General features: G+C 69.0%; 47 protein-coding genes (2 of these 47 running past the window's edge). 25 read left to right on the forward strand and 22 right to left on the reverse strand.

The annotated features are described in order from the left end of the window. From ACWFRF_RS26065 to ACWFRF_RS26075, 3 genes are all read right to left on the reverse strand, one after another. Positions 1–245, reverse strand: the 5' end (the start) of a protein-coding gene (locus tag ACWFRF_RS26065) for a protein kinase domain-containing protein (protein WP_452452804.1). The gene continues 1,723 nt to the left of window position 1, outside the view; the window shows 245 of its 1,968 coding nt (coding positions 1–245); its start codon is at positions 243–245; its stop codon lies beyond the left edge, outside the window. Beyond that, positions 221–2,047, reverse strand: a complete 1,827-nt coding sequence (locus ACWFRF_RS26070) for a serine/threonine protein kinase (protein ID WP_452452712.1) — start codon at positions 2,045–2,047, stop codon at positions 221–223. The genes ACWFRF_RS26065 and ACWFRF_RS26070 overlap by 25 nt, the downstream gene beginning before the upstream one ends. Positions 2,048–2,184: 137 nt before the next feature. Beyond that, entirely contained in the window at positions 2,185–3,351 is a 1,167-nt protein-coding gene (locus tag ACWFRF_RS26075) for a serine/threonine-protein kinase (RefSeq protein WP_378993470.1), read from the reverse strand. 120 nt (positions 3,352–3,471) lie between these two features. On the opposite strand from ACWFRF_RS26075, the gene ACWFRF_RS26080 reads away from it, so the two are divergent. From ACWFRF_RS26080 to ACWFRF_RS26110, 7 genes are all read left to right on the forward strand, one after another. Then, a complete protein-coding gene (locus ACWFRF_RS26080; RefSeq protein ID WP_378993471.1) occupies positions 3,472–4,242 on the forward strand; it encodes a deoxyribonuclease IV in 771 nt (256 codons plus the stop codon). A 102-nt stretch (positions 4,243–4,344) separates the two neighbouring features. Continuing rightward, positions 4,345–5,274: a TauD/TfdA dioxygenase family protein gene (locus ACWFRF_RS26085; RefSeq protein ID WP_452452714.1), complete on the forward strand. Its 930-nt coding sequence runs from the start codon at positions 4,345–4,347 to the stop codon at positions 5,272–5,274. A 68-nt stretch (positions 5,275–5,342) separates the two neighbouring features. Then, positions 5,343–6,554, forward strand: coding sequence for a CaiB/BaiF CoA transferase family protein (locus ACWFRF_RS26090; RefSeq protein ID WP_387447528.1), 1,212 nt, complete (start codon positions 5,343–5,345; stop codon positions 6,552–6,554). Beyond that, positions 6,551–6,721 carry a hypothetical protein gene (locus ACWFRF_RS26095; protein ID WP_378609018.1) on the forward strand — a complete coding sequence of 57 codons (171 nt, stop codon included), beginning with the start codon at positions 6,551–6,553 and terminating at the stop codon, positions 6,719–6,721. Before ACWFRF_RS26090 ends, ACWFRF_RS26095 begins: the two co-directional genes overlap by 4 nt. After that, positions 6,718–7,632 carry a beta/alpha barrel domain-containing protein gene (locus ACWFRF_RS26100; RefSeq protein WP_379311939.1) on the forward strand — a complete coding sequence of 305 codons (915 nt, stop codon included), beginning with the start codon at positions 6,718–6,720 and terminating at the stop codon, positions 7,630–7,632. Before ACWFRF_RS26095 ends, ACWFRF_RS26100 begins: the two co-directional genes overlap by 4 nt. Before the next feature lie 74 nt (positions 7,633–7,706). Then, positions 7,707–8,483, forward strand: a complete 777-nt coding sequence (locus ACWFRF_RS26105) for an ABC transporter ATP-binding protein (RefSeq protein ID WP_378993477.1) — start codon at positions 7,707–7,709, stop codon at positions 8,481–8,483. Beyond that, positions 8,480–11,011 carry an ABC transporter permease gene (locus ACWFRF_RS26110; protein ID WP_452452717.1) on the forward strand — a complete coding sequence of 844 codons (2,532 nt, stop codon included), beginning with the start codon at positions 8,480–8,482 and terminating at the stop codon, positions 11,009–11,011. Before ACWFRF_RS26105 ends, ACWFRF_RS26110 begins: the two co-directional genes overlap by 4 nt. A 129-nt stretch (positions 11,012–11,140) precedes the next feature. Here ACWFRF_RS26110 and ACWFRF_RS26115 read toward each other — a convergent pair whose 3' ends face one another. The 5 genes from ACWFRF_RS26115 to ACWFRF_RS26135 all read right to left on the reverse strand — a co-directional run bounded on the left by ACWFRF_RS26115 (position 11,141) and on the right by ACWFRF_RS26135 (position 21,581). After that, entirely contained in the window at positions 11,141–13,507 is a 2,367-nt protein-coding gene (locus ACWFRF_RS26115; RefSeq protein ID WP_378993480.1) for an ADP-ribosylglycohydrolase family protein, read from the reverse strand. A 93-nt stretch (positions 13,508–13,600) separates the two neighbouring features. After that, positions 13,601–14,764, reverse strand: coding sequence for a VWA domain-containing protein (locus ACWFRF_RS26120; protein ID WP_378993482.1), 1,164 nt, complete (start codon positions 14,762–14,764; stop codon positions 13,601–13,603). Between the two features lie 64 nt (positions 14,765–14,828). Continuing rightward, positions 14,829–17,393: a DUF5682 family protein gene (locus tag ACWFRF_RS26125; protein ID WP_452452720.1), complete on the reverse strand. Its 2,565-nt coding sequence runs from the start codon at positions 17,391–17,393 to the stop codon at positions 14,829–14,831. A 49-nt stretch (positions 17,394–17,442) separates the two neighbouring features. Beyond that, positions 17,443–18,543, reverse strand: coding sequence for an ATP-binding protein (locus tag ACWFRF_RS26130; protein ID WP_378632496.1), 1,101 nt, complete (start codon positions 18,541–18,543; stop codon positions 17,443–17,445). Further along, on the reverse strand, positions 18,540–21,581 hold the full coding sequence (locus ACWFRF_RS26135; protein WP_452452722.1) for a DUF5691 domain-containing protein: 3,042 nt from the start codon (positions 21,579–21,581) through the stop codon (positions 18,540–18,542). Before ACWFRF_RS26135 ends, ACWFRF_RS26130 begins: the two co-directional genes overlap by 4 nt. Before the next feature lie 402 nt (positions 21,582–21,983). Between ACWFRF_RS26135 and ACWFRF_RS26140 the strand changes: the two genes are divergently transcribed. The 4 genes from ACWFRF_RS26140 to ACWFRF_RS26155 all read left to right on the forward strand — a co-directional run bounded on the left by ACWFRF_RS26140 (position 21,984) and on the right by ACWFRF_RS26155 (position 25,748). Then, entirely contained in the window at positions 21,984–24,497 is a 2,514-nt protein-coding gene (locus tag ACWFRF_RS26140; RefSeq protein WP_452452724.1) for an AAA family ATPase, read from the forward strand. Between the two features lie 85 nt (positions 24,498–24,582). Next, entirely contained in the window at positions 24,583–25,008 is a 426-nt protein-coding gene (locus ACWFRF_RS26145) for a hypothetical protein (RefSeq protein ID WP_170112314.1), read from the forward strand. A 56-nt stretch (positions 25,009–25,064) separates the two neighbouring features. Next, entirely contained in the window at positions 25,065–25,454 is a 390-nt protein-coding gene (locus ACWFRF_RS26150) for a YchJ family protein (protein WP_452452726.1), read from the forward strand. A gap of 18 nt (positions 25,455–25,472) precedes the next feature. Continuing rightward, positions 25,473–25,748 (forward strand): SelT/SelW/SelH family protein, encoded by a 276-nt coding sequence (locus tag ACWFRF_RS26155; RefSeq protein ID WP_132369677.1) that lies wholly within the window; start codon positions 25,473–25,475, stop codon positions 25,746–25,748. 20 nt (positions 25,749–25,768) lie between these two features. On the opposite strand, the gene ACWFRF_RS26160 is transcribed toward ACWFRF_RS26155, so the two are convergent. Then, positions 25,769–25,990, reverse strand: coding sequence for an FmdB family zinc ribbon protein (locus ACWFRF_RS26160; RefSeq protein WP_378916873.1), 222 nt, complete (start codon positions 25,988–25,990; stop codon positions 25,769–25,771). A gap of 105 nt (positions 25,991–26,095) precedes the next feature. Here ACWFRF_RS26160 and ACWFRF_RS26165 point away from each other — a divergent pair, with 105 nt between their 5' ends. The 7 genes from ACWFRF_RS26165 to ACWFRF_RS26195 all read left to right on the forward strand — a co-directional run bounded on the left by ACWFRF_RS26165 (position 26,096) and on the right by ACWFRF_RS26195 (position 36,984). Then, positions 26,096–27,223 carry an ROK family protein gene (locus ACWFRF_RS26165; protein WP_452452728.1) on the forward strand — a complete coding sequence of 376 codons (1,128 nt, stop codon included), beginning with the start codon at positions 26,096–26,098 and terminating at the stop codon, positions 27,221–27,223. A 172-nt stretch (positions 27,224–27,395) separates the two neighbouring features. Further along, positions 27,396–28,439, forward strand: a complete 1,044-nt coding sequence (locus ACWFRF_RS26170; RefSeq protein WP_378993493.1) for an ABC transporter substrate-binding protein — start codon at positions 27,396–27,398, stop codon at positions 28,437–28,439. Continuing rightward, positions 28,436–29,287 (forward strand): ABC transporter permease, encoded by an 852-nt coding sequence (locus ACWFRF_RS26175; RefSeq protein ID WP_379311950.1) that lies wholly within the window; start codon positions 28,436–28,438, stop codon positions 29,285–29,287. The genes ACWFRF_RS26170 and ACWFRF_RS26175 overlap by 4 nt, the downstream gene beginning before the upstream one ends. Further along, entirely contained in the window at positions 29,263–30,003 is a 741-nt protein-coding gene (locus ACWFRF_RS26180; RefSeq protein ID WP_387447536.1) for an ABC transporter ATP-binding protein, read from the forward strand. The genes ACWFRF_RS26175 and ACWFRF_RS26180 overlap by 25 nt, the downstream gene beginning before the upstream one ends. A gap of 12 nt (positions 30,004–30,015) precedes the next feature. Then, positions 30,016–31,359, forward strand: coding sequence for an LLM class flavin-dependent oxidoreductase (locus tag ACWFRF_RS26185; RefSeq protein ID WP_378993498.1), 1,344 nt, complete (start codon positions 30,016–30,018; stop codon positions 31,357–31,359). Further along, complete coding sequence (locus ACWFRF_RS26190; RefSeq protein WP_452452732.1) at positions 31,356–35,108, forward strand: ABC transporter ATP-binding protein; 3,753 nt, start codon at positions 31,356–31,358, stop codon at positions 35,106–35,108. Before ACWFRF_RS26185 ends, ACWFRF_RS26190 begins: the two co-directional genes overlap by 4 nt. A 298-nt stretch (positions 35,109–35,406) precedes the next feature. After that, the gene (locus tag ACWFRF_RS26195; RefSeq protein WP_378993501.1) at positions 35,407–36,984 is read left to right on the forward strand and encodes a carboxylesterase/lipase family protein; all 1,578 of its coding nucleotides are present in this window, start codon (positions 35,407–35,409) and stop codon (positions 36,982–36,984) included. Here the strand turns inward: ACWFRF_RS26195 and ACWFRF_RS26200 are convergent. Then, a complete protein-coding gene (locus ACWFRF_RS26200; RefSeq protein WP_387447539.1) occupies positions 36,977–37,351 on the reverse strand; it encodes a winged helix-turn-helix transcriptional regulator in 375 nt (124 codons plus the stop codon). The two genes, ACWFRF_RS26195 and ACWFRF_RS26200, sit on opposite strands and share 8 nt — an antisense overlap. Positions 37,352–37,418: 67 nt before the next feature. On the opposite strand from ACWFRF_RS26200, the gene ACWFRF_RS26205 reads away from it, so the two are divergent. Continuing rightward, positions 37,419–38,069 (forward strand): nitroreductase family protein, encoded by a 651-nt coding sequence (locus ACWFRF_RS26205; protein WP_378993503.1) that lies wholly within the window; start codon positions 37,419–37,421, stop codon positions 38,067–38,069. Positions 38,070–38,127: 58 nt separating this feature from the next. On the opposite strand, the gene ACWFRF_RS26210 is transcribed toward ACWFRF_RS26205, so the two are convergent. Genes ACWFRF_RS26210 through rfbD form a run of 3 tightly spaced genes read right to left on the reverse strand, consistent with a single transcriptional unit; the run spans position 38,128 to position 41,011 of the window. Next, positions 38,128–39,207 (reverse strand): mannose-1-phosphate guanylyltransferase, encoded by a 1,080-nt coding sequence (locus tag ACWFRF_RS26210; protein ID WP_378993504.1) that lies wholly within the window; start codon positions 39,205–39,207, stop codon positions 38,128–38,130. 35 nt (positions 39,208–39,242) lie between these two features. Continuing rightward, positions 39,243–40,148, reverse strand: a complete 906-nt coding sequence (locus ACWFRF_RS26215; RefSeq protein ID WP_379317961.1) for a glycosyltransferase family 2 protein — start codon at positions 40,146–40,148, stop codon at positions 39,243–39,245. A gap of 11 nt (positions 40,149–40,159) precedes the next feature. Then, positions 40,160–41,011, reverse strand: coding sequence for a dTDP-4-dehydrorhamnose reductase (gene rfbD / locus ACWFRF_RS26220; RefSeq protein WP_452452735.1), 852 nt, complete (start codon positions 41,009–41,011; stop codon positions 40,160–40,162). A 226-nt stretch (positions 41,012–41,237) separates the two neighbouring features. Here rfbD and ACWFRF_RS26225 point away from each other — a divergent pair, with 226 nt between their 5' ends. The 3 genes from ACWFRF_RS26225 (at position 41,238) to ACWFRF_RS26235 (ending at position 44,808) form a co-directional block, all read left to right on the forward strand. Beyond that, a complete protein-coding gene (locus ACWFRF_RS26225) occupies positions 41,238–42,659 on the forward strand; it encodes an LCP family protein (RefSeq protein ID WP_378993568.1) in 1,422 nt (473 codons plus the stop codon). Between the two features lie 3 nt (positions 42,660–42,662). Continuing rightward, positions 42,663–43,376 carry a TIGR03089 family protein gene (locus ACWFRF_RS26230; protein ID WP_379317333.1) on the forward strand — a complete coding sequence of 238 codons (714 nt, stop codon included), beginning with the start codon at positions 42,663–42,665 and terminating at the stop codon, positions 43,374–43,376. 103 nt (positions 43,377–43,479) lie between these two features. Continuing rightward, positions 43,480–44,808 carry a cytochrome P450 gene (locus ACWFRF_RS26235; protein ID WP_378993569.1) on the forward strand — a complete coding sequence of 443 codons (1,329 nt, stop codon included), beginning with the start codon at positions 43,480–43,482 and terminating at the stop codon, positions 44,806–44,808. A 69-nt stretch (positions 44,809–44,877) separates the two neighbouring features. Here ACWFRF_RS26235 and ACWFRF_RS26240 read toward each other — a convergent pair whose 3' ends face one another. Then, positions 44,878–45,576, reverse strand: a complete 699-nt coding sequence (locus ACWFRF_RS26240) for a response regulator (RefSeq protein WP_378993508.1) — start codon at positions 45,574–45,576, stop codon at positions 44,878–44,880. Next, positions 45,573–47,126, reverse strand: coding sequence for an ATP-binding protein (locus ACWFRF_RS26245; protein WP_452452737.1), 1,554 nt, complete (start codon positions 47,124–47,126; stop codon positions 45,573–45,575). Before ACWFRF_RS26245 ends, ACWFRF_RS26240 begins: the two co-directional genes overlap by 4 nt. A 98-nt stretch (positions 47,127–47,224) precedes the next feature. Between ACWFRF_RS26245 and ACWFRF_RS26250 the strand changes: the two genes are divergently transcribed. Further along, entirely contained in the window at positions 47,225–48,601 is a 1,377-nt protein-coding gene (locus tag ACWFRF_RS26250; protein WP_452452738.1) for a cation:dicarboxylate symporter family transporter, read from the forward strand. A 72-nt stretch (positions 48,602–48,673) separates the two neighbouring features. On the opposite strand, the gene ACWFRF_RS26255 is transcribed toward ACWFRF_RS26250, so the two are convergent. Together ACWFRF_RS26255 and ACWFRF_RS26260 are read right to left on the reverse strand one after the other, a co-directional pair. Then, positions 48,674–48,892: a DUF4287 domain-containing protein gene (locus ACWFRF_RS26255; protein ID WP_378993511.1), complete on the reverse strand. Its 219-nt coding sequence runs from the start codon at positions 48,890–48,892 to the stop codon at positions 48,674–48,676. Between the two features lie 73 nt (positions 48,893–48,965). Further along, a complete protein-coding gene (locus ACWFRF_RS26260) occupies positions 48,966–49,382 on the reverse strand; it encodes a DUF4267 domain-containing protein (protein WP_378632546.1) in 417 nt (138 codons plus the stop codon). Between the two features lie 109 nt (positions 49,383–49,491). On the opposite strand from ACWFRF_RS26260, the gene ACWFRF_RS26265 reads away from it, so the two are divergent. After that, positions 49,492–50,079, forward strand: coding sequence for a TetR/AcrR family transcriptional regulator (locus ACWFRF_RS26265; RefSeq protein ID WP_452452741.1), 588 nt, complete (start codon positions 49,492–49,494; stop codon positions 50,077–50,079). A 123-nt stretch (positions 50,080–50,202) separates the two neighbouring features. Then, positions 50,203–51,672, forward strand: a complete 1,470-nt coding sequence (locus ACWFRF_RS26270) for a phytoene desaturase family protein (protein ID WP_452452743.1) — start codon at positions 50,203–50,205, stop codon at positions 51,670–51,672. Here the strand turns inward: ACWFRF_RS26270 and ACWFRF_RS26275 are convergent. The 5 genes from ACWFRF_RS26275 to ACWFRF_RS26295 form a co-directional block, all read right to left on the reverse strand. Beyond that, positions 51,663–52,616, reverse strand: a complete 954-nt coding sequence (locus ACWFRF_RS26275) for a cation diffusion facilitator family transporter (protein WP_378993514.1) — start codon at positions 52,614–52,616, stop codon at positions 51,663–51,665. The genes ACWFRF_RS26270 and ACWFRF_RS26275 overlap by 10 nt on opposite strands. 169 nt (positions 52,617–52,785) lie before the next feature. Then, positions 52,786–53,700 (reverse strand): cation diffusion facilitator family transporter, encoded by a 915-nt coding sequence (locus tag ACWFRF_RS26280; protein WP_452452745.1) that lies wholly within the window; start codon positions 53,698–53,700, stop codon positions 52,786–52,788. 105 nt (positions 53,701–53,805) lie between these two features. Further along, on the reverse strand, positions 53,806–55,023 hold the full coding sequence (gene manA / locus ACWFRF_RS26285; RefSeq protein ID WP_452452746.1) for a mannose-6-phosphate isomerase, class I: 1,218 nt from the start codon (positions 55,021–55,023) through the stop codon (positions 53,806–53,808). After that, positions 55,023–56,243, reverse strand: a complete 1,221-nt coding sequence (locus ACWFRF_RS26290) for a tobH protein (RefSeq protein WP_378993517.1) — start codon at positions 56,241–56,243, stop codon at positions 55,023–55,025. The genes manA and ACWFRF_RS26290 overlap by 1 nt, the downstream gene beginning before the upstream one ends. 136 nt (positions 56,244–56,379) lie before the next feature. Beyond that, positions 56,380–57,671, reverse strand: the 3' portion of a protein-coding gene (locus ACWFRF_RS26295) for a phosphomannomutase/phosphoglucomutase (RefSeq protein WP_378993518.1). 88 nt of this gene lie beyond the right edge of the window; the window shows 1,292 of its 1,380 coding nt (coding positions 89–1,380); its start codon lies off the right edge, out of view — the gene reads right to left on this strand; the stop codon is at positions 56,380–56,382.

Consider the following 57,671-nt stretch of genomic DNA (forward strand, 5'->3'; position numbering starts at 1 on the left):
ACGATATTCGGGTGCTCGAGCTGCGCCACGAGATCGGCCTCGCGTTCGAACCTGGCCTTGATCTCGGTGTCGAAGAACAACTCCCGGTTCAGCAGCTTCATCGCGGTGCGCCGTGGCAGCCGCGGATGGCGTGCCAGATACACCGAGCCCATGCCGCCGCGGCCCAGCAGTCGTTCGATGGTGTATCCGGCGAAAACGCCGCCCTCGTCATACATCGCGGTCAGTTCAGCGGGGCCGAGCGCCACCAACGCAGCACCTCGTCGGCCGTGCCGTAGCCGTCGGTGTACATCAGGAACTGGGCGCGGCCGGGATCGCCGGTGAACTGCGTGATGATCTTGTTCCCGTTGTCGGTGTACTTGTAGTTGGTGTACTGCTTGCCGCCGTTGCTGTCGGTGGACTTGGTGTTGGTCGGCAGGCCGTCGAGCACCGACTTGGCGTCGGCGGCCGAGTTGAAGGCATAGATCCGGTAGAACGGATCGTCGCTGTCACCGCCGCCGAAGCAGCTCCACAGGTGCACCCAGGCGCCGAAGTCGGGTTCGCCTTCCGCGGGCGACGGCGGATCGCTGTTGTCGGTCTCCCAGCAGGTGGCGCCGTTGTATCCGGTGGAGTCGTCGACCGTGGCGGGCACGATCCGGCCGAACTCCGCGCTGATGGCGTCGGCGCTCGGGGTGATGTAGGTGCCCGCCGACGTGGTGGTCGTGCGGTCGCCGCCGCCCGCGTCATCGCCGCTGGCTGCGATACCGATGCCGATCAGCAGCACGATCACCAGGATCACCGCGACGACGATGCCGATGATCAGCCCGGTGTTGGACTTCGACGGCGGCCGCTGCCCGTGCGGATACTGGGCGAAACCACTCGCCTGTGGCCGCGGCGCCGACTGGTACTGCGGCCGCGACTGCTGGGTGTAGGGCTGCGAAGCGCCGGTGGGCGACTGGTTCATCGGACGCTGGGTGCCCATCGGGCCACCCGTCATCGGGCCCTGGGCGGTGCCCATCGGGCCGCCGGTCATCGGGCCTTGCGCGGTGCCCATCGGGCCGCCGGTCATCGGGCCTTGCGCGGTGCCCATCGGGCCGCCGGTCATCGGGCCCTGCGTGGCAACGGGATACGGCAGACCGGTCTGCGGAATCGCGCCACCTGTCGTGGGCCGCCCGGCGATCGGCAGCGACCCACCGGTGCCCGGTCGTGGACCGACGATCGGCAACGCGGGCGCGCTCGGACTGTTCAACGCCTCGATCGCGGCTTCGGCGAAGTCCGAACAGGAGTCGAACCGGTCATCGGGCCGCTTGGCCATCGCCTTGGCGAGCACGCCGTCGAGTGCGTAGGACAGGCCGGGCCGGACGCTGCTCAGCGTGGGCGGCGGCTGCTGGAGATGACCCTGGATCACCGCGGCCGGGTTGGTCGCCGCGAACGGTCCCGAACCGGTGAACAGCCAGAACAGTGCGCAGGCCAGCGAATACTGGTCGGACCGGTGGTCCAGCGAGGCGCCGGTGAGCTGTTCGGGGGAGGCATAGGCCAGCGTCGCGGTGAAGGTACCGGTCTGGGTGAGATGGCCGGTGTCGTCGCGCAATCGGGCGATGCCGAAGTCGGTGAGGTAGACGCGTTCGCCCCGGCCCGCGCCCGAGCGGGCGAGCAGGATATTGGCCGGCTTCACGTCGCGGTGCAGCACGCCCATGCCGTGCGCGTAGTCCAGCGCGTCGGCGGTTTCCTTCACGATCTGCAGCGCGCGGGCGGGCGGCAGCGTCTGCGGATCCACCGATGCCGCGTCGACGCCGTCGATGAACTGCATGGAGATCCACAGCTGTTCGTCGTCGTGCCCGCGGTCGTAGACGGTGACGATGTTCGGATGATCGAGGCGCGAAACGAGATCGGCCTCCCGCTCGAACCGTGCCCGCACCTCGGCGTCGAAGAACATCTCGCGATTGAGCAGCTTCAGCGCCGTCATCCGCGGTAGGCGGGGGTGCTTGGCCAGATAGACCGAACCCATGCCACCGCGGCCGAGCTGCCGTTCGATGACGTAGCCGGCAAAAACATCTCCGTTGGCCAGCATGTCTGCTCCACTTCCCGCCGCGCGCCGGGACCCACCAGCGCACGCGCGTACAGCATAAAAGCCGCGGCCGACGTTGCCCGCCACGGGAAAATCAACGAAACCTTATCAGTCGGCGACGACGCCGACGGTTGCCACGATCACGGCGGACGCCGCTGCTGCGGCGGCACGATATAGCCGGGATGGTTACGGCCACCAGGGAAATCGATGGTGCCCGGGCGTGCGCTTCCGCGTCGCGGCGGGATGGCCGGACCGCCCGTCGACGGCCGCGGCGCGTGGGGATGCGGCTGTGCGGGAGTGGTCGGCTGAACGTGCGGGTGCGGTTGCGCGGGGGTGGTCGGCGGGGGCGCGTTGCGGTAGGGCTGCGCCGGGGTGGGCGGCCGGGAATATCCCGGCGCCTGCGGATAGGACTCGCGGGCGCGCAGCACCACACCGGCCGCGGTGTACTGCTGCTGTTGATGCCACGGCCCCGGCACCGCGAACAGCGCCGCTTTGGCCGCCTGCGCGAACTCGGCGCAGCTGGCGAAACGGGACTCGACGCGCTTGGCGGTGGCTCTGGCCAGCACCGCGTCCAGGGTCGCGGGCAGGTCGGGGCGCAGACTGCGCAGCGGGGGAAGGGGCTTGCTCAGGTGCGCCTGGATCACCGCGCCCGGGCTGGGTCCGGGGAACGGCACCGAGCCCGTGAGCATCCAGAACAGCGTGCAGGCCAGCGAGTACTGATCGGCGCGATGATCCAGAGGCGCGCCCGCCAGATGCTCGGGCGCGGCATAGGCCAGGGTGGCGGTGATCGTGCCCGCCGAGGACAGTGTGGTCTCGCTGTCGCGCACCGCGGCGATGCCGAAGTCGGTGAGCACCACGCGTTCCGGGCGCCCGATCGGTGGCTTGGCGAGCAGGATGTTCGCCGGTTTCACGTCGCGGTGCAGCACGCCGCCCGCGTGCGCGAAGTCCAGCGCGGTGGCGGTCTCGGCGACGATCTGCACGGCCCGGCCGGGTGTCAGCACGTTCACGTCGGCGGTCGCGACATCGGTGCCCGCCACGAACTGCATGGAGATCCACAGCTGGTCGTCGTCGGTGCCGCGGTCGTAGACATTGACGATATTGGGGTGCTCGAGCTGGGCGACCAGATCGGCTTCGCGCTCGAAGCGGCGGCGGATCTCCTCGTCGGCGGACAGTTCACGGCTGAGCAGTTTCAGCGCGGTGAGCCGGGGCAGCCGGGGGTGCCTGGCCAGGTAGACCACGCCCATTCCACCCTGGCCCAGCACGCGCCGGATCGTGTATCCGGCGAACACGTCGCCTTTGCGCAACACGCGAAGTCACCCCCTCCAGGGCAGAGCACCCGTTTGAAATTCTACCGATGTATCTCCCGAACCCACCGCCGCGCAACATCGCGAGCGAAGTTGTCGGTGCCTGATATTAGGGTGGCAGCTATGCGCATTGGAGCACATGTTCGCGACGAGAGCGATCCGATCGGCTTCGGCGAGAAGCTCGGTGCCGAGGTCGTGCAGATGTTCGTGGTCGATCCGCAGAGCTGGGACAAACCCCAGCCGCATCCCAGGGCCGCCGAGATTCTGGCCAGTCCGATCGATGTCGTTGTGCACTCGTCCTATCAGATCAATGTGGCGAGTCTGAACAACCGGTTGCGGATGCCCTCGCGCAACGCGGTGGCCCAGCAGGCGAAGGCCGCGGCCGACCTCGGTGCGTTCGGCCTGGTGGTGCACGGGGGACACGTACGCTCCGACGCCGAGCTCGATACCGGAATCGACAACTGGCGCAAGCTGTTCGAGCGTCAGCAGGACAAGGGCGGGTTCGCCGTGCCGATCCTGATCGAGAACACCGCGGGCGGCAATCACGCGATGGCCCGGCATTTCGATTCGATCGCGCGATTGTGGGACGCGGTCGGCGACTACGGCGCGGGCTTCTGCCTCGACACGTGTCACGCGTGGGCGGGTGGTGAGGAATTGGTCGGGGTGGTCGAGCGGATCAAGGCCATCACCGGGCGCATCGATCTCGTGCACCTGAACTCCTCGCGCGACGAATTCGACTCCGGTGCCGACCGGCACGCCAATTTCGCCGACGGCACCATCGACCCGCAACTGCTGGCCGAGGTCTGCCGCACGGCCGGTGCGCCGGTCATCCTGGAAACCCCGGCCGACGGGGTCGCCGAGGACCTGGCCTACCTGCGGGAGCACATCGGCTGACGCCGTTGGGATCACTCCGAGGCAAACCCTGTCTGTCGAACGGGATTCACGGTGTGCTTGATGCATACCAACCGATCGAGAACGACAGTGAAGGTGATCCCCATGACGGTCGACCACGCCCTCCCAACCACCCTGACGGTGACCAAGCTCGGCGCCCAGATCGGCGCGCAGATCGATGGTGTCCGGCTCGGCGGTGACCTGGACGCGGCGACCGTAGCGAAGATCCGGCGCGCGCTCAACGAGCACAAGGTGATCTTCTTCCGCGGTCAGAACCATCTCACCGAGGACGGTCAGTACGAATTCGCGGAGCTGCTCGGCAGCCCGACCACCCCGCATCCCACGGTGAAGTCGGCCGGTGTGAAGAGCCTGGCCATCGACTCCGAGCGCAGCCGCGCCAACTCCTGGCACACCGATGTGACGTTCGTGGACCGCGTGCCGAAGGCGTCGATCCTGCGCGCCGAGCACCTACCCACCTACGGCGGCTCGACCACCTGGGCGTCCACGGTCGCGGCCTACAACTCGCTGCCCGCTCCGCTCAAGGCGCTGGCCGAGAACCTGCGCGCGGTGCACACCAATCTCTACGACTACGCCGGAGCGGTCGACAAGGTGCGCCCGTCGCAGGTCGAGTACTCGACGGAATTCCAGTCCGATGTGTACGAGACCGAACACCCCGTCGTGCGGGTACATCCCGAGACCGGCGAGCGTGCGCTGCTGCTCGGCCATTTCGTGAAGCAGTTCGTCGGGATTCCGTCCCGTGAGTCCGACCAGCTGTTCCGTCTGCTCCAGGATCGGGTCATCCGCTTGGAGAACACCACCCGCTGGAACTGGTCCGACGGCGACGTCGCGATCTGGGACAACCGTGCCACTCAGCACTACGCCATCGACGACTACAACGACCAGCCGCGTCGCCTCACCCGGATCACCCTCGCCGGTGACATCCCGGTCGGCGTCGACGGACAGGCCAGCACCGTGTTGAAGGGCAATGCCGAGGACTACTCGATCATCGAGGAAGTGGAGCTCCTCGCCAGCTGAACTATCGGTTCGCCGCCGGGCCCGCACGTGCCCGGCGTCACCGGGGGTCGCACTGCGATACTGCCTGTATGAGTATTCGGCCGTTGGACGGTGTTCGCGTCCTGGAACTCGGTAACTATGTTGCCGCTCCCACTGCCGGACGTATCCTCGGCGATTTCGGCGCCGAGGTGATCAAGGTGGAACGCCCCGGCACGGGCGACGAATTACGCAACTGGCGGTTGTACGGTGGCGATACCTCGATGCTGTATCGCACCGTCAACCGCAACAAGAAATCGATCGTGCTGGATCTGCGGACCGAGGCGGGGCGCGCGATCGTGCTCGATCTGGTGAAACAGTGCGATGTGCTGCTGGAGAACTTCCGGCCCGGAATGCTCGAGAAGTGGGGGCTGGGGCCCGAGGCGCTCGAGGAAGCGAACCCGAAGCTGGTGATCACGCGGATCTCGGCATACGGCCAGACCGGGCCGATGGCCGCGCGACCGGGATTCGCCGCGGTCGCGGAGGCGGTCGGTGGCCTGCGTGAGCTGGTGGGGGATCCCGATCGGCCGCCGGTGCGCACCGGGGTGTCGATCGGTGATTCGATCGCGGGCATCTACGCGGCGTTCGGGACCGTGATGGCACTGTTCCAGCGCGAACGGGTCACGGGTGCGGTGCCGCAGGCGGAGCGGATCATCGATGTCGCGCTCAACGAGTCGATCCTGTCGGTGATGGAATCGTTGATCCCCGACCATCTCGCCTACGGCATCAACCGGGAGCGGGTCGGCGGCCGGATGGAAGGCATCGCGCCGTCGAACGCCTACCCGACCAGCGATGGTTACTCCATCATCATCGGTGGCAACGGCGATGCCATCTTCCAGCGGTACATGCAGGTGATCGGCCGGCCCGACCTGGCCGTCGACCCCGAGCTCGCCGACAACAACGGCCGCTGGCGCAACCGCGAGCGCCTCGACGCCTCGATCGCGGAATGGTCGAGCAAACACACGCGCGCGCAGGCGCTGAAACTGCTCGATGACGCGGCCATCCCGTGCGGCCCGATCTACACCGCCGCCGACATCGTGGCCGACGAGCAGTACCGCGCACGCAATATGATCCAGATGTTCCCCGTCGACGTGGGCGAGGCCGAACCCAAACAGGTGGGTTTCGGTGGCATCGTCCCGGTGATCGGGGACGCATCCCTGCCGATCCGCAATGTCGGCCCCGACCTCGGCGAGCACACCAGAGAGGTGCTCGGCGGGCTGCTCGGGATGAGTGAAGATCAGATCGACGCGCTGGAGGCACTGTGACGAGGCGAGTACACGGCAGGCGCCGCCCGCCGGTGCGCAACAAGTGGGAGCCGCGCGGCCCGGGTCATGTGCGTCCGACGGTCCACCCCACCCCGGCCAGCGTGGGCGACAAACCGTGCGGTGGCGTGATGTGCGTGCCCGCGCGGGAACCGGAGCAGCGGCGGTGACCGCACCGCTGCTGCGTGATGTGACGCTGCGCGACGGTTTGCAGCTCACCGGCAAGGTGCTGCCGGTGGAGCAGAAGATCGATGTGGTGCGCAGACTGCTCGCCGCGGGCGTGCCCGCGCTGGAGATCGGTTCGATGGCGCGGCCGGATCTGGTCGCGCCGATGGCCAACTCGCTCGAGTTGATCGCGGCGCTCACCCCGGACGAACTGGCGAAATGCTGGGTGTGGGTGGCGACCCCGCGCCATGTCGAGAAGGCCGCCGCGGCGGGTGCGCGCAATTTCCAGTACTGCTTCTCGGTGTCCGACGCGCACAACAGGGCCAATATCGGCCGCGATACCGAGACCTCGGTGGCGGCGATGCCCGCGGCGATCCGCCTCGCCCACGAGGCGGGCGGTGCGATCCAGCTGTGCCTGGCCACCACGTTCACCTGCCCGTTCGACGGTCCCGTCGATCCCGGCCGGGTGCTCGCCATCGCGAACGATCCGCGCACCGACGGCGCCGCCGACATCGTCCTCGCCGATACCCTCGGCCAGGCCCACCCTGGTCAGGTGGGCGCCCTGGTCGCCGCCGTCCGCGACACCACCCCGCCGCGCCGCATCGTCTTCCACGGTCACGACACCTGGGGCATGGGCGTGGCCAACACGCTCGCGGCCGTCGCCGCGGGCGCGACCATGGTCGACGGTGCGCTGGGCGGCCTCGGCGGCTGCCCCTTCGCTCCGGGTGCCAGCGGCAATACCGCGTCCGAGGACATCCTCTTCGCGACCAGGCCCGACTGGTTCACCCCGGCCTCGCTGGCCGACCTCGTCGGGCTCACCGAAGAACTCCTCGCCGAGCTCGGCGAGCCCAACCGCTCCCGCGCTCTGGAAGGCGCGCGCTCGGAGGCCGACGCCTTCGAATGGGTCGTTCGCTGAGAGGTCGGTAAGACCTGCGGTATCGGGGGGATCCCGGATGGCGCGGTTCTCGGTGGGCAGCCAGACTGGACAGCATGACTTCGCACGCCTTGGGCACCGAGGCCGCCGATGCGGCGGCCGCTACCGATATCGCGGCCGCCGCGCTCGATCTGGTCAAGCTGTACGGATCGGGAGATACACAGGTCAAGGCCCTGGACGGGGTGTCGGCTGACTTCGCGAAGGGCGAATTCACCGCGATCATGGGCCCATCGGGTTCGGGCAAGTCGACGCTGATGCACTGCTTGGCCGGGCTCGACAGCGCCAGCGCAGGTCAGGTCCGCATCGGCGACACCGCGCTCACCGGCCTGTCCGACAAACAGATGACGGCACTGCGGCGCGACCGGATCGGTTTCGTCTTCCAGGCGTTCAACCTGGTCCCGACGCTCACCGCGCTGGAGAACATCACCCTCCCGCTCGATATCGCGGGTCGCAAGGCCGACCAGGAATGGCTCGACACCGTGGTCAAGCGCCTCGGTCTCGGCGACCGCCTCGAGCACCGGCCGTCCGAACTGTCCGGCGGCCAGCAGCAGCGGGTGGCGTGTGCGCGTGCGCTGGTGGGCAAGCCGGAGATCATCTTCGGTGACGAGCCGACCGGCAACCTGGACTCGCATTCCTCGGGCGAGGTGCTCTCGATCCTGCGCGCCTCGGTCGACGAGTTCGGCCAGACCGTCGTGATCGTCACCCACGACCCGCGCGCGGCCGCCTATGCCGACCGCGTCGTGTTCCTCGCCGACGGTCGCATCGTCGACGAGCTGCGCGACCCGACCCAGGATTCGATCCTCGACCGGATGAAGGCGCTGGAAACCCGATGAGCAATCCCATGCGCAAGGTCGCCTTGCGTAACCTCGCCGCGCACAAGGTGCGTTTGGCATTGACTCTGCTGTCGGTGGTGCTCGGTACCGCCTTCATCTCCGGATCGTTCGTCTTCACCGACACTTTGCAGCGCACCTTCGACGGGATTTTCGAAGGCCAGGCTCAGGGCGTGGACGTGCGCGTGGGCCCCGCGGACCGCCAATCACTGGGCGTACCGACGAACATCGTCGACGCGCTGGCCAAGACTCCCGGTGTGGCCAGGGTCGCGCCCGCCGTGAACGGCCCGGTCGTGCTGCTCGAGCCCGACGGCAAGAAGGCCGTGCAGACCGGTGGCGCACCGAGTTTCGGCCTGTCCTACCTGCCGCCCGACAAGTCCGTCGAGGAGCCCGAGAAGTTCCTGTCGGGCGCCGCGCCCACCCAGCCGAACGAGATCGCGCTCAATGCCGGTGGCGCCGAGAAGGCCGGGCTGAAGGTCGGCGACAAGACCAAGGTGCTGATTCCGTCCAAGGGTGACCCGTTCGAGGTGACGCTGTCGGGCATCTACGAGATGCCGGGCGCCGAGGGCGGCGGTGTGGTCGCGGTGATGTTCACCGAGCCGCAGGGCCGCAAGCTGTTCACCGACGGGTCGCACGTGGCCTACGCCGACATCGCCGCGGCGCCCGGTGTTTCGGCCGATGACCTGCGCGATCAGCTCGCCGCCGGCCTGCCCAACTACAAGGTGCAGAACTCCGACGAGGTCCGCGAGGACATGAAGAAGGAGATCTCCGAGGCGCTCACCTTCATCAACTACTTCCTGCTCGCCTTCGGCGCGATCGCGCTGATCGTCGGCACGTTCATCATCTACAACACCTTCTCGATGATCGTGGCCCAGCGGCTGCGCGAACTCGCGCTGCTGCGCGCGATCGGAGCGAGTCGTCAGCAGGTCGGGCGGTCGGTCGTCGCCGAGGCGATCGTGATCGGGCTGATCGGTAGCGCGCTCGGGCTGGCCGCGGGCATCGGGCTGGCGTACGGGTTGTCGGCGTTGCTCAACGCGTTCGATCTCGGACTGCCGACGGGGTCGCTGACCGTGTTGCCGCGTACCGCGATCGTCGCGCTGCTCGTCGGCCTGATCGTCACCGTGGCCAGCGCCTATGCTCCCGCTCGCCGGGCGGCGAAGGTGCCGCCGGTGGAGGCCATGCGGTCCGAGTTCGCCAGCGCGGGTGATTCGTTGCGGCTGCGCACGATCATCGGCGCGGTGATGGCCGTCGCCGGTGGCGTGCTCGTGTACGTGGGTGCGCAGGGCACCGGCAAGGGCTCCGCGGTGACCGTCGGTGTCGGCGCGCTCGGGCTCATTCTGGCGGTGCTGTTGGCGGCGCCGGCGTTGTCGCGGCCGATGGTGCTCGTGCTCGGCGTGCTCACCAGACCGTTCGGCGCGATCGGGCAGATGGCGCGCAACAACGCCACGCGTAACCCGCGGCGTACCGCCGCCACCGCGTTCGCGCTCACCCTCGGCCTGATGCTGGTCTCGGCGATCGGCATTCTCGGTGCTTCGGCGAAGACGAGTGTCGGTGTGCTCATCGACAAGGGTGTGAAGGCCGAGTACGTGCTCGCCGGTCCGCAGATGATCGGTGCGCCGATCGGTGCGGTCGACGCGGTGCGCACCGATGTTCCCGGCGTCAGCGATGTCACCGGGATCCGGATCGTCGCGTTCAAGGTCGGCGACGAGCAGATCGGCGCCACCTCACCGGACGGTCCGATCGACCCGGTGATGGACATCGACATGATCAGCGGCACCACCACGATCCCCGCCGGTGGCGCGCTCATCGACGAGACCGAGGCGACCGAGCGCGGGTGGAAGCTCGGCGACAAGGTCACTATCACCAGTCTCGACAAGAAGCAGATCGAGCTCACGATCGGGGGCATCTTCGCCGACTCGCCGCTGCTCGGGCCCATGGTGGTCGATCCCGGTATCTACGAGCAGTTGATGCCGCAGAGTCTGCGCACCAATGTCTTCGTGCTGGTCAAGGCCGCGCCGGGGGCCGATCTCACCGCGATGCGGGCGAACCTGGAGAAGGCCACCGAACCGTTCGTGGTGGTGCAGGTCCAGGACCACGAACAGTTCAAGGGCGCGCAGGGTCAGCAGATCAACACCCTGCTCGCCATCCTCTACGGGCTGCTCGCGCTGGCGGTGGTGATCGCGGTGCTCGGCATCATCAACACCCTGGCGCTGTCGGTGGTGGAGCGCAGGCGCGAGATCGGCATGCTGCGCGCGGTCGGCACCCAGCGTGCGCAGGTGCGTCGCACGATCTACCTGGAGTCCATGCTGATCGCCATCTTCGGCGCGATCGTCGGCCTGGTGCTCGGCATCGCGCTCGGGGTCGGATTCCTGCGCACCCTGCGCGATATGGGCATCGACCAGATCACCATTCCGTGGTCGCAGCTGGTGATCGTGCTGATCGCGTCCGGTGTGGTGGGTGTGCTGGCCGCGGTGTGGCCGGGTGTGCGGGCCGCGCGGACGCCGCCGTTGGCGGCTATCGCGGATCTGTAGGCGGCACAGGCACGTTCGACCCCCCACCGGAGTTCTCGGTGGGGGGTCGAACGGTGTCATGGGGCGCGGTACGCCGCTCGTGGTCGATCGACTGGGCGATATCTGACGGCCACTGGGGTCAGTGCGGAACTAGCCGGACGGGGGCCAGCCCGGGTAGCGGTTCCACCAGTGTTCTGGTGGTATCCCGTGGGAGTCACTCGGTGGTGTGAGGCCGAATTCCGTGCAGTAGCCAGTGGCCAGGAGATCGAGAATCGGGCGCGCATCGACCGCATTCGCCCAACCTCGCGGGAGTGCGGAACGGCCGTACCGGGCGCCGAGAAGACTGCCCGCGATCGAACCGGTGGCGTCGCTGTCGCCGGAGTGGTTGACCGACAGCAGGAGTCCGGTGCGGACGATGTCGTGGGGCGAGCCGCCGAGTCCTTCGGCGGCGAGGGTGGCGAAGACGGCGATCGACAGGGCCTCTGGACCGATCCATCCCTGGCCGAGCGTCTCGACATCTTCCGGTGTGGGATAGCGCCTTTCGCGTTCGATCCGGGCGGCCAGCCGGTTGGCCGCGTTCAAGGCGGCCGAGGTCTCCCCGTGGTCGGAGTAGCCCGTCAGCTCGGTGCGGGCGCGCGAGAGGGCGGTGGCGGTGTCGGCGCCGCGCGAGAGCTGATAGATCAGGGCGGACAGGGTGCCCGCGGGCAGCCAACCGCTGGGATGACCATGGGTGAGCGCGGCCGCATCGCAACCCAATTCGAAGATGGTATCGGTCGCGGCTCCGGAACGATCTGCGGCGTAACCGAATCCGCAGGGGGCCGCGCGCATCACCGCGCCGCTGCCCTTGGAATGGTTGATGGGCTGGTCGCGGGTGCCGAGCGGATTCATCGGCGCTTTCCGGGCGGCCGCGTGACGCAGCGCGGTGTAGACCGAATTCGCCACGCCACGTTGCTCGATCAGCTCGGGGTAGTCGCTGAGGGCGCTGTACAGCGCGAAGGGCTGCTCCGGCATTTCGGTGACCTGCCCGCGCAACCACACGAGCATGCCCTGCTGCAGCAGGCCCATCGTCGCTCCGCCGATGCCCTTGGCCCTGGCCCGCACCGACCCGCGGATCAGCGCTTCTACGGTGAAGGCCGTCAGCTGGGTCTCCTCGGAGATGCGAAGCGGGTCGACGTCGGTCAGCCCGGCGTGGCCGTACTCGTTCCGGATCTGTTGCAGCGAACGGGTTTCCACCGGAGCGCCGAGGGCATCGCCGATCGCTCCGCCGAGCAGACAGCCGTGTACGGCGTCGAGCCATACCGGTGCGGTGCTGGTGTCTCGCGCGTCCCTGCCGTAGGTCGAGGAAGCGCGTGTATCGATCCGGCCGTGGGGAGAACGGGGATTCGCGGCCGGGTTCGATGTGAGGTCGGGTGGCGTTCCCGGCCGGGCGGACATGGCGGTGTCGAAGCCACGAACGTCGACCGAGACGCTGCTTTCCGGCTCGGACATGGTGTTGCGGACAACGGTCGGGTCATGTCGCCGACCGGCATTCGGGTGACTCGAGGATGTGCGCGACTCAGGCCTGGAACCGGCGCTCGGCGGCAGCGGTGTTCCGGTCGGGCGCACCTCGGGAGCAGAGGCGGTTCGCCGCGGCCCGGCGGTCGGGATGCGGCCGGACGCCGGCGGTGTGGGTGGGCGATGGCGCAGTGCCTCGGTGAGCGCGGTGGCGAACGCGGTGCAGGTGGGGAAGCGGTGGCTGGGGTCTTTGGCCATGGCCTTCGACAGGACGGTATCGACCGCGGTGGACAGGGTGGTGCGGCGGGTGCTGGCCGCGGGAGGCGGGGCGTTGAGGTGGCCGAGCATGACGGTGGCCGGGTTGGGGGCGTCGAAGGGGCCGGTGCCGGTGAGGAGGCGGAAAACCGTACAGGCCAGGGAGTATTGATCGCCGCGGCCGTCGAGTGGTGCGCTGCTGAGTTGTTCGGGCGAGGCGTAGGCGATGGTGGCGGTGAACTGGCCGGTGCGGGTGAGGCCGCCGGTGTCGTCGAGGAGTTTCGCGATGCCGAAGTCGGTCAGCACGACTCGTTCGTCGAAGCCCGCGCCGACACCCGCGGTGTGCGACAACAGGATGTTGGCGGGCTTCACGTCGCGGTGCAGAACGCCCTGGCGGTGGGCGTAGTCGAGCGCACTCGCGGTCTGGGTGACGATCTGGGCGATACGCTCGCTCCCGAACTGCTGCACCGGCACCGCCGAGGCGTCGACACCGTCCACGAACTGCATGGCTATCCAGAGACGTTCCTCGTCGATGCCGCGGTCGTAGACGGTGATGATGTTCGGGTGGTCGAGCTGGGCCACCAGGTCGGCCTCGCGTTCGAATCTGGCGCGGATCTCGAAGTCGGCGAACAGGTCACGGTGCATCAGCTTCAACGCGGTCAGCCGCGGCAGCCTGCGGTCTCTGGCCGCGTACACCGCGCCCATGCCGCCACGTCCCAGCTCACGCTCGATGACGAAACCGGCGAACACCGCCCCGCGCCGCAACATCGCCTCACCCCGTCCAACGAACCCGATCGTTCGCAGCCTAGTTGGCGCGGGCTCGCAACGCTGCCGAGTCCCGCCACGTTCCCCGGGGTGCGATCACACCGCCGGGGCGTTGGTGTCGGCCCAGCGCGTGATGTCGCCGCGGTCCAGCGCGGTGGCGAGCAGGTCCGGGAACTTGTCGGGGGTGCAGGCGAAGGCGGGGATGCCGAGCGCTGCCAGCGCCGCGGCGTTGTCGTGGTCGTAGGCGGGCGCGCCCTCGTCGGAGAGCGCGAGCAGCACCACCACCTGGACACCCGCCTCTTTCATCGCATGGCAGCGGCGCAGCATCTCGTTGCGTACACCGCCTTCGTAGAGGTCGGAAATGAGCACGAAGAGGCTGTCGGTGGGCCGGGTGATCAGCGTCTGCGAGTAGGCGATGGCGCGATTGATGTCGGTGCCACCGCCGAGCTGGGTGCCGAACAGGACGTCGACCGGGTCGCTGAGCTGATCGGTGAGATCGACGATCTCGGTGTCGAACACGACCAGCGAGGTCTTCAGCGACCGCATGGACGCGAGGACGGCGCCGAACACCGAGGCGTAGACGACGCTGGCCGCCATCGAGCCGGATTGGTCGATGGCCAGCACCACATCGCGCTGGATCGACTGCGACTTGCGGCCGTAGCCGACGAGCCGCTCGGGCACGATGGTGCGGTGTTCGGGCAGGTAGTTGGCGAGATTCTTGCGGATGGTCCGGTTGAAATCGATATCGCGCAGTTTCGGGCGATGAGTGCGGGCGGCACGGTTGATGGCGCCCGAGACCGCGGCCACGGTCTTGGCGGCGATGCGCTGCTCGATCTCGCGCACCACCTTCTCGACCACCATGCGCGCGGTGGCCTTGGTGGTTTCGGGCATCACCCGGTTGAGGCCGAGCAGTGTGCCCACCAGATGTACATCGGGCTCGACCGATTCCAGCAGCTCGGGCTCCAGCAACAGTTGGGTGAGGTTGAGCCGGTCCACGGCGTCGCGCTGCATCACCTCGACCACGGTCGCGGGAAAGTAGGTGCGGATGTCGCCGAGCCAGCGCGCGACTCGGGGCGCTGAACCACCCAGTCCACCAGACCTTTTCGTCGAACCGCCGGCTTCACCGGTGTTGTAGAGGGCGGACAGTGCCTGGTCCATCGCCTGATCGGCACCGGAGCTCAACCCGCCGAGCTGTTCTTCGGCGGCGGTTCCCAGCACGAGACGCCAACGGCGCGAATGGGTTTCGTCGGGTTCGGTCATCGGTGCTCCTGGTGGTCGAGCGGGATGCGGTGGCGAGTGGGTGTCGGACGTCTGCGGAGGTGGGTCACCCAGCGGCCCCCAGGATCGCGGTCGCTGCGCGCAGCGACAGTTGCCCGCGGATCGGATCGATCGGGGTGGGGCCGTCGGCGGTGGTCGGTGCTGAGCCGGTGTCTCGCAGGGCCTGGCTGATGGCCCGGCGTTCGCCGGATTCGAAGGAGCCGAAGGTGCGGCGCAGCAGCGGCAGGGTGGCGACGAACTGGTCTTCGTTGAGGTCGCGGAGCCATTCGTCGATGCGGCGCAACAGCTCTCGGTCGTGGACCAGGAGCAGTCCGCGGCCGCCGAGGAAGCCGTCGATCCAGGCGGCCTTGGCGGCGGGGGTGTTGCCGACGGACAGTGCGGCGGCCAGCCGGCGGGCGGATTCGGCGTCGTCGATGCGTTCGGCGTCGCACAGCAGGCGCACCGCGCGGCCGCCGATCGCGCCGTGTACGTCGTCGCGATCGGCGATGCGGTTCAGGGTGGCCAGCCATTCGGAGGTGGCGTGCTCGTCGTCGCGGGTGCTGATCGCGGTGTGCGCGGCGTCGATCTGGGTGCGCAGAGCCTGGGCGGCATCGGTGTCGAGGCCGGTGACGGCGCCGGGCAGGCCCGCGCAGATCCGCACCAGCAGGCCGTCGGCGACGTGGGCCAGGGCCTTGGTGTCGGTGCCGCGAACATCGCCGTAGCGCAGGGTGCGGGTCAGGCCGGGGAGGGCGCCGAGCAGATGGGTGACATCGTGGTCGAGGGCGGCGGCGGCTTCGAGCCTGGTGATCAACCCTTCGGTGGCGCCGCCCAGGTCGGCGAGCAGGGCCATTTCCAGTGCGTCGGCGAGCGCGGTGACGGTGACGTCGTCGCGGCTCGCGGTGTCGAGGATCTTGGTCTCCGCGGCGGTGCGCAGGGTCGTGCCCCAGACCGCGGCCTCGACGATGCGGACCTCGAATTCGGGTTCCCAGCGCAGGGTCCACGTCTCACGGAAGGTGCCGGTGCTGCGGACCTCGCCGGTGGTCGGAGTGCCCCAGCCGATACCGAGCAGGCGCAGGCGGTGCAGCAGATGCGACCGCTCGACGTCGCGTTCTTTGCGCAGGTCGAGGTCGACATTTCGAGCGAGCGCCTCCTGCTTGAGCCGCAGGGTTTTACAGCGTGCCCGCAGGTCGGCTGCCAAGGGGACCGTCGGAGTGTCCTCGGGAACACCGCCGAGCGTCTCGCCGACGACCAGTTCGTCGACCACCAGTCGCAGCATGGTCTCGTCGCCACCGCACATCACCGACCGCACAGCCTCGGTGACCTCGGACAATCCCGGCAGCGGCCTGCCGCGCAACGCGGCGAGGGTGTCCGCCAGCCGCACCGCCTCGATGATGTGCGCACTCGACACCGGCAGATCGTGCGAGCGCAACACCCCGGCGACCTTGGTCAGCCAGCGCGCCACCGGCCGCTCGGTCTCGGTGAACAGGTGGTGATACCAGCCGGGCGAGGTGACGCCTGCCCCGTAGCCGGACCCGGCCGCCAACCGCGAATGCGTCCACGGCACCCAGGTCAACGCGGCCTTCGTCTTCGGCAAACCCTTGAGCAGTCGCATATCCGGTGCGGCGGGACCGAGCGGTTCGACCAACGCGGGCGCGTGCCAGGCACCACACACCACCGCCAACCGCTTCGCACCACCCTTGAGCACCTGCCGCATCACCTGCCGCATATGCGCCTCGCGGACCAGCGTGTGCTGGTCGACGATCAGCGGCGCCATCGCGGGCTCATGTCGATCCGCGGCTGCCGGGAACTCGAACCCGTTCCCTGTCGAAGGCTTCTCCAGCAGCTCAGGAGCGTCGAGTGGCGAAAGTACCACCGGGTCGGGGACTTCGGTGCCGGTCGGTGCCGTCGCGCCGAGCTGCGATGGCGCGTCCGCTGTGGGTGGCGTGATCGCGGCGTGTCGGGCATCCTCACGCAGGGCGGTCATCGCCTCGGTGATGGCGTCGAAAGCCGCGCTGTCGGGCACGGATTCGACGACCGCGTCCCACCAGCGTTCGGCGTCGTCGTAGCCCGCGGCCGAGGCCAGAGCGGCCAGCGGGTCGGAGCCGCCGCCACGGGCATCGTCGTCGGCGGCGAGGACGTTCGTGGCGGGGAGGTCGCAGAAGCGGACCGGGACGGCGTGCTCGACGCCGTAGCGCATCGCCTGCCACTCGGCGGAGAACACGGCGAACGGCCAGAATGCGGCGCGGGCAGGCGAATCCGGGACGTAGGCGAGCAACGCGACCGGTGGGGCCATCGTGTCGGCGGCGACGAACCCGACGAGCGGATCAGCGTCGGCGGGGCCTTCGATGAGAATGGCGTCGGGCCGGAACTCCTCGAGCGCGTGGCGCAGCGAGCGTGCTGATCCGGGCCCGTGGTGACGGATGCCGAACACCCGCGTCACCGCCTCCGCGCCCGCACTCGAATTCGTGTCGGTCACCGAACCCGCACCGGCTTCGGCCTCGGTGGTGACCGCGCGCGCCTCGCCCGCGCCCGTATCCGAGGCGGAGCTCTCGCGGATTTCGGCACGGCTCGCCGGCTCGCCGGGCGTGGTGTCACCGGTGGCCGGGTGGGTCGCCTTGTTGCGTTGACTCATCGAAAACCCCATGTGTGGTGTGTGTTCCGTCCTCCCCTTCGGGCGGTTCTCAGCCGGCGATTTCGCGGCAGGCCCGGTAGAAGTCGGCCCAGTCGGGGCGTTCCCGGACCACGGCCTCGAGGTATTCGGTCCAGATCACGGTGTCGGCCACCGGGTCCTTGATCACCGAGCCGAGCACGGCGCCCGCGATGTCGGAGGCGCGCAGCACGCCGTCGCCGAAGTGGGCGGACAGGGCGAGGCCGTTGGTGATCACCGAGATCGCCTCGGCGGTGGACAGGGTGCCCGAGGGGGATTTGAGCTTGGTGCGGCCGTCGGCGGTGATGCCGGAGCGCAGTTCGCGGAAGACCCGCACCACGCGGCGGACTTCCTCGGCGGCGGCGGGAACGGTCGGCAATTCCAGTGCGGCGCCGAGCTGTTCGACGCGACGGCTGACGATGGCGACCTCGGAATCCTCGTCGGCGGGCAGCGGCAGCACCACGGTGTTGAAGCGGCGCCGCAGGGCCGAGGAGAGATCGTTGACGCCGCGGTCGCGATCGTTGGCGGTGGCGATGACGTTGAAACCCTTGGCCGCCTGTACTTCCCCACCGAGTTCGGGCACCGGCAGGGTCTTCTCGGACAGGATGGTGATCAGCGCGTCCTGCACATCGGAGGGGATGCGGGTGAGCTCCTCGATGCGTGCGATGGCGCCGGTGCGCATAGCGGTCATCACCGGTGACGCGACCAGGGCGGCGTCGCTCGGCCCCTCGGCGAGCAGACGGGCGTAGTTCCAGCCGTAGCGGATCGCTTCTTCCGCCGTACCGGAGGTGCCCTGCACGAGCAGGGTCGACTCGCCGCTGATGGCGGCCGAAAGATGTTCGGAAACCCACGTTTTCGCGGTGCCGGGCACCCCGAGGAGCAGCAGGGCGCGGTCGGTGGCGAGGGTGGCGACCGCGACCTCCATCAGCCGGCGCGGGCCGACATATTTGGGTGTGATCACGGTGCCGTCGTCGAGGGTGCCGCCGAGAATGTAGGTGACCACGGCCCACGGCGACAGTTTCCAGGACGGCGGGCGCACGCGATCGTCGACGCGGTCCAGGGCGGCCAATTCGTCGGCGAAGGCCTGTTCGGCGTGGGGACGCAGCAGGGTGGTGGAGGGTTCGATGGTGGTCAACGCAGCTCCTCGAGCATGGTGGCACGATCGGTGAGATCGTGGGCGAGTCGGTGGAATGCCTGGTGCCAGGCGGGATCGTCGGTGGTGTCGGCGAGCGCGCTGACGCGCGTCGCGAGTTCGACAGGCAGGTGGACGCTCGCGGCCGTGAGCAGCGCCCGGTCGGTGTACACGCCCGCACTGGCGTGCGGCTGCCGCGCGGTGGTGCGGGCGCGCTCGCCGAGCAAACGCAGCACATGGTCGGCGACGGGTTGCGGCCACGGATGATCGAGGCCGGGCAGGATCGCGTGGAGTTCGTTGAGCTGGTGCGCGTCCAGGTCGAGCACGTGCTCGATCCGGTCGGCGGCATCGAGCAGCGTGAACAGTTCGCGACGCCGCAGCACCGCCTGCTCGGTCGGGGTCGCGTGGGCGAACAGCGCACGGGCCCACGCGGTGTCGTGCTGGGCGAGCGTGGCATCGACCCAGCCGTCCACGATCGCCTTGGCGTAGCGGGGCGGCAGCGACAGGGTCAACGCGGTGGCCGGGGTCTGTTCGCCGGGTGCCCGCACGATCGAGGACCATGCGGTGAGCGGAGTGGCGGCGATCGCCTGGTGCAGCGTCGTGATCGTCGAATCAGGGGTGTCCCAGCGCAATTTCGCTTGATCGGTCGCATCGGTGATGCCGTCGCGCCGGGCCTGCGCGTCGAGCTCCGTGGGTACCCGTACGTTTACCGTCCCGTCGTCCGCCACCCGGATCCACGACGCCACCAGCGCCGCCATCCGCCGCCCGAAAGCGGCATCCGGCAGCTTGTTCAGCAGCGTCGTGGCGGTGCGCCGGACATCACCGCGCCGGTCGTCGAGGGCCCGCTCGAGCAGGGCTTCGTCGGCCGGACTCAGCCCCTCGGCGAGCAGCCCCAGCAGCTCCGCCTTCACCGGCCCCGACTCCTTCGGCCACGCAGCGGTCAACACGGTCAGCGCCGCGGCCGGATCGGCCCGGCGAGTACGCGCGAACCAGTCCTTTCGCTCGCCGGATGTGCCGAACAACCAGACATCGTGGACAGCGGGCGCGCCCGGCTCCGTACCGGAGCCCGAGTCCGCAGCGGTGCCGGAATCGGCATCGTGATCTGGGGACGTTGTCGGCCCGGCGCTCCGGGTCGTGCTCGCGTCCGTGTCGACCTGGATGTCGGCGGCGCTCGCCGTCAGCTCCGGCCGGCTGTTGTGGGTTTTCCCCTCCGCCGACGATGTGGCAACGTCGGCAGGGAACTCGTCGACCAGTTTCGCCCATGCCGGGTTGCGCGCGGCGAGCCAGCGTCCGCGGCGGCCTGCCAGTCGTAGCAGTGGCGGACGCAGCGTGGTGTCGGAGGCCGCCGAGAGCGCCTGGACACACAGCACATCGGGCAGGCGGAAGTCGAATGGTGTTGCCGCAGTGAACCATTCGGTCAAGAACGGGGACTTGTCCGCGAGGAGGCGGCTGAGGCGGTCGGCGGCGGGGCGCGGCAGCAGCGGGCGCGGATCATCGACGGCGGGTTCGGGTTTCGCCGCGGTACGGGGGAGTTGTCCGCCGCGCAGATACAGATCTTGTAGCGCGGCGGTGTGGAGCAGCCGGGTGGCCGGTTCGCCCGCGTGCTGCGGAACGGCGGCGGCGACCGCGGAGTCGAGGTGGACACCGTCGGCGCTGCGCCGGGCGGTGCCGAGCAGCGCCACCGAGACGAGTTCGGCCAGCGCGGGGGTCGGGGTGGTTTCGGTGGGGAATTCGGTTTCCAGGTCGCTCACCTCGCCTGCGCACAACACCGAGATCGGGTCGAAGCCGTCGGCTCGCCACTCGCCGCACACCGTCACCGGGTGACCGCCCGCGACCGCGATCAGCCGCCACGGGCGCGCGCCCGCGGCCAGCGGCAGCGCGGTGCCGTCGGATGCGACGAGCTGCCATCCGGTCTCGTCGAGCACCGGCACGACATCGGCGAGCAGCGCGGGCCAGGAACGCAGCCACGGATCCGCACTCAACGCGCCCGCGTAGGCGTCGAGCGCGTCGTCGATCGTGGCGCCGCCGACCGAGGGGACGGTGGTGAAGGGTTCGGGTGCGCCGTGGCGGGTGCCCCACTGCGCGCGCAGGGACACCGCACCGGGGTAATAGTGGAGTTCGGCGTCCACCTCGTTGCCGGGTGCGGGCACCTCGCCGGTGAAATTCGGGGTGGCGAAGGAATGTTCGATGAGCAGGGCCCACCGTCCGCTACCGCGACCGCGCAGCCAGGTGCGGCGCGTGTGCAGTCGCTCCTCCTCGCTCGCCCGCATGCCGAGCACCAGCCAGCGATCCCGCACCGCGGGCTCGTTCAGCACCGACTCGGCCGACGTCGGGTAGCCGATATGGGTGCGGATCCCCGCCCGCAGCGGCTCGGGGAGGGCGTCGAGCCTGCGGTGGGCCAGCACCAGCAGGTGCAGGCGGGCGTACTCGCGCAACAGCAGTTCGGGCCAGTGTTCGGTGGTGACGACCGCGGTGGGCAGCCTGCGCAGGGCCTCGGCGATGCGGGGCGCCTGGGCATCGACCATCCTGGCCGCGATCGCCTCGTAGGCGGCGTACGAACGGTCGGTCTGGGCCAGCCCGGTCCGGATCTGGTCGGTGAGCCAGACCTCCAGTTCGGTGAGCCCGGCGGATACCCGCGCCCGCCGCTGCTCGACGGTGGCCTGCGACGGCGTGCTCGCGGCCTTGGCCTTCGCCGGCGCGGCGGCCTTCGCGGCCCGCCCGGCCAGCCACTCGGCCGCGAAGTCGGCGGGCGCCTGCTGGACGGGGGTCTGGCCACTCGACCACGTGAGCAACAGCGACAGCGTGTGCTTACACGGGAACTTGCGGCTGGGGCACGAGCACTTGTACGCGGGCCCGTCCAGGTCGACGATCGCCTGATACGGCTTGGCGCCACTGCCCTGACACAGCCCCCACACCGCATTGCCCGCGGTGCCGGTCTCGCGCCAGCGACCGGCCAGCTTGCGTGCGGCAGCCAGTGAGCTCGCATCGGGCGCGAGCGCGCGGACCTGGTCCTCGGTCCACGGCGTGCGTTGCTCGGTCATCGGTTCCCCCGTTCTCGTGTTCGCCGAATATCTACCGCAACCCACCGACAACTGGCGGACCCGGCGGCGTAACGCTCGGAAAACACTGGTGCCGCGGCAAATTCGTGCTCCAGCTCTTGCCCTGGGTGGCGATCTCTGGCATTCTGACCTGTTCGGCACCGCCCGGACCGCCCGCGCTGCTCGACGCAGCGTAACGCGGGTGTGAACACCTCATCGAGCTGCCCGCCGGGGTGGGCGAGGGGTGGACATCGAGGGCCCGCCGTGGCGCCGCGATGGCCATTCCACTCCCGCGGGCAGATTCGCTGGGGGCCCTGCGCATCCCCTGGGCGAACATCCGGCGATCGGGTAGCGTTTCAACCAGGATCGCCGCGTTGCGCGCCGACGCGAAGGGGGATGTCGCAAGTGTGCTCGGATCGGATCGCCGAGGTGGTCGCGCGCGAGCTCGCCGCCGACCCGGCAGTGGAGGAACGGGTCGCCGATTGCGTGCTCGCCGCGCTCACAGCTGTCGACGGTGACTCGGCCGCAACGGATTCCGGTGATACCGGGGTCTTTCTGCGGTCGATCACCGTGCAGGGTTTCCGGGGAATCGGTCCCGCGGCGACGCTGCGGTTGAATCCGGGGCCCGGCCTGACCCTGGTGGTCGGTCGCAACGGCAGCGGGAAATCGAGTTTCGCCGAGGCCGCGGAATTCGCGTTGACCGGCGGGAATCGCCGCTGGGACGGTCGCTCGACCACCTGGCGCGAGGGATGGCGCAACCTGCACGAACCCGAGACCGCCCGGATCGACGTCGAGCTGCTCACGGCGGGCGACGACCCCGCACTCTCGGTCGCGACCAGCTGGGACCCGAGTGCGGACCTGGCCGACGCGCGGTGGACCGAGCGGCGCGGATCCGAACCGGCGGCCTCGGTCGACCCGCACGGACGGCGCAGGCGACTCGATCTGTACCGGCCGTTCCTGTCCTACAGCGAGCTCGGCGCGCTCGTCGACGGGAAGCCGAGCGACCTGTTCGACGCGCTGCATCGCCTGCTCGGCCTGGACGAGCTGGCCGCCGCGGCCGAACAGATCCGATTGCGCAAGCTGGAACTCGAACGGGCCGTGAAGGATTCGCGCCAGTCCCGCGCCGACCTGCTGGTCGAGCTGGCCGAGGCCGATGACGAACGGGCCCGTGCCGTGGCCGACCTGCTGCGCACGCCGGACCCCGATCTCGACGCGGTGGCGGGCGCGGTGGCCGGTTCGGTCCTCGGCATCGACGGGCCGGAGGGTTTGCGCGCGATCCTGCGTCTGTCGTTGCCCGATATCGCGCGGGTTGCCGCCACGACCGATCGACTCGCCGAAGCAGCCCGGAATGTGGCGCGCCACGAGACAGTCGATACCGAAGCTGATCTGCGAGTGCTCGAATTGCTCACGCGGGCGCGCGCACACGTCTCGACGGCAGGTTCGTGCCCCTGCCCGGTCTGTGGACGCGACGAACTCGACGCCGACTGGCTCGCCGCCGCTGATATCGAAATCGCCTACCGCACTCGGGAACTCGCGGCCCTACAGGCGGCCACGGCGGAATTCGACACGGCTCTGACAGCGGCCCGCAACCTCCCCGCAGACCTGCCGATCGAGTTCGGTTCGGCAATCGCGGTCGGTGCCGGCGCAGTGAGTCTCGCGGGGCCGGCGTTCGATCCGGCGGGGCGCCGGGCAGATGCGCCCGCGCCGTACGCCACGTCGGACTCGTTGCGTAAACAGCGCGACATCGTCGGACAGCTCTGGTCGGAGTGGGCCGCGCTCGCGACGGCCGACTACGAAGGCCGGCTCCCGGACCGGCTGCGCACGATTCACGCCGACCTCACCGCGGAACTCGCCGCACTGCAACGGGATACGCGCACCGAACTGGACCGTCTGGATGCGGTGTGGTCGCCGTTGGTCCCGCGCGTTCTCGCGTGGCTCGACCCCGCCCGCGCCGTCGCCGACCACGCGAGCGAACTGCGGGTGGTGAAGAGGGCGGCCGAGTGGCTCAAGGCGGCGACGGCGACGATCCGCGAGGAGCGGATGCGGCCGCTGGAGACCACGGCACGGTGGGTGTGGAGCACCCTGCGGCAGCAGAGCAATGTCGAGCTCGGGGCGATTCGGTTGCAGGGCAGCGCGGGCACAGCGCGGCGGGTGCTGCTCGATGTGACCGTCGACGAGGTGGACGGCGCGGCGCTCGGCGTGATGAGCCAGGGGGAGCTGCACGCGCTCGGACTGTCGCTGTTCCTGCCGCGAGCCACGGTGGCGCACAGCCCTTTCCGGTTCGTGATGATCGACGACCCGGTGCAGGCGATGGATCCCGCGAAGGTGGACGGGCTGGCCAGGGTGCTCGCCGAGGTGGCGGCCTCGCGGCAGGTGGTGGTGTTCACCCATGACGAGCGCCTCGCCGAGGCGGTGCGCCGCATGCAGCTCGACGCGACAGTGCTCGAGGTGCAGCGTCGCGAGCGGTCGATCGTCGAGGTCAGGGTGACCGGCGACCCGGTCCGCCGCTATCTCGACGATGCCCGATCCCTGCTGCGCACACCGCAACTCCCCCCGGCGATCGCCGACGAGCTCGTCGCTACCTGCTGCCGTTCGGCGATCGAAGCGGCCGGGCTGGCGAAAGCCCGCCAGGAACTCCTGGCGGTGGGCCTCGAGCACGGGGAAGTCGAGCGGCGCGTGCGCAACGCGCACACCACCCGTGCCATGATCACCCTCGCCATCATGGGTGTCGGCGCCCGCGTGGACGACCTGAACAAGCACCTGAGCGCGGTCGGCGGACGCTGGCTCGTCGGCGTCCTTCGCGATGCCACCGCGGGAGCGCACGTGCCGATCGATCGTCCGATGCGCGAGTTGATCAGTGACACCGAACGATTCATCACCTGGCTGCGGGCGCACGAGCCGGCGGCGGCGCGCCCATGAGTGGGCTCGCCGGAGACTCCGGCAGGCGTCTTCGCGGCCGACGGGAGACGATGGCCGCGCGCACCCGTGCCGGTACGGTGGGGTCGTGAATCGTCGCGGCAGGCCGGCTCGCGCGAAGTTCAGCCCGCGGCCCTCGGTGGCGCAGCGGCTGGAAGCCGCCGAGAACTTGTTGGACGGGTCGGTATCGGATGCCGGCGGGGTGTGGTCGCGGGCAGTGGCCTGGATCCTGCGGTTGGCGCTCGAGCAGGCGGTGGACCAGCTGTGGGCGCAGGTGGCGCCGGAGCTGATGCGGTGTCCGATGCGGGCGCAGCTGCTCGCGTTGCGGGTGTACGCGGGGCCGGAGACCGCCGGTCAGGTCGGTGCGTTGTGGGCGGCGCTGTCGCGGGCGGCGCATCATCTCGACTACGAGATGGCGCCCAGTGTCACCGATCTGCGGCGTTGGCGGGATCAGACCGCGGAGCTGGCGCGGGCGTTGGAGCTCGCGCCCCTCGCGCACCAGCCGTTCGGGTGACCAGCGCCGAGCGGACCTGTGCGTGGCGTGGGGGTTGGGTCCGGCAGGATGACGGTATGGGTGAAGTGAGAGCGTGTCCGTGTCGTCGAGGTGAGTCGTTCGACGCCTGCTGTGGACCGATTCTGGCCGGGGAGAAGGCCGCGCCGACCGCGGAGACGCTGATGCGTTCGCGCTACAGCGCCTACGTCGTCGGCGATGTGGACTACCTGCTGCGCTCGTGGCACCCCAGTACCCGCCCCGCCGAGCTCGAGCTCGATCCGGACCAGCGATGGCTGTTCCTCGAAATCGTGGGCACGCAGCGTGGCGGGCCGTTCGACGACAACGGCACCGTGGAGTTCATCGCCCACTACACACTCGACGGCGCACGGGACACGATGCACGAGCTGAGTACCTTCGTACGGGTCGACAGGGCCTGGGTCTACCTCGACGGGACATTCCAGGCCTGATCAGGGGATACTGCTCGGGTGCCCCGTATCGCGATCGAATACTGCACCCAATGCCGCTGGCTGCTGCGCGCGAGCTGGATGGCGCAGGAACTGCTCACCACGTTCGCCACCGAACTCGGTGAGGTGGCGCTCGTGCCCGGTCAGGGCGGCATCTTCCGCATCACCCTCGACGGCGAACAACTCTGGGAACGCAAGGCGGACGGCGGTTTTCCCGATATCGCCGTCCTCAAGCAGCGCGTGCGCGACCGGATCGCACCCGATCGCGACCTCGGCCACGTCGACCGCCGCGACTGACGGCCGGGCAACCGGCGGGGTCAGCAGCAGCCGCCGCCACCGCAGCAGCCCCCACCCGCCGGACGTGGCGCGGGCGCGGGGGCGGGCGCCGAGCCGCGTCCCACCGCCGCGAAGGTGGTGAGCAGTTTGACGGTGTCGTCGTGGCCGACCGGGCACGTGGCCGGATCCGAGGACTGCGCCATCGGCCGGTTGACGTCGAACGTGTCGCCACAGGAGCGACACCGGAAGCTGTAGTTCGGCATCGGCCCAGTGTAAGGCCGATGCTTGCGATCACGCTGCGCCGAACGCTTCGTCGTGGCCGCTGCGCTCCGTACCGTGAGCGAACAGCGGTGATGGCGAGGTGGCGCATGGCGAACAGTAGCGCGGGGGCGGTATTGCGGGCGGTGCTCGACCTCGGGTCGGCACCGCGCAGCGTGGTGGCCAGACACGCCGGGGTTTCCCCGGCCACGGTCACCTGGCAGAGCCGGGCGCTGGTCGAGGCGGGACTGCTCGTCGAACTGCCGGAGTCACCCGGGCCGGGTGGCGTGGGCAGGCCACACAGTCCGATCGCGCTGGACGCGGTCGGCAATGTGGTGATCGCGGTGCACATCGCGGCGGTGCAGATCACCGTCGCGGTGGTCGACATCGCCGGTGCGGTGCTGCACAGCGAGCAGGTGCCCCATCGCACCCATGCCCCGTACGACATCCTCGACGCCGTGCTGGAGCGAGTGCGCGCGGTCGGGGCCGCCCTTGCCGACCAGGTGCGGATCCGCGGGCTCGGGGTGGCGATCGGCGGCCGTGTCGACACCGCCACCGGTTCGGTCGTCGAACACTCCTATCTGCGCTGGCGTGATGTGCCGGTTCGCGAATACCTGAGTGCCCGAACGGGTTTACCGGTCAGTGTGGACAGCCATACCCGCGCGACGGTGCACGCCGAGCAGCTCTACGGACGCCTGCGTGGCTCGGCGAGCTCGATCGTGCTGTTCGTCGGCAATGTCATCGACGCCGCCATCGCCGTGCACGGCCGCGTCCACTGCGGGCCACATTTCGGGGCGGGCTCGATCGCCCGATTGCTCGGCACGACCGACAGATTCGCGCTCGAGGCTCTCGGTGACCACGCGTTGCTGGCGCGTGCCGAAGCGGCCGGCCGGTACGACGGCTTCCCCGCATTGGTGGCGGCGGCCGCGGCGGGTGGCCCGGAACGCGAGTACTTCGTCGAGCGCGCCACGGTGATGGGCGAGGTCGCCGCGGCACTGATCGATCTGATCGACCCGGAAGCGCTGGTGCTGATCGACCGTGGCCTGATCACGGTTCCCGGCGTCCGCGAAGCCTACGACGACGCGGTGCGCGCCCACTCGACCATCGGCGCCGACCCGTCCGAGGTGATCTTCGCGTCGACGTTCCCCGGTCAGGTGCTGGTGATGGCGGCGGCCGGAGTGGTGTTGCAGGAGTTGTTCAGCGATCCCCTGAGCACGGTTGTCGCGCAGGCAGTTTGATTCGTGGTTATTTTAAGACAGTCGAATATTGACCGGAAGCGGCGTCACCCGCGACAGTTGACACTATGAACAAAATGCAGTCCGGCGTCGCCCGGGTTACGTCGGATGTGCTGTGTTGTCGCGGTTCGAATTCCGTCGCCGACAATTCTTCCATCAAATTCGGGAAATCACCTTGCGTAAAAATATTCGACGAATAGCACTTCTCGCCGCGGCGGCTTCGCTGCTCGCGGTCTCCTGCGCCACCGGTGACGAGGGCGGCGCCGCGCTGACGAATCCGCTGCCCACCCAGGTCCCCGCCGGGGTCTCGCTCGCGGTCGCGGCCAATACCGCCAAAGTGGCGCTGACCGCGTCGGGAGAACTGAACAAGCTCGGGTTCACGGTGTCGTCGTGGCCCGCCGTGCAGGCCGGCCCCGATGTCATCCAGGCTTTCCGCGGCGGCTCGGTCGACCTGGCCACCAACGCGGGCATTCCGCCGATCCACGCGCACGCCAGCGGGCTCGACGCGAAGATCGTCGGTGTCAAGGTGCGCACGACCCCGCTGTACAAGCTGGCCACCGCCCCCGGATCGACCTTTACCAACCTCGATGGGCTGCGCGGGAAGAAGATCGGCTTCTCGCCGGGCCAGGCGCAGGGGTTGGTGGTGTTGCGCACGCTGAAGGCGGCGGGCATCCGCACCGACGAGGTGCAGCTCGTGGAGCTGCCGAGCACGAAGTTCCTCACTGCCCTGCAGGCCAAGGAAATCGATGTCGCCCCGTTCGGCGAACCGACCCTGACCAAGTACCTCGACAAGTACCGCGTCGACGGCGCCACCGCGATCGACACTCCCGCCGTCGACGCGCTGACCGTGCTGTGGGCGCCGACCTCGGTGCTGCGTGACGACAGCAAAGCCGCTGCCGTCGCCGAATTCGTGAAATTCTGGGCACGCGGCGAAGTCTGGGCCTGGGAGCATCCCACGGAATGGATCGACGCGTACTACGTCAAAGATCAGTCGGTCTCGGCAGAGGACGGCAAACGCATTGTCGCCACGACGGAAAAGCCGTATTTCCCGGAGAATTGGAACGAGGCGATCACCTGGGAACAGGAGACGATCGATCTGGTGACCAAAGCCGGCTTCTTCGGTAATTCCTTCCCCGCCGGCGAACTGTTCGACCGCCGATTCGAGAAGATCGCGTTCGACGCGGTGCCTGCGCCGTATCGCACCAAGGGGCAGCAATGACCATCGCCCTGTCTCGCACCGCGATTCCGGTTTCCGCACCGTCCGGTGACGGATTCGTCGAGCGGCGCACGCTGCGCCGGCTCGGACTGCGCAAGGCCTTCCCCGCCGCCCGCCTGCTCGGTGTGGTCCTGGTGGTCGCGGCCTGGGCCGCGGGTTCACTGCTCGAACTGATCGACCCGCGCAAACTGTCAGCGCCGTGGACTGTCCTGGCGACCGGCTGGGAGTTGCTGGTCGACGGGCCACTGCTGGCCAACCTGGGGGTGTCGCTGCAACGGGTGCTGATCGGCATGGTCCTCGGCGTGCTCATCGGCACCACGCTCGCCGTGATCGCGGGACTTTCCCGGTGGGGTGAATCGCTCATCGACGGCCCGGTCCAGATCAAGCGGGCCATTCCCACCCTCGGCCTGATTCCGCTGATGATCCTGTGGCTCGGTATCGGCGAGGAATTCAAGCTCGTGCTCATCACCCTGGGCGTGGTCGTGCACATGTACATCCAGACCCACGCCTCACTCACCACGATCGACCAGAAACTGGTGGAACTGTCGGAGGTGCAAGGCGTTTCACGCGCGGAGTTCATTCGCAGCGTGGTGCTGCCCGGATCGCTGCCCGGCTTCTTCCTCGGTCTGCGGATGTCGGTCACCAGTGCTTGGCTGGTGCTGATCGTGGTCGAGACGGTCAACGCCATCGACGGTCTCGGCAAGATGATGTCGAACGCGCAGAACTACGGGCAGGCCGATGTGATCCTGGTCGGCTTGGTCGTCTACGCCGTCTTCGGCCTGGCCTCGGATTCGGCGATCCGCCTGGTGGAACGGAGGGTGCTGTCATGGCGACGCACTATCGCGGGGTGAGCGAGCCGAAGGTCGCGGGTGTCGAAGTGCGCTCGCTCACGCGAAGATTCGGCGATCGCACGGTGCTCGACTCGATCGACCTGACCATCGCGCCCGGCCAGTTCGTCGCCTTGCTCGGACGCAGCGGCTCCGGCAAGAGCACGTTGCTGCGGGCGCTCGCCGGGCTGGACTACGACGTCGACGGCGGCGGCACACTGCGCATCCCGGCGAAGACCTCGGTGGTGTTCCAGGATTCACGGCTGCTGCCCTGGCAGCGGGTGCTGCCGAACGTGCTCTACGGGCAGCCGCGCACGCGCCGCGCCGCCGGCGAGCAGGTCCTGGCCGAGGTCGGCCTGGCCGGTCGGGAACGCGCCTGGCCCAGAGAGCTCTCCGGCGGTGAGCAGCAACGAGTGTCGCTGGCCCGCTCCTTGGTCGGCGAACCGGATCTGCTGCTGGCCGACGAACCCTTCGGCGCGCTCGACGCGCTCACCCGGATCAAGATGCACGCTCTGCTGCGCGACCTGATCAGCCGGCATCGTCCGACCGTGCTGCTGGTCACCCACGATGTCGACGAGGCTGTCGCACTGGCCGACCGGGTGATCGTGCTCGACGACGGAAAGCTCGCGGTGGACATTCCGGTCGACCTGCCCGGCGAGCGTGATCCGAGCCAGCCCGCGTTCCAGCGCATCCGCCGCACTCTGCTCACCGCACTCGGGCTTGCCGAGACCGCGGCCTGAAAGGCACCCATCATGTCGAAGAAACTGCACCTCAACGCTTTCCTGATGTCGGTCGGTCACCACGAGGCGGCCTGGCGGCTGCCGGAGAGCGATCCCCACGCGCACACCGACATCAACTACTACGTCCGGCTCGCCCAGACCGCCGAGCGCGGCAAGCTCGACTCGATCTTCTTCGCCGACAGCCCGGTACTGATGGGCGACCCCGGTCGTCGGCCGAGCGGCAAGCTGGAGCCGACCGTCATCCTGACCGCGGTCGCCGTGCAGACCAGCCGGATCGGCCTCATCGCCACGGCCTCCACCAGCTACAACGACCCCTACAACCTCGCGCGCCGGTTCGCCTCGGTGGACTGGGCGAGCAACGGCAGGGCAGGCTGGAACATCGTCACCACCGCCGGTGCCGACGCGGCCCGCAACTTCGGTCTCGACGACACCCCCGACCATCGGCTGCGCTACGAGAAGGCCGCCGAATTCGTCGACGTGGCAACGAAACTGTGGGACAGCTGGGACGACGACGCCATCCTGGCCGACAAGGAACTCGGCATCCACACCGATGCCTCGAAGGTGCGCAAGATCCTGCACCACGGCGAGCACTTCCGAGTGGACGGCCCGCTGAACCTGCCGCGTTCCCCGCAGGGATATCCGCTGCTGGTGCAGGCGGGATCATCGGAGGACGGCAAGGAGTTCGCCGCCCGCTACGCCGAAGCCGTGTTCACCGCGCAGCAGACGCTCGACGATGCCAAGGCCTTCTACACCGACCTCAAGGCCCGCACCGTCGCCGCGGGCCGCGACCCGGAGAGCATCAAGATCCTGCCCGGCATCGTCCCGATCATCGGCGACACCGAGGAGCAGGCCCGCGCACTCGACGAGGAACTGGCGCGGCTGATCTCGCCCGAATACGCGCGCAAGCAACTCGCCGAGCGGTTCAAGCTGCCCGTCGACGAGCTCGACCTCGACAGTGAGCTCCCCGAGGAGCTGCCCACCGAGGACGACATCGAGGGCGCCAAGAGCCGCTTCACCCTGATCGTGAATCTGGCTCGGCGCGAACGGCTCACGGTGCGCGAGCTGATCGCCCGGCTCGGTGGCGGACGCGGGCACCGCACCTTCGCGGGCACCGCGGTCCAGGTGGCCGACGCCATCGAGGACTGGTTCCGCCAGGGCGCCGCCGACGGCTTCAACATCATGCCCGCGGTACTGCCGTCGGGGCTCGAGCGCTTCGTCGACGAGGTGGTCCCGATCCTGCAGGAGCGCGGCCTGTTCCGCACCGAGTACACCGAGACCACGTTGCGCGGCCACTACGGTCTCGCGCGACCGGCGAACCAGTTCGACGACGCGGACGCGCTCGTGGCCGCCCGATGAGATCGGACTGGATCCGGTACCTGACCCGCCGCTGTCTCGAGCACCGGCGGCTGGTGATCGTCAGCTACACCGGTGCGCTGGCGGCGGCACTGCTCACCGCGGCGCTGCCGCTGGTGGTGCGGCATGTGGTCGACACACTCAGTGCCACCGCGGCGTCGGTGACGCCGTGGGTGGTGCTGTTGCTGGTGATCGGGGTGGCCAGGTTCGCGTCGTCGTACGCGCGCCGGGTGGCCTCCTCCGAGCTGTCGCTGGGGGTGCAACACGACCTGCGCCGCGACCTGTTCGCCGCGTTGCTGCGGCTCAACGGGCGCGAGCAGGCACAGTTGCGCACCGGGCAGGTGGTGAGCAGGGCGATCACCGATGTCACGTTGATCCAGATGTTCCTGCAGCTCATCCCGATGATCGCGGGCAATGTGGCGCTGCTGCTGGCGGTGCTGGTGCTGATGGCCGTGATGTCGCCTGCGCTCACCGTGATCGCGCTGGTCGTGCTGCCGGGGCTGTGGATCGTCACCCGGCGCAGCCAGCGTCAACTGTTCCCCGCGAACTGGGACGCGCAGGCGCGAGCCGCCGAAGTGGCGATGCAGGTCGAGGCCGCCGTGGCCGGTGTGCGGGTGGTGAAGGGTTTCGGGCAGGAGCAATACGAGCTGGATCAGCTGGGCGCGCGTGCGCGGGTGCTGTACCGGTCGCGGTTGCGGGTCGCCCGGATCACCAGCCGGTTCACCCCCGTCGTGCAGGCGGTGCCCGCGGCGGGGCAGGCGCTGATCCTGATCGTCGGCGGGTTGCTCGCGCTGCGCCAATCCATCACGCTCGGCACGTTTCTCGCGTTCATGACCTATCTGGGCGCTTTCGTGGGGCCGGTGCGGCAGTTCTCGATGCTGCTGACCGTGAGCCAGCAGGGCAAGGCGTCCCTCGACCGGGTGCGCGAGGTGATCGAAGCGCCGGACGACGCGGGCGCGGCGCCCGGCGCGGCGGGGACGCCGGTCGCCGCCTCGAGCGGACTCGGCGCCACCGAGCCGCCGTCGATCGAATTCGACGCGGTCACTTTCGGTTTCGACGACACGATGATCCTGGACGGCGTCGACCTGCGGATCGGCTCGGGCGAGACCGTCGCCGTCGCGGGTGGTGCGGGCAGCGGCAAGTCGATCCTGGTGTCGTTGCTGCCCGCCCTGCTCGAGCCCGATTCCGGCGCGGTGCGCTTCGACGGGATCGACCTGCGAATGCTGCCCGACCCACGCGCGCAGGTGGCGATGGTCTTCGAGGACACGCACCTGATGGCCGATTCGATCCGGGCCAACGTCGCCTACGGCAGACCCGACGCGAGCGACGAACAGGTCTGGCACGCGCTGTATCTGGCCGCGGCCGACGAATTCGTCACCGCCCTGCCGCAGGGCATCGACACCACCATCGGTGAACGCGGACAACGGCTCTCGGGTGGTCAGCGCCAGCGCATCGCGCTCGCCCGGGCCCTGCTCACCGAGGCGCCGGTCCTGGTGCTCGACGACGCCACCTCCGCCATCGACGCCCAGGTGGAGGAACAGATCTACCGGCGGATCGGCGCCGAGCTGCGCAAGCGTACGACCATCGTCGTCGCGCACCGGATCTCGACCCTGGCGCTCGCCGATCGGGTCGCGGTTCTCGACGGCGGTCGCGTCGCCGAACTGGGCACACTGCGCGAACTACAGCAGTCCGGCGAACTGTTCCGGGCCCTGTTCACGCCGCCGGAAGTCGTCGGCATCGGCGTCGATCCGCACCGCGACAGCACGCGGGTCGCCACCGAAGAGCTCTGGGTGGCACCGGAAGTCGACTCCGACGACGACCGCACGATGGAACACCTGGCCAAGGCGTTCGCGCGGCGCTCGGCCGGCGCGCCCGCGGGTCCCGGCGGTGGCGCGGGCGGGGGCATGATGGCGAGCGCGCCACCCAGCGGCGATATCGTCGCCCTGCTCGACCGGCTGCCGCCGGTGTCCGGCGAACCCGAGGTCGACCCGTCGTTCTCCCACACCCCGGACACCGCGTTCTCCCTGCCGCGACTGCTTCGCCCGTTCACCTGGCCGCTGCTCGCCGGACTCGGTCTGGTCGGACTCGATGCCATCGCCCAGGTGCTGATCCCGTTCCTGGTGCGCTACGGCATCGATCACGGCGTCCTGGCCGGTGCGCGCGACGTGGTGATCGGCGCGGCCGCGCTGGCGATCGTGGTCGTGGTGGTGGACTGGGCGATCAGCGTCGCCCAGGTGCGCGTCACCGGGCGGGTCGGGGAGCGGCTGCTCTACGGTCTGCGCCTCAAGACCTTCGCCCACCTGCAACGGCTCGGCCTGCAGTATTACGAGCGCGAGCTCGGTGGCCGGATCATGACCAGGATGACCACCGACGTGGACGGGCTGTCGGCGTTTCTGCAGACCGGCCTGGCCACCGCGCTCACCAGCACGGTCACCATCGCGGGCGTGGTCGCCGCACTCCTGGTGATCGACGCCGAGCTGGCCGTGGTGGTCCTCGTGTTGCTGCCGGTGCTCGGCGTGGCGACCGTGGCCTTCCGGCGCGCGTCGATTCCCGCGTACAACCTGGCCAGGGAGCGGGTCAGCGCCGTCAACGCGTATCTGCAGGAGAACGTCGACAACATCACCGTCACCCAGGCGTTCCGCCGGGAGTCGGTGAACCAGAACGAGTTCGAGCGCCGGTCGTGGGCCTATCGCGACGCGCGGCTGCGTTCGCAGGTGCTGATGGCGGTGTTCTTCCCGTGCATCGAGCTGATGTCGGTGATCGCCACGGCCGCGGTGCTCGCGGTGGGCGTACACCAGGTGCGCGACGACGTGCTCACCGCGGGCACGCTCATCGCGTTCCTGCTCTACATCGAGTTGCTGTTCGCCCCGATCCAGCAGCTCTCGCAGGTGTTCGACAGCTATCAGCAGGCGGTGGTCGGCGTCGACCGCATCGGTGACCTGCTGCGCACCCCCGTCGACACCCCCGAGGCCGCCGATCCGCTCCCGGTGACCGGCCTGGACGGCGCGATCGAACTGCGCGCGGTGAGTTTCGGGTACTCGTCGCGGGCTCGCACGGTGCTCGACGGACTGGACCTGCGGATCGAGCCGGGCCAGAAGGTGGCCCTGGTGGGAGAGACCGGGGCGGGCAAATCGACGCTGGTCAAGCTGCTCGCCAGGTACTACGACCCGACCGAGGGAGCGGTTCTCGTCGACGGTGTCGACATCCGCCGGTTCCGGCTGCGCGACTTCCGCAAACGTCTCGGTGTCGTCCCGCAGGAGCCGTTCCTGTTCGGCGACACCGTGCGCGAGGCCATCGCCTACGGTAACCCCGATGCCGAGCCCGCCGAGATCGAGTGGGCCGCCCGCGCGGTCGGGGCGCACGAGATGATCGCGGCGCTCGAACACGGGTACTACCAGCCGATCGGCGCGCACGGGCGCAGTCTGTCGGCCGGGCAGCGGCAGCTGCTGGCATTGGCCAGGGCGCAGCTCATCGACCCGGACATCCTCATCCTGGACGAGGCCACCGCCTCGCTGGATCTGGCCACCGAGGCACGGGTGCGTGCCGCGGTCGACGTGCTGACCGCGGGCCGCACCACGATCGTCGTCGCGCATCGGCTCGCCACCGCCGCTGATGCCGATCTGATCGCGGTGGTCGGCGGGGGCAAGCTCGTGCAGATCGGCGCGCATGCCGAGCTGGTGGCCGTCGATGGACCGTATCGGCGCCTGTGGGCCGCCTATGTCGGTGACGAAGCCCAGCACATTTCCAGCTAATCGGCGAGAGGTCGGCCGCTGTCCGGTGGGGGAGATCCGGCTGGCGGCCGACCTCGGTCCACCCGGGAGTGGTGGGCAGGGGCGGCATCCGCCGCCGAACCCGCGTCACGACCGCCGGGTGTCGGCGCGGAACGGGACTTTCGCGTGTACCGCGGAGTAACTGTTACCTGCGGAAATGGCGCGTAGGGCACGCGTTCGGGCGGTATCCACGTACGCTCGTAGGAAGTCACCAGGTGCTGCGACCAGCGGGAGCAAATACACAGGCACCCGTGCGGTCGTGCCGGCTAGGAGGTGTGCGATGAGCATTCAGCCCGATTTCGACCCGGACACGCGGACCCGTGATGCCGACCCACTGGCGGAGACCGAGTACGGCACGGTCGGTGGAACCTGGGATGGACCGGTCGCCGTATGGCGCAGCATTCCCTACGCCGCCGCTCCCGCCGGGCCCGCTCGTTTCGCGAAACCCGAACCCCCGAAACCCTGGGACGGCGTGCGCGACTGTGTGGTGTTCGGCGATATCGCACCGCAGGCCATGGGTGCGATGGTGCCGGTGGATTCCGACCTGCAGATGGGCGAGGACTGTCTGTGGGTCAACGTCTGGTCACCGCGGCCCGAGCCCAGCGACGACGCACCGCGTCCGGTCATGGTCTGGGTGCACGGCGGCGCCTACTGCCTCGGCACCGCCGCCCAGACCATCTACGACGGACGCAAGCTGGCCGAGGCGGGCGACGTGGTCGTCGTCTCGGTGAACTACCGCATCGGGGTGTTCGGCTTCCTCGACCTGTCCTCGTTCGGTGAGCAGTTCACCGCGAACCTCGGCCTGCACGATCAGCTCGCCGCCCTCGCGTGGGTGCGAGACAATATCGCCGCCTTCGGTGGTGATCCGGGCAACGTGACCCTCTTCGGTGAGTCCTCGGGCGCGGGATGCGTCACCGCGCTGCTCACCTCGCCCGCCGCGGCCGGGCTGTTCCACCAGGCGATCGCCCAGAGTCCGCCCGCTACCACGGTTTTCGGGCAGGAACGGGCGGCGGTCGTCGGACAGCGCTATCTCGAGCTGCTCGAACTCGGGCCCGGCGAGGCGAATCGGTTGCTGGAATTGCCGATCGAACAGCTCGTCGAGATCGGGTCCGTGCTGCTGGACGAGGTGCCCATCAAGGAACCGGGCAGGCTCGCCGCGGCACCGGTCGTCGACGCGGACCTGTTGCCCGGCTATCCGATCGACCGATTCCAGCAGGGGCATTCGCATCGGGTGCCGTTGCTGATCGGCACCAATCGCGATGAGGCGTCGCTGTTTCGGGTGCTGCGCTCACCGATCATGCCGGTGACGCCCGACGCGGTGAACGCGATGCTGCGCGACGTCGCCGCCTCGCATCCGGAGATGTCGCCCGAGCGGATCGCCGAGATCACCTCCGCCTACCCTGACCTCACCAAAACCCGTGGCGCACTGGCGATGTCGACCGACGCGGCCTTCCGGATGCCCGCGGCCTGGGTTGCCGAGGGGCATGCCCAGCATTCGCCGACCTGGATGTACCGCTTCGACTACGCCACCCCGATGTTGAAGGCGGCCAGGGTGGGAGCCGGTCACGCCACCGAATTACCGTATGTATTCGGCAATTTCGGCACCTTGAACCACGACCCCACCTTCTGGCTCGGTGGACGCAAGGCCTCGGTCGCGGTCTCGGGCCGCATGCAGCGTCGCTGGCTGGCCTTCGCCGAACACAGTGTCCCCGCCGCCATCGACGGCTCCAAACACTGGCCCCGCTACCGCCCCACCGCCCGCACCACCCTGCTGATCGACACCATCGACCGCATCGTGGACAACCCCGACGCCGACCTCCACACCGCCTGGGGCGACCACGCCGTCGGCTTCAGCTAGACCCGGCGCGAGCGCGTTCGATCTCGTTGATGTGGGTCTCGGTCCACTGCCTCAGGGCGGTGATCGGCTCGGCGAGGCTGCGACCCAGCGCGGTGAGCGCGTAGTCGACCCTGGGCGGAATCGTGGGATACACCGTGCGGGTGACGAATCCGTCGGCCTCGAGACTGCGCAACGTCTGGGTGAGCATCTTCTGGGAGACGCCCTCGATGCGCCGGCTGAGGTCGGTGTAGCGCTGCGTGCCGTCGAGGAGCGCGTCGATCACCAGGATCGTCCATTTGCCCGCGATGTGATCGAGCACCTGCCGGGTCGGGCACTTCGCCGAGTAGGCGTCGGCGGGCAGACCCGAGGACTCCACGAAGGTTGTCATCGGGGGATAGTAACGCACTATTTAGTGCCTACTTCCCAATGGAGAGTGACTCTCTGATAGTGGGTGCATGACATCGAAAACTCTGTCGGTCGCCGAAGCGATCCGCACCCGACGCACCGTCCGCCACTACCGCCCGGATCCGGTTTCGACGACCGATCTCGAGGTGCTGCTCGATCTCGCCATCGAGGCGCCCACCAGCTGGAACTTGCAGGATCGCGCCATCGTCGCCATCACGAGCGAGGCAGGTCGGGCCGGTCTGGCCTGGGCGACCGGTGACCAGCCCCAATCGCGGGAGGCGCCACTGATGCTGGTGTTCGTCGCCGAACCGGAGTCCTGGCGCGCGGACCATCGCGACGTCTACGACCAGGCTCGCGGCAACGGCGCGTGGACCGAGGAGTTCATCGAGATGTTCGCCTCGGCGTCACAGGAGTTCCAGACCGATCTCGCGCGGCGCGGGCTACTGCGTGAATACGCGGTCAAGGACGCCATGATCGCGGCGACCTACGTGATGCTGGCGGCCACCGAGCTGGGGCTGGCCACCGCACCGATGAACGGCTGGGACGAAGCGAAGGTGAAGAAGACGATCGGGATCGGCGACCGTGACGATCTCGCGATCGCGCTGCTGCTGGCGGTCGGTCATCCGGCCGAGCGACGCGAGCATCCGGGCCGCCGGGCCAGGGAGCGCAATGTCTTCCGTGAGGCGTATGGGCTCGCGTGAACAGCACGACGCCGGGTCGCCGGCCGAGGGAATCGGCGGTGACCCGGCGTCGCGAGGATCAGACGTCGGTGGAGAAGCGGATGCCGCCGTCGGGGATGACCACGCCGGGCCACACCCGGGCGCCACGCAGGAGCTCGCAGCGGGCGCCGACATGGGCGCCGTCACCGATCACACCGTCGCGAACCAGTGCGCGGGGGCCGATGCGGGCACCGAAGCCGATGATCGAGCGTTCGACGGTAGCGCCCGCCTCGACCACCGCGCCGTCGAAGATCACCGCGCCGTCCAGTCGCGCACCCGCGCCGATTTCCGCGCCGCGCCCGACCACGGTCCCGCCGATCAGCAGCGCGCCCGGTGCCACACCCGCGCCGGGGTGGACGAGGGACTCGCCACGCTGGCCGGGCAGAGCGGGGGAGGGAGCGATGCCGCGGACCAGGTCCGCGGAGCCGCGCACGAAGTCCTCCGGGGTGCCCATATCGCGCCAGTAGGAGGCGTCGACGTGGCCCTGGACCCGGGCGCCCTCGGCCAGGAGCGCGGGGAAGACCTCGCGTTCCACCGAGACCGGGCGACCCGTGGGGATCTTCTCGATGTACTCGCGGCGGAACACGTAGCAACCCGCGTTGATCTGGTCGGTCGGCGGATCCTGGGTCTTCTCCAGGAACGCGGTGACCCGGCCGTCGTCGTCGGTCGGCACGCAACCGAAGGCGCGCGGGTCGCTGACGCGGACCAGGTGCAGGGTGACGTCGGCGTTGGTCGACTCGTGGGTGTCGAGGATCGCACCGAGATCGGTGCCGCCGAGAACGTCGCCGTTGAACACCATCACGTTGTCCGCGCGCAGCTTGGGCAGCACATTGCGGATACCGCCGCCGGTGCCGAGCGGTTCGGTCTCGGTCACGTACTCCAGGTCCAGGCCCAGCTCCGAGCCGTCACCGAAGTGCTCTTCGAAGACCTCGGCCTTGAAGGACGTACCGAGCACCACGTGGGTGATCCCGGCTTCGGCGATCCTGGCCAGCAGGTGGGTCAAGAACGGCAGCCCGGCTGTCGGCAGCATGGGCTTGGGCGCCGAGAGGGTGAGCGGACGCAGCCGCGTGCCCTGTCCGCCGACGAGGATGACCGCGTCGGTGCCTGCATTGCCTGCCATCGAGTTTCCCCTGTTCACAGTGGACCGGTACCTACTCAGGCTCCGGTTCGCGCTTGCTCACGCAGCGCCGATCGAACCGCAATCTTGGAGCGAACCGCAAGTCCGGCCCGCAACGCGCCCCGCAACGGTGCCTGCCACCAGTGCGGATGCCGGTCCGCCTGGAAGCGGTAGGCGCTGGCGTGGTGGGCGGGCAGCATCAATTCGGGATGCTTGCCCGCGGCATGACCCTTGGCGTGGGTCACCTCGGCGTCCGGGACGAATACATTGTGCCAGCCCGCCTTGCCCATGCGGTCGCCGAAGTCCACGTCCTCCATGTACATGAAGTAGCGCGAGTCGAAACCGTCGATGGTGTCGAAGGCGGCGCGGCGCACCAGCAGGCAGGAGCCGGACAGCCAGCCGACCACCCGCTCGGAGATCTGCTCGTTCTCCTGGCGGTAGCGCACCGACCAGGGGTTCTTCGGCCAGACCGAGCCCAGGATCGCGTGCCCGGCGCCATCGGCGAGGCCGGGGACCCGGCGTGCGGACGGGTAGATGCTGCCGTCGGGCTCACGAACCATCGGCCCGATCGCGCCCGCCCGCGGCCAGCGTGCGGCGGCTTCGAGCATCTTGTCGATGGAGTCGACGCCCCAGCGGATGTCCGGGTTGGCCAGGATGACGAATTCGATGGACGGATCGATCTCGGCGACGGCCCGGTTGATGGCGCCGCCGTAGCCGATATTGCCGCCGGTGTGCAGCAGCGTCACGTGCGAGTTGGCCTCGGCGACGAGTTCGGGGACGCCGTCGGTCGAGCCGTTGTCGGCCAGGATCACCTGCGGCTTCTCGCTGGTCGCGTCGGCGAGAGTGGTGATGAAGTGCTCGAGGTGCTCACCCGGTGAATAGGTCACCGTGACCACGGCAAGGCCGGCGGTGGCTGGAGAATCGGCTGCGTCTGCTGCGTTCACGACTGCGGAGCCTAGTCGGACAACCGGCGCAGTGTGTCGGTGAGTGCGATACGCCAGGGGCGCAGCGGGGTGAGGCCCGCCGCGTTCCAGGCGGCGGGGGACAGCACCGAATACGCCGGGCGCGGTGCGGGTCTGGGGAATTCGCTGGACGCGCACGGCAGTACCCGGTTCGGGTCGGCGCCCAGGTCGGTGAAGACCGCCGCGGCGAGGTCGAACCAGGTGGCGGTGCCGGAATTGGTGGCGTGCAGCACACGGGGGGCGTCGGGGCGGGTGCTCAATTCGAGCAGGCCCGCGGCGAGATCGGCGGCGCTGGTGGGAGAGCCGAGCTGGTCGTTCACCACGGTGACGGTGTCGCGTTCGGCCTCCAGCCTGCGCATCGTCGCGACGAAATCCCCCTCGACACCGGAATAGACCCAGGCGGTGCGCACGACCTGGGCGCCCAGCGCGAGCACCGCCTGCTCACCGGCGAGCTTGGATCGGCCGTAGACGGTGCCCGGTCCGGTGGGGTCGTCGGGTTCGTACGGAGTGCGAGCGGTCCCGGGGAAGACGTAGTCGGTGGACACGTGGATCAGCCGCGCGCCCGCCGCGGCGCAGGCGGCGGCCAGGACGCCCGGTCCGGTCGCGTTGGCGGCGAAGGCGGCGTCCACGTCGGTTTCGGCGGCGTCGACCGCGGTGTAGGCCGCGCAGTTGATCAGTACGGCCCCCGAAGTGAGGACGGCGTCGACGGTGGCGCGGTCGGTGATGTCGAGTTCGGCCCGTCCGAAGCCGCGCGCCTCGGGTGCCAGGCGCAGGATCTGTCGCCCCAGCAGACCATGTGCGCCGGTTACGATCAGGTGAGCGGGGGCGGGGAAATCGACGTTCACGCGGCCAGTCTGGCACGCCGGGGCACGTGCGGTTGGGCCCGAGTGTGGTAACTGTTGGTTAGCCTGTGATGGCCGGTGTCCTCGGACGAGCCCGGGTTAACGACAAAGGCGGAGTTTGCCGGGGGAAGAGCGGGCCGGGCGCGGAGTTCGTCGAGAGGATGCACGAGTGCGAGAGTCGACAAGACCGGTCAGCGCGCCTGCGGGCACCTTCGGTCCGGCCAAACTGATGGTGGCGATTTCGGCGGTGCTGGTGCTGGCACTCACCGGATTCGCCTGGCGCAGTGTCGATAACCTGATCGCCAACATCGACCGGATCGGCGGCCTCGGCCTCGGCGGTGAGCGCGACGGCGCTGTCGACATCCTGCTCGTCGGCGTCGACAGCCGCACCGACGCACACGGCAATCCACTCACCAACGCCGAACGCGCGATGCTGCACGCGGGCGACGAGGTGGGCACCAACACCGACACCATCGTGCTGATCCGCGTGCCCAACGACGGCCGTTCGGCCACCGCGATCTCCATCCCGCGCGACTCCTACGTCGATGTCGGCGGCCAGGGCAAGGCCAAGATCAACTCCGCGTACGGCTCGACCAAGGAGACCGAACGCGCCGAACTGCTCGCCGACGGCAAGTCCGAGGCCGAGGCCGAGCGTGAGTCGACCAAGGCGGGCAGGCAGGCGCTGATCAAATCGGTCGCGACCCTGACCGGCATCACCGTCGATCACTACGCCGAGGTGAGCCTGCTCGGCTTCGTGCTGCTCACCGACTCGGTGGGCGGTGTCGAGGTGTGCCTGAACCAGGCGGTGGACGAACCGATGTCGGGCGCGGACTTCCCGGCCGGGCGTCAGCGGCTGGACGGTCAGGAGGCATTGAGTTTCGTGCGCCAGCGCCACGATCTCGAACGCGGTGACATCGACCGGATCGTGCGTCAGCAGGTGTTCATGGCGCAATTGGTCGGCCAGCTGCTCAACGCCAAGACCCTGGCCAATCCGGGCAAGCTCAGCGAGATCAGCGAGGCGGTCGGGCGTACCGTCGTGCTCGACGACGACTGGGACGTGCTGGCCTTCCTGCAGCAGCTCAAGGATCTGTCCGGCGGCAAGGTGGAGTTCGAGACCATTCCCGTCTCCGACCTCAACAGCATGACCTCGGCCGGAGAGTCGGTGGTGAAGGTCGACCCGAAGACGGTGCAGAGGTTCGTCGCCGGTCTGGTGGGGGAGGAGAAGAAGGAAGAGGAAGACACCGCTCCGAAGATCGATACCTCGACCGTGACGGTGAACGTGCTCAACGCGGGCGGCGCCACCGGACTCGCGGGCAAGGTGTCCACGGCCCTGACGGGAAAGGGATTCCGGGAAGGCACGGTCGGCAACTACACCGGCGGCAGCGTGAGCTCGAGCCGCGTGCTGGCCGCCGACGCCGACGACCCGAAGGCGGCGGCGGTCGCGCAGGCGCTGGGTGGCTTGACGGTGGTCGCCGACAAGACGGTGTCGGCGGATACAGTGAGCGTGGTGTTGGCGAGCGACTATTCTGGTCCCGGCTCGGCCGCGGCAGGCATGTTCGATCTCGACGCGACATCCTCGGCGACCGCGACACCGATACCGCCCGCCCCGCCGATCGACGCAGGCCAGAACGGACCGAAATGTGTGAATTGACCCATGCGTGAGCCGAATTCGACCCTGACCGACGCCCTCCTCGACCCCATTCTCGAACGTGATCCCGCCGGACCGCGCGTCACCTGGTACGACGACGCCACCGGTGCGCGGATCGAATTGTCCGGGCTGACGCTGGCCAACTGGGCCGCCAAGACCGCGAACCTGATCCGCGACGAATTCGCGCTCACCCCGGGCGCCAGGGTCGCGGTGCTGTTGCCCGCGCACTGGCAGACCGCCGCGGTGCTGCTCGGTTGCTGGTGGGCCGGTACCGAGGTGGTGCTCACGCCCGATCCCGACGCCGACCTCGCGCTGGTCACGCCCGACCGGCTCGACGACGCCGACGGTGTCGACGAGGTGGCGGTGCTGTCGCTGGACGCCATGGGGACGCCGGTGCGCGACCTGCCGGTCGGAGTCACCGACTTCGCGACCGCGGTGCGCGTGCACGGCGATCAGTTCCTGCCCGGTGGATTTCGGGCCGCGCTCGACGGCCTCTCGGTGCCGGAAGTGCTGACGATGGCCCGGAAATCCGCTGCGCTGCAAGATTTTTCCGCTGGCGACCGAGTGCTGTCGAGTACGCCGTGGGAGACGGTGGAAGAGCTGATCGACGGCTTCGTCGCGGTGTTGTTCGCCGGGGCCTCGCTGGTGCAGGTCGTCAATCCCGATCCCGCCGGTGTCGAACATCGGGTCGTCACCGAGAAGGTGACCGTCCGGCGCTGACTCCTACCCAGGTATAGGTTCGGGTCCACCTGGGGGACGTGTCGCGTGTCACACCCCGTCCGTACTGTGGAAGCAAGACTTCGGCAGAGTGGCAGGGGTGGCGATGATTGCGAAATACTGGGTTCGATGGTCGGCCGAACACGGGGCGCCGCGCGCGATTCTTCGCTGGCAGGCGCGTCGCGGCGATCCGTTCTCGACGTTGCTCAGCGGTCAGCGGGGCCTGCACGATCCGTATCCGCTGATCGATGAACTGCGTGGTCGCGGCGGATTGATCAAGACGTCGGTGTCCTATGCCACGTTCGATCACGCGCAGGTCCGAGCGATTCTGCGTGCCCCTGAATTCGGTGTGCGCCCTGCCCTCAACGCGGATCTGCCCGCCGCGTGGCGCAAGCTCGCCGGGGTGGTCACGGTGCCGCCCAACCCGGTCGAGCCGCCGTCGATGCTGGTCCTCGACCCGCCGGAGCACACCCGGATGCGCAAGCCGGTGGCGTCGGCGTTCACCCCGCGCGCTATCGCTCGGCTGCGCGAGCGCGTGGAGGTGGTCACCGCCGAACTGCTCGAGGCGATGCCCGCGAACGGCTCGGTCGACCTGATCACCGATTTCGCGGCCAGGGTGCCGATCGCGATCATCGCCGACATGCTCGGCTTCCCGCCCGCGGACCGCGAGATGTTTCTGCGCTGGGGCGACAAAGTGACCCCGTTGCTCGATCTCGGCACCTCATGGCGAACCTATCGAGCCGCGATGACCGCGATCGAGACCATGGACGACTACCTGGCCGACCACATCGCCACGTTGCGTCGCGCACCGGGCGAGGACATCCTGTCCACCCTGGTCCGCTCGGGTGATCTGAGTCTGCGGGAACTGCAGGCGGGCGCGAGTCTGCTGATGGGCGCCGGTTTCGAGACGACGGTCAACCTGATCGGCAACGCGGTCGCCGCGCTGTCGGCCCATCCCGATCAGCTCGCCCTCGCCCAGGACGATCCCGAACGCTGGCCCGACGTGGTGGAGGAAACGCTGCGGTTCGATCCGCCCGTCCAGACCACCGCGCGCCAGACGCTCGAGGATGTCGAGATCGATGGTGTGCGAGTGCGGGCGAACAGTACGGTGATCCTGTCGCTGGCCGGGGCCAACCGCGACCCGGCGGTCTTCCCCGACCCGCACCGCTTCGACATCGACCGCCGTAATGCCAAGGAGCACTTGGCGTTCAGTAGCGGCGTGCACTCCTGCCTGGGTGCGAGCCTGGCCAGGATGGAAGCGGTCCACGCCCTGCGCGCGCTCTACACCCGCTATCCGAATCTGCGATTGCGCGGCGAGCCGGTCCGTCGAAACCTGTTCACGCTGCACGGTTTCGAGCACATGCCGGTCGACCTGGGTCCGGTCGCGCGCATCTCGGCCCCCGATGACCTGGCGGGGGCGTCCCGTCCGGCCTGAGTCGGGTGCTCACCGACCGTCGGCCGGACTTTCGCGCCTGCCCGCACCGGGCCGAGCTCGGGTGCGCGGCTATGAGCTCGTACGCCAGCGGTAGCGGGTCTTCGGCCGGCCGGCCCGGCCGTAATCGGCGCGACGCTCGGCCAATCCGTCGTCGGCGAGCTTCTCGAGATACCGCCATGCCGTGATCCGCGAAACACCAACGGCCGCTGCGGCATCGGTGGCCGTGATGCCGGATTCGGCCGCGCGCACCGCGCGCGACACCTCTTCGAGGGTGTGCTGGACAACGCCTTTCGGTGCACCGGCCTTCTGGTCGGCGGTGCGCAGCGCACCGAGCGCGCGGTCGATGTCGTACTGCGACAGGGCCGCCTCACCCGCGGGCAGCGCGGTGTCGAAACCGCGGTAGCGTTCCAGCTTTTCCCGGAACGCGGCGAAGGTGAACGGCTTGAGCAGGTACAGCACCACGCCGTGCGCCACCGCGCTGCGCACCATGTTCAGCTCGCGCGCCGAGGTGATCGCGATGACATCGGGGCGCGGCTGGAGTCCGTTGAGCGCGGCGGCCACATCGAGGCCGCTGATGTCGGGTAGGCCGATGTCCATCAGCACCAGATGGAACGGATTGCCGTCGGCGATCGCCTCGGCCGCCACCCGCAGCGCGTCGCGTCCGGTGTGGACGACCCCACCGGTGACGAAACCGTCGAGCCGTTCGAGATAGGCCCGATGTGCCTGGGCGATCAACGGCTCGTCCTCGACGATCAGGACGCGGATCATGGTGTCTCCCTCAGCGGAATGCGAACGATGACCGCGCTGTGTGGTGCGGCCGTGGTGGTGATGGTGCCGCGATGTCGATCGACGAGGCGGTGCACCAGCGCGAGGCCGAGGCCCGCGTGGTCGGATTTCGTGGTGTAGCCGCGTTCGGCGGCCCGCGAGAACATCTGGGCCGACATGCCGGGTCCGCTGTCGGACACCTGGACCCACAGCGCGCCGTCACGATGGCACACCGACACCTCGACGCGCTTGTCGACGGTGCCCGCCGCCGCGTCGATCGCGTTGTCGATCAGGTTGCCCGCCAGGGTGACGGTCTCGTGCGCGGACAGTGGATCGGTGGAGTCCAGCGCGGTGTCCTCGCTGATCGCCAGGCCCACGCCACGTTCGGCGGCCTGGTCGACCTTGCCGAGCAGCAGCGCGGCCAGCGCCGCGTCGCCGACGGCGGCCAGCAGCCGGTCGATCAGCACCTGCGAGAGCTGGAGTTCCGCGGTCGCGAAGGCCACCGCTTCCTCGGGGCGGCCCAGCTCGACCATCGTCACCACGGTGTGCAGCCGGTTGGCCGCCTCGTGCGCCTGCGCGCGCAGCGATTCGGCGAAGCCGCGCACCGAGTCGAGTTCGCCGAGCACCGTGCGCAGCTCGGTCTGATCGCGGATGGTGAGCACGGTGCCGATATCGCGGCCCTCCCAGCTCACCAGGTCCTGGTTCACCAGCAGGATGCGGTCGGTGGTCACGTGCGTCTCGTCGCGCACCACGCCCCCGCTCATCTGCTGCAGCGAGACCGGCAGGTCGCTGCGCAGGACCGGACCGTCGGGCAGGTCGAGCAGGGTGCGCGCCTGATCGTTGACCACCTCCGCGGCCTCGGATTGGTCACCGAACACCACCAGTCCCTCGTGGACGGAGTGCAGTACCGCGTCGTGGTGCTCGTAGAGCGCGCGTAGTTCGTCGGGGGCCAGACCGTGGGTCTGGCGGCGCAGCCTGCGGCTGATCAGGAACGACGACAGCGCGGCCAGCGCGAGACCCATCGCGGCGACGCCGAGGATCAGTGGCAGCTGGGAGGCGACCTGGGTGCTGATCTTGGCTCGGGTGACACCGGCCGAGACCAGCGCGACCACCCGGCCGTTGTCGTAGACCGGGGTGACCGCGCGGATCGAGGGGCCGAGGGTGCCGGTGAAGGTCTCGGTGAGGGTCTGGCCCGCCAGGGCGCCGTCGATGCTGCCGACGAACGGCTTGCCGATCAGGTCGGGGTTGGTGTGGGTGTAGCGGGTGCGGTCGGGGGCCATCACGACGATGAAGTCCATGCCGGTGGCCGCTCTGATCCGCTCGGTGGTCGGTTGCAGCAGTCCGCTCGGGTAGGGCGAGTTCACCGCGGCCAAGGTCGACGGCGACCGCGCCACCGTGACCGAGACATCTCTGACCTGCATCTCCGCGGCCAGGTCATGGTCGCGCCGGGCATCGAGCACGGCCAGGATCGTGCCGATGGCGATCAGCAGCGCCAGCACCACCAGCTGCCATACGAAGGCCTGTCCCGCGAGCGACAGTCGTCCTCGTCGCACCTCTTGCCTCCGACCTGGATTTCTCGAACGTTATGCGCAGATATGAAACTTATGGACCAAAGTGACGGCCGTCACAATAGTTGCTCATGCTCGTCGGCATGAGTGATACCACCGCAGCGCGGAAACGCGACCATACCCACTGGCTGTACATCGCGGTGATCATCGCCGTCGTGGCCGGCGTCGTTGTCGGCCGGGTGGCCCCGGAATTCGGTCAGTCACTCGCGCCGCTGGGCACCGTGTTCGTGAACCTGATCAAGATGATGATCGCACCTGTCATCTTCTGCACGATCGTCCTGGGCATCGGTTCGGTGCGCGCGGCGGCCACCGTCGGCAAGGTGGGTGGGCTGGCCATCGGCTATTTCCTCGCGATGTCGACGGTCGCGCTCGGCATCGGGCTCGTGGTCGGCAACCTCATCGACCCGGGCGAGGGCCTGAACGTCGGCGCCACCGGAGCGGGCGCGAAATACGCCGATCAGGCGCACAGCGCGGGCGGCACCTGGGACTTCATCCAGAACATCGTGCCGACCACGCTCGTGTCCTCGCTCACCGCGGGCAGCGTGCTGCAGGCGCTGTTCGTCGCGCTGCTGGTCGGGTTCGCCGTGCAGGCGATGGGCGAGGCGGGCGCACCGATCCTGCGCGCGGTCTCGCTGGGCCAGAAGCTGGTGTTCCGGATCCTGTCGATGATCCTGTGGCTGGCGCCGATCGGCGCGTTCGGCGCGATCGCGAACGTGGTCGGCCGCACCGGCTGGTCGGCGGTGGTGCAGCTGGCGACGCTGATGATCGCGTTCTATCTGACGTGCCTGGTGTTCGTGTTCGGTGTGCTCGGCGTGATCCTGCGGATGGTCTCGGGCGTCTCGATCCTGAAGCTGTGCCGCTACCTGTCGCGTGAGTACCTGCTGATCGTGGCGACCTCGTCGTCGGAGTCGGCGCTGCCGCGCCTGATCGCGAAGATGGAACACGCGGGGGTGGAGCGCACCACCGTGGGTGTTGTCGTTCCGACCGGGTATTCGTTCAACCTCGACGGCACCGCCATCTACCTGACGATGGCCTCGATCTTCATCGCCGATGCCATGGGCAAGCCGCTCGAGCTCGGTGAGCAGTTCGGCCTGCTGCTGTTCATGATCATCGCGTCCAAGGGCGCCGCGGGCGTCACCGGCGCCGGCCTGGCCACCCTCGCCGGTGGCCTGCAGAGCCATCGTCCCGACCTGCTCGACGGCGTCGGCCTGATCGTCGGCATCGATCGTTTCATGTCGGAAGCCCGTGCGCTGACCAACTTCTCGGGCAATGCGGTGGCCACCCTGCTCATCGGCACCTGGACCAAGACCGTCGACGCCGACCGGACCCGGCGTGTGCTCGATCGTGAGCTGCCGTTCGACGAGGAGACGATGGTCGACGACCACCTCGACAACCACGTCGACGACCATCGCGTCGACATCACGAAACCTGTTCCGGCACAGGTGGTCGACGCGCAGTAAGACAGCCGAAAGGCCCCGCGACGAGATCGCGGGGCCTTTCGGCGGTGTCGGATCGTTCAGTTCCTGGACCGGCTAGATTCTGGACCACTTGCCGGGGTTGAGGTGGAACTGCACCAGGGCGGTGGCATGACCGTGGCCGAGGCCGTGCTCGGACTTCAGCCAGGTGACCAGAGCGGTGTGCCCGGTCGGCTCGGCCGCGTCGAGCAGGGCGAACCACTCGTCGACGGTGCGCCCGTACTTGGTCTCGATGGTGGGAAAGTAGGACGCGGGGCCGTGCGGCGCGTTCGCCATGGTGGTTCCTCCTCGACAGGTGATCGTTATCGGTGGAGACGGTGCGGCGGTGCGGAATTCATCGCTGCCGGGGTCATGCCGCGACGAGGGCGTGATCGGTGGTAGTCGAGCGGCGTTCGCGGATCAGCAGCACGCCGGCGAGCGCGACGAGTACGGCGGTGAAGCCGTGGACGCCGAACGCGGTGGCGGTGGAGCCGTGCCAGCTCAGGACGGTGGCCATGTCCCCGAACGGGGTGAGCGAGGTGGCCAGCATGGCGACGCCGAGCGCGAAGCGCTGTTTGGTGGCCAGCAAGCCGAGGATCACCAGGCCGCTCACCACGTCGCGGACGCCCTTGAGGTTCAGGAAGGCCACCGCGTCGCCCTCGGGTACGGCGGGGAGGCCGAAGCCCGCGGCCGTCATCTCCGGGGCGATGAGGTAGTTGATGCCGACGTAGATGATGAACAGGCCGCCGAGCAGGGAGAGAGCGGTGGCGATGCGCGAGGTGGTCATGAGGTGCTCCTGAATCTTGTTGCTTGCTCTGAAATCTAGCGGCGCTAGGTGTTGAGAGAACAATAACCTGATCCTCGCTATCTTGTCTAGCGTTGCTAGAATATCGAGCATGAGCACTCAGCAGCGCAAGGAACGCGAACGCGCCGAACGGCATCAGCGGATCATCGACACCGCGCGCGAGATGGCCGAAGCGGAAGGCTGGGACGCGGTCACCATCCGCAAACTGGCCGACCGCATCGAATACAGCCAGCCCGTGCTCTACAGCCATTTCGCGAACAAGGCGGCCATCGTCGGCGCCGTCGCCCTGCAGGGCTGCGTCGAGCTCGCCGAGCAACTGAGGCAGGCCCGCGAGGCGGCGACCACCCATTCCGAGGTGATCGCCAACGTCGCGCGCGCCTACCTCGACTTCGCCACCGCCAACCCGGCCCGCTACGACGCCATCTTCCAGCAGAAGACCGACCTCAACTTCGGCCTCGATGCCCCGCAGCCCCTGCGCGACGCCTTCGCGGGCCTGGAAGCGATGTTCTCCCCGTATGCGGAGGGCGACGATCTCGGTGCCCGCACCGAAGTGGCCTGGGCCTCACTGCACGGCCTGGCCACCCTCGACCGAGGTGGACGGCTACGCCCCGAACTGCGGGAACGACGCCTCACCCTGCTGGTCGACGGGACCAGCGAGGCGACAGCCGATCCGGCCTGAGCGAGGCGACGGCGCGTCGAACCGGCTGGGTGACCCAGCGCACCTGGACGGGCTCGTCGCTCCGCGTAGGTTGGAGGCAACGACGCAGGTCGGCAGAGCGGGGCGAGGGCGAAGGGACGGCGGATGGCGGAAGTCGTAGTAGTGGGGTCGGGGCCGAACGGTCTTGCCGCGGCCGTGATCGCCGCTCGCGCCGGGTTGTCGGTGCGAGTCCTCGAAGCGCAGGAGCAGGCGGGCGGCGGTTCGCGCACGGCCGAGCTGACCCTGCCCGGATTCCATCACGACATCTGTGCGGGCGCGCATCCGATGGCATTGGCATCACCGTTCTTTCGGGCTTTCGACCTCGAGGCGCACGGCGTCGACCTGCTCACCCCGACCGTCTCCTACGCGCACCCCCTCGACGGCGGGATCGCCGGATTGGCGTGGCGCAACATCGAATCCACCGTCGCCGACCTCGGCCGTGACGGTCGGCCATGGCGCGACCTGTTCGCGCCGCTGGTCGAGCACTGGCCCGATGTCGTCGACCTGGCCATGTCGGATCTGCGGCACCCGCCACTGCGCGTCGGCACCGGCATCAAGTTCGCGACCCGTCTGCTCGAACAGGCGTCCCCGCTGTCGGACAGCCGTTTCAGCGGTGACGTCGCGCCCGCGATGTTCAGCGGGGTGGCCGCCCACGCCATCACCTCACCGCGCGCCTTCCCCGCCGTGGGCGCGGCACTGCTGCTCGGCACTCTCGCGCACGCGGGTGGCTGGGTGATCCCGCGCGGTGGCAGCCAGGCCATCCCGAACGCGATGATCGCCGAGATCGAACGTCTCGGTGGCGAGGTGCGCACCGGGCACCGGGTCGACGATTTCGCCGAACTCGCCACCGCGCGCACGGTGCTGTTCGATACCTCGCCCGCCGAACTCCTTCGCATCGCCGGTGACCGTCTGCCCTCGCGATACCGCAACAGCCTCGGGCGTTTCCAGTACGGCAATGCCGCGTGCAAGGTCGACTTCGCCCTGTCGGGACCGGTGCCGTGGGCCGCCCCCGGCGCCGACCTGGCGGGCACCCTGCACCTGGTCGGCACCAGGGCGCAGGCGATGTACGCCGAACACCAGGTCGCCACCGGCACTTTCGCCGATCAGCCCTTCGTACTGGCCATTCAGCCCGGCGTGGTCGACCCCACCCGGGCGCCGGAGGGGCAGCACACCCTCTATACCTACGCCCACGTCCCCAACGGCACCGATCGCGATATCAGCGATCAGGTGATCGACCAGGTCGAACGTTTCGCACCCGGTTTCCGCGACCTGATCCTGGCGAAACACGTGACACCGGCGGCCTTCATGCCCGCGCACAACGCCAACTACATCGGCGGCGACATCTCGGCAGGGGCGATGACCACGCGTCAGACCCTGTTCCGGCCGCTCGCTCGCTGGAATCCTTACTCCACCCCGATTCCGGGCACCTACCTGTGCTCGTCATCGACTCCACCGGGTCCCGGTGTCCATGGGATGCCGGGCCTGCACGCGGCGCATCACATGCTGCGCAACCGATTCGGCATCGTCACCGACCCGCTCGACCTGTTGCGCGGCGAGGCGCCCGCCTACCGGTAGGGCTTCATCGGTGCGTCGTGGATCTTGTCGGGCTCGAACACATCGGGCTCGAGGTAGATCGTGCACGTATTCGGCACCGCGGCGTGAATGCGGTCGTCCGCGGCATCGATCACCTCGGCGACCTGGGTGATGTCGAGGCCCGCGTGCAGCGCGATCTTGGCGTTGATCAGCAGATCCTGGGGCCCGAGGTACTGCGTCTGCATCCGGATCACGCGCTCGATCCGCGGATCGGCCAGCAGCGCCGACCGAATCGCGGTGTCGTCCTTGGCCGTCGCGCCCTCACCGATCAGCAGACTCTTGGTCTCCACGATCAGGATCACCGCGTTCACGCCGAGCAGGATGCCGATGAACAGCGTGCCGACACCGTCCCACACCGGGTTGCCGGTGAGCACCGACAGACTCACCCCGGTCAGGGCGAACAGCAGGCCGATGATCGCGCCCGCGTCCTCGAGCAGCACCACGGGCAGTTCGGGATTGCGGGTGTGGCGGATGAAATACCACCACGAATTCTTGCCCTTCAGCGGCGCCGACTGCTTGCGCGCGGTACGGAAACTGGCGCTCTCCAGCACCAGCGACACCCCGAGGATCCCGATCGCCACCCAGGCCGACACGATCTGCTCCGGGAACCGGATCTTGTGGATCGCCTCGTTGATCGCGAACAGCGACCCCATCACGAACAGGACGAGCGCGACGACGAACGAATAGAAATACCGATTGCGCGAATACCCGAAGGGGTGCAGCGTATCCGCGGGCTGGTCGGCCCGATTGCGGCCGACCAGCAGCAGCGCCTCGTTCCCGGTATCGGCCACCGAGTGCACCGCCTCGGCCAGCATCGCCGACGAGCCGGTGATGAACGCGCCGATGAACTTCGCGACCATGATCCCCGCGTTCGCCCCGAGTGCGGCGAGGATCGCGATCTTGCTGTCTCCACCTTGCTCGGCCATATCGGAACGCTACCGCCGACACCGAGCCACGCACCGACCCCGGCACCGTGTCGTCGGCCCGGCGTTCTCGGCACGCCTCCGCCTCTGGACTGAGCGGAGGGTGCGACGAAGGAGTGCCCGGAGGGAGGGAAGAGGCGGAGTCAAGCGCCGAGAACCGCGGCGCCAGCCGCTATTTAACTCTGTACAGGTCGGGTTCCAGGTAGATGAGGCGGGCGGTGGGAACTGCTGCGCGCACGCGCGTCTCGGCGGCGTCGATCGCTTCGGCGACATCGGCGATGTCCAGGTTCGGCGCGAGGGCGACCTTCGCGGCGACCAGCATCTCGTCCGGGCCGAGGTACTCGGTCTTGAGGTGGATCAGCGAGGTGATCCTGGTGCCGTCGACCAGGTTCTCGCGGATCGCCCGACCCTGTTCGGGGGTGGCGCCCTCACCGATGAGCAGGCTCTTCATCTCCACGATCAGCACGATCGCGATGATGCCGAGCAGGACACCGATCGACAGGGTGCCGATGCCGTCGAAGATCGGGTCGTCGGTGACCATGGTGAGCCCGACGCCACCGAGGGCGAGCACCAGACCGATCAACGCGCCGGTGTCCTCGAGCAGCACCACCGGCAGCTCGGGGCTGCGCGAGTTGCGGATGAACCGCCACCAGCTCGCGTTGCCCTTGAGCGGCTTGGATTCGCGCACCGCGGTGAGGAAGCTGAAGGTCTCGAGGCCGATCGCGATCACCAGGATGACGATCGCGACGATCGGCTGACTCAGCTCCTCGGGGTGCTGGATCTTGTGGATCCCTTCGTAGATCGCGTACACCGACCCGAGGGTGAACAGCACCAGCGCCACGACGAACGAGTAGAAGTAGCGATTGCGGCCGTACCCGAACTGGTGCAGCTCGTCGGCATCCTTGGCGGCGGCACGCTGGCCGAACAGCAGCAGGCCCTGATTCGCGGTGTCGGCGACCGAGTGCACGCCCTCCGCCATCATCGAGGCCGAACCCGTGATGAACGCGCCGACGAACTTCGCCACCGCGATCCCCGCGTTGGCCGTCAACGCCGCGACGATCGCCTTCTTGCCACCACCAGCCGACATGCCGGCCCGCCCTTCTGTTCACTGAACACGACTCGCCACAGCCTAATCGGACACAGCGGCGAACCGGTCATCAGTCCCGTGCGGCACGGCCGCGGCGAAGGCGGTTCAGTTGTCGCCGACGCAGGCGCTGAACAACTGGGCGGGGCCGCGCAGCGCGCGCGCCTTGATGTCGGTGTCGGTAGCGGAGATCCAGGCCGCGCTGCCACGTTCGACGATGAGCGTGTGCCCGTTCTCGGAGAGTTCGAGCGTGCCCGCCGTGCACAGCACGATGCCGGGGCCCGCGTCGGCGAGCACGACCGGCTCGTCGTCGGCGCTGAGGTCGAAACGGCACAGGGCGAATTCCGGTGCGGGCGTGCGGTATCGGATACCGCCGTCGCTACTGGGTTCGGGTTCGATCACCGGCAGGTCGATCGGCTCGAAGTCCAGCACCCGCAGCAGTTCTGGCACGTCGACGTGTTTGGGGGTGAGCCCACCACGCAACACGTTGTCGGAATTGGCCATGATCTCCACGCCGACCCCGCGCAGGTACGCGTGCAGATTGCCGGCCGCAAGGAACAGCGCCTGGCCGGGTTCCAGGGTCAGCCGGTTGAGCAGCAGCGCGGCGAGGACACCCGCGTCGCCGGGGTAGACCTCGGCCAGTTCGAGCGCGGTGCGCACCTCGGCGGTGAACTCGCGCGCGCCCTTGGCCGACAGGTAGTTCACACAGCCCTCGAGCACCGTGGGCAGCAGCTTCGACAGCACGGCGGGCGGCAGCGTGATCCAGGTGGTGAACAGGGTGCGCAGACCGGCCGAATCGGGCTGGGCGGCAAGCAGTTCGGCGTAGATGTTGAGGCCGGGAACATCCAGCGCGCGCAACAGGTCGACGGTGCGGTGCGGATCGCGGAACCCGGCCAGCGCTTCGAAACGTTCGAGTGCGACAACGAGTTCGGGCTTGTGGCTGTCGTCGCGGTAGTTGCGCAGCGGCGAATCCAGTGCCACGCCGGTGCGGTTCTCGCGTTCGAAACCGGTACGCGCCTGCGCCGAACTCGGGTGCGCCTGGAGCGAGAGTGGTTCCTCGGCGGCGAGGATCTTCAGCAGAAACGGCAGCCGGGCGCCGAAAGTTTCGGCCGCCGGTCCCAATTCACCCGCCGGGTCGGCCATGAGGACCTCGAGCAGTGAACGTGTGCCCGAGCCGGTCTGCACGTGCGCGGGATCGGCCGGGTGCGCGCCGAACCACAGTTCGGCTTCGGGATGGGCCGATGGCACCGGCCGTCCGCACAGCTGAGCGAGCGCGGTGCGCGACCCCCATGCGTAAGAACGCAGCGCACCAACGAGTTCCTGCACTAGTAGCGTCCCCCGTCGTATCGATCCGGTTCGGGCGCGGCGGCACCGCGCGCACCGGTGAGTCGAAGATAGGCCGCGGCCATGTCGAGCCGCAGCGCGAGCACAGCCAGCTGCTCGAGTTCACTGCCGTGTCCGCCCCCTGCGGCGGAATCGGCAGCGGTGCGTTCGATCGCGGGTGCGGCGCCGGGGTCGGCGAGCTGGGATTGCAGCACATCGACATCGGCATGGACGAGATCGGCGTCGACCAGGCCCGCGCCCGCGCCTTCGAAGACCGCGAGCTTGCGCCGGGCGGCGGCCTGATCGGGATGCACGCTCAAGGCCAGCACCCGGACCCGGTCGACCGGTGCGGGACCGTCGAGTTCCTCGTCATGGAACAGCGGATCGAAGCCGGGCGCGGTGCCGCCGGTGGCAGCGGCCAGGCGCCCGACCGCGGCGACGGCGTCGGCGAGATCGGCGGCCGAAGCCAACCGGCCCGCGGACTGCAGCAGCACTTCGGCGCCGTGACCGGCCAGCTCCACCGCGGCGGGCGAGTCGCCCGCGAGGACGACACCCACACCGTGCATCCGCGCGGCGAGGGTCTTGGCCGGGTTGTGGAAGACCTCGTTGGTCGGGCCGTCGCGCAGTGCTTCGGCGTCGAGCATGTCGGCCAGCGCGGTGAGATCGGGCGTGGCCGGGCCGCTGCGCTGGGCGTCGACCCCACGCAGGACGGCGATGCCGACGGCGAGGAAACGCAGCAGCCGATTCTGGTCGAGAACGGGCACCCGCGGTTCGAGCACGATCGCGCGACCGGCGGCGACCGCGCGCAACGGACCCTCGTTGGGCGCGGCGATCACCACCTCGGCACTGCGGCGCAGCGCACGGTCGACGGCATCGATCAGCCGCGGGTCACCCGCGTCGTCGCCGGCCACCAGGACCACGTCCAGCGGACCGACCCACGGCGGCAGCGCGGTGACGGGCACGATCGGCAGCCCGGCCCGATCGCCGAGCGTGGCGACGAGCAGTCCGGCCGCGCGCGCGGCGCGACCCGATCCCGCGACCAGCACCAGGCTGCGCGGGCGCAGGTCGGAGAGCCGTTCGATGAGCGAGGTTTCGGCGACCGCCGCCGCGGTGGCCCGCACCTGGGCGCCGCCCGAGGCCGCCGAGCGCAGGGCGCCGCCGGTGTCGGCCGCCGCCAGTGACTCGGCATCGTCGAGGTCGAATACCGGTGTTCCAGCGATCATCGCCGAATCCACCTCCCCTCATCGCGCTGTGTCGTCTGTGACTCCACTATTCCAGCCGGGCACCGGCAATGCTCGTGATCTGCCGTCGCCGAATACCGGGCATGTGATTCCACGGGTACTGGTTTCATCTTCCCAGTCAGGCGCGGACGATGCTCAGGATCTCGGTCACGAGTGCGTTTACATCGTCGCGCGATCCGGCCTCGACATTGAGTCGAAGCAGCGGTTCGGTATTCGATGCGCGCAGGTTGAACCAGGCGTGGTTGCCCAGGTCGACCGTGACGCCGTCCATCCGGTCCACCGACTCGGTGCGGTCGGCGAACGCGGCGAGCACGGCGGCGGTGCGGTCGGCGGCGTCGGCGACGGTCGAGTTGATCTCGCCCGAGGCGGCGTACACGTCGTAGGCGGCCATCAGGTCCGAGACCGTCCGCTCGCCCTCACCGAGCGCGGCCAGCACGTGGAGCGCGGCCAGCATGCCCGAGTCGGCGCCCCAGAATTCGCGGAAGTAGTAGTGCGCGGAGTGCTCGCCACCGAACACCGCGCCGGTCGAGGCCATCTCCTGCTTGATGAACGAGTGGCCCACCCGCGTGCGCACCGGCTTGCCGCCCAGCTCCTCGACCAGCTCGGGCACCGCGCGCGAGGTGATCAGGTTGTGGATCACGGTCGCGCCCGGCTCCTTGGCCAGCTCACGCTGCGCCACGATCGCCGTGATCGCCGACGGCGACACGGGCTCGCCGCGCTCGTCGACGACGAAGCAACGATCGGCGTCGCCGTCGAAGGCCAGGCCGATGTCGGCGCCGCTGGAGCGCACCAGTGCCTGCAGGTCGACGAGGTTCTTCGGGTCGAGAGGGTTGGCCTCGTGGTTGGGGAACGAGCCGTCGAGTTCGAAGTACAGCGGCACGATCGTGATCGGGCCCAGGGTGCCGAGGACGGCGGGCACGGTGTGGCCGCCCATACCGTTGCCGGCGTCGACCGCGATGGTGAGCGGGCGGATCTCGTCGAGGTTCACCAGTTCGCGCAGGTAGTCCGCGTAGTCGGCGAGCAGATCGGTGCTGGTGGCGGTGCCGGGCGCGCCGTCGTAGGCGGGCACACCCTCGATCACCTCGGCCGCGATGGTCGCCAGCCCGGTGTCCTGCCCGACGGGCAGCGCGTTCGCGCGGCACAGCTTGATGCCGTTGTACTCGGCCGGGTTGTGACTGGCGGTGAACATGGCGCCGGGACAACCGAGCTTGCCCGAGGCGAAGTAGAGCTGGTCGGTGGAGGCCAGACCGATGTGCACCACATCGAGGCCCTGGGCCCGCACGCCCTGCGCGAACGCCTCGGACAGCGCGGGGGAGGACTCGCGCATGTCGTGGCCGATCACGACCCGGGTGGCGCCTTCTTCGCGCATCAGACGCGCGAAGGAAGCGCCGACATCGCCGACGAACGCCT

This window comes from Nocardia sp. NPDC055165 (genome assembly GCF_053606985.1).

Coding starts and splice junctions, on each gene's coding strand:
- ACWFRF_RS26280 (WP_452452745.1), bottom strand. CDS start 53,700: ATGTCGGCTGGTGGTGGCAAGAAGGCGATCGTCGCGGCGTTGACGGCC.
- ACWFRF_RS26090 (WP_387447528.1), top strand. CDS start 5,343: ATGAGTATTCGGCCGTTGGACGGTGTTCGCGTCCTGGAACTCGGTAAC.
- ACWFRF_RS26230 (WP_379317333.1), top strand. CDS start 42,663: ATGCGTGAGCCGAATTCGACCCTGACCGACGCCCTCCTCGACCCCATT.
- ACWFRF_RS26235 (WP_378993569.1), top strand. CDS start 43,480: ATGATTGCGAAATACTGGGTTCGATGGTCGGCCGAACACGGGGCGCCG.
- ACWFRF_RS26160 (WP_378916873.1), bottom strand. CDS start 25,990: ATGCCGAACTACAGCTTCCGGTGTCGCTCCTGTGGCGACACGTTCGAC.
- ACWFRF_RS26135 (WP_452452722.1), bottom strand. CDS start 21,581: ATGACCGAGCAACGCACGCCGTGGACCGAGGACCAGGTCCGCGCGCTC.
- ACWFRF_RS26115 (WP_378993480.1), bottom strand. CDS start 13,507: ATGTTGCGGCGCGGGGCGGTGTTCGCCGGTTTCGTCATCGAGCGTGAG.
- ACWFRF_RS26260 (WP_378632546.1), bottom strand. CDS start 49,382: ATGACCACCTCGCGCATCGCCACCGCTCTCTCCCTGCTCGGCGGCCTG.
- ACWFRF_RS26080 (WP_378993471.1), top strand. CDS start 3,472: ATGCGCATTGGAGCACATGTTCGCGACGAGAGCGATCCGATCGGCTTC.
- ACWFRF_RS26205 (WP_378993503.1), top strand. CDS start 37,419: ATGACATCGAAAACTCTGTCGGTCGCCGAAGCGATCCGCACCCGACGC.
- ACWFRF_RS26270 (WP_452452743.1), top strand. CDS start 50,203: ATGGCGGAAGTCGTAGTAGTGGGGTCGGGGCCGAACGGTCTTGCCGCG.
- ACWFRF_RS26250 (WP_452452738.1), top strand. CDS start 47,225: ATGAGTGATACCACCGCAGCGCGGAAACGCGACCATACCCACTGGCTG.
- ACWFRF_RS26180 (WP_387447536.1), top strand. CDS start 29,263: ATGGCGACGCACTATCGCGGGGTGAGCGAGCCGAAGGTCGCGGGTGTC.
- ACWFRF_RS26085 (WP_452452714.1), top strand. CDS start 4,345: ATGACGGTCGACCACGCCCTCCCAACCACCCTGACGGTGACCAAGCTC.
- ACWFRF_RS26105 (WP_378993477.1), top strand. CDS start 7,707: ATGACTTCGCACGCCTTGGGCACCGAGGCCGCCGATGCGGCGGCCGCT.
- ACWFRF_RS26210 (WP_378993504.1), bottom strand. CDS start 39,207: ATGGCAGGCAATGCAGGCACCGACGCGGTCATCCTCGTCGGCGGACAG.
- ACWFRF_RS26240 (WP_378993508.1), bottom strand. CDS start 45,576: ATGATCCGCGTCCTGATCGTCGAGGACGAGCCGTTGATCGCCCAGGCA.
- ACWFRF_RS26125 (WP_452452720.1), bottom strand. CDS start 17,393: ATGAGTCAACGCAACAAGGCGACCCACCCGGCCACCGGTGACACCACG.
- ACWFRF_RS26290 (WP_378993517.1), bottom strand. CDS start 56,243: ATGATCGCTGGAACACCGGTATTCGACCTCGACGATGCCGAGTCACTG.
- ACWFRF_RS26175 (WP_379311950.1), top strand. CDS start 28,436: ATGACCATCGCCCTGTCTCGCACCGCGATTCCGGTTTCCGCACCGTCC.
- ACWFRF_RS26275 (WP_378993514.1), bottom strand. CDS start 52,616: ATGGCCGAGCAAGGTGGAGACAGCAAGATCGCGATCCTCGCCGCACTC.
- ACWFRF_RS26120 (WP_378993482.1), bottom strand. CDS start 14,764: ATGACCGAACCCGACGAAACCCATTCGCGCCGTTGGCGTCTCGTGCTG.
- ACWFRF_RS26110 (WP_452452717.1), top strand. CDS start 8,480: ATGAGCAATCCCATGCGCAAGGTCGCCTTGCGTAACCTCGCCGCGCAC.
- ACWFRF_RS26070 (WP_452452712.1), bottom strand. CDS start 2,047: ATGCTGGCCAACGGAGATGTTTTTGCCGGCTACGTCATCGAACGGCAG.
- ACWFRF_RS26185 (WP_378993498.1), top strand. CDS start 30,016: ATGTCGAAGAAACTGCACCTCAACGCTTTCCTGATGTCGGTCGGTCAC.
- ACWFRF_RS26150 (WP_452452726.1), top strand. CDS start 25,065: ATGGGTGAAGTGAGAGCGTGTCCGTGTCGTCGAGGTGAGTCGTTCGAC.
- ACWFRF_RS26165 (WP_452452728.1), top strand. CDS start 26,096: ATGGCGAACAGTAGCGCGGGGGCGGTATTGCGGGCGGTGCTCGACCTC.
- ACWFRF_RS26225 (WP_378993568.1), top strand. CDS start 41,238: ATGGTGGCGATTTCGGCGGTGCTGGTGCTGGCACTCACCGGATTCGCC.
- ACWFRF_RS26265 (WP_452452741.1), top strand. CDS start 49,492: ATGAGCACTCAGCAGCGCAAGGAACGCGAACGCGCCGAACGGCATCAG.
- ACWFRF_RS26200 (WP_387447539.1), bottom strand. CDS start 37,351: ATGACAACCTTCGTGGAGTCCTCGGGTCTGCCCGCCGACGCCTACTCG.
- ACWFRF_RS26195 (WP_378993501.1), top strand. CDS start 35,407: ATGAGCATTCAGCCCGATTTCGACCCGGACACGCGGACCCGTGATGCC.
- ACWFRF_RS26255 (WP_378993511.1), bottom strand. CDS start 48,892: ATGGCGAACGCGCCGCACGGCCCCGCGTCCTACTTTCCCACCATCGAG.
- ACWFRF_RS26190 (WP_452452732.1), top strand. CDS start 31,356: ATGAGATCGGACTGGATCCGGTACCTGACCCGCCGCTGTCTCGAGCAC.